The sequence below is a fragment of the Aeromonas sp. R2-2 genome, assembly GCF_040908355.1.
Lineage (GTDB): Bacteria > Pseudomonadota > Gammaproteobacteria > Enterobacterales > Aeromonadaceae > Aeromonas > Aeromonas veronii.
Genome location: NZ_JBFODQ010000075.1, coordinates 1 through 49,356, shown reverse-complemented (window position 1 = coordinate 49,356; position 49,356 = coordinate 1). Strand labels below are relative to the sequence as shown.

Below are 49,356 nucleotides of genomic sequence, written 5' to 3'. Positions count from 1 at the left end.
GTTCTGTTTGTAAAAAAACGCCTCCAGCAATGGGGGCGTTTTGCATTTTAAGACCCAGCTCCCTCCTCTCTATGTCCCACTCGCATCCAGTAGCAAAACACTCAACTGGTATACCTATTTTTGTATATATTTGAATTTTATCGAATTACCCCTGACGAGATATATAAATAGACACTTGATTTGCATCAATTGCCCGCCCCGACTGACTGGGTAGCCTAGCCCCAGAATGATGTTTTATTACTCCAAACTAGAGGCAATCATGAGCAAAGTCAGACTGGTCGTTGTGGGCAACGGCATGGTGGGGCACCGCTTCATCGAAGAGGTGATCGAGCGGGCCGAGCCGGGCCGCTACGAGATCACCGTCTTCGGTGCAGAACCCCGTCCCGCCTACGATCGCGTCCATCTCTCCTCCTACTTCTCCCATCACACCAGCGAAGATCTCTCCCTCGTCAAACCCGGCTTCTACGACAAGCACGGCATCCGCCTTCTGCTCGGCGAAGCGGTGAAAAAAATCGACAGGGCCAACCGCGAAGTGCACTCCAACAAGGGCACTGTGGTCGGGTACGACAAGCTGGTGCTGGCCACCGGCTCCTACCCCTGGGTGCCGCCCATTGCGGGCAGCCAGCACCACGAGTGCTTCGTCTATCGCACCATCGAGGATCTGAAAGCCATCCGCAGCGCCGCCAAGAGCGGCAAGAGCGGGGTGGTGATCGGGGGCGGTCTGCTTGGCCTTGAAGCGGCAGGTGCCCTCAAGGCACTGGGTCTCGAGACCCACGTGGTGGAGTTTGCTCCGGTGCTGATGGCCGAGCAGCTCGACGGTCAGGGCGGCCAGCTGCTGCGCCGCAAGATTGAATCCATGGGCGTGCAGGTGCACACCAGCAAGAGCACCAGCGAGATCCTGATGCATGGCGGCGAACAGGCGAAACACCGCCTCGCCTTCGCCGACGGCAGCCAGCTTGAAGTGGATGTGGTGGTCTTCTCCACCGGCATTCGCCCGCAAGATACTCTGGGCCGTTACGGTGATCTCGCCATCGCCGAGCGCGGCGGCATCGTCATCGACGATCACTGCCTCACCTCCGATCCCGACATCTACGCCATCGGCGAGTGCGCAGCCTGGCAGGGCCGCTTCTTCGGGCTGGTAGCGCCGGGCTACAAGATGGCCCAGATCACCGTCGACCACCTGCTCGGCGGCGACAGCCGCTTCGAGGGGGCGGACATGAGCGCCAAGCTCAAGCTGCTCGGCGTCTCCGTCGGCTCCATCGGTGATGCCCATGGCCGCACCCCGGGCAGCCACAGCTATGTGTTCCAGGACGATCAGGCCGGCGTCTACAAGAAGATCGTGGTGAGCGAAGACAACAGCCGCCTGCTCGGCGCCGTGCTGGTGGGTGACGTGGAAGATTACGGCAACCTGCTGCAGATGATGCTCAATGCGCTGCCGCTGCCGAGCCACCCGGATACCCTGATCCTGCCCGCCTACGCCGGTGCCAAGCCGACGCTGGGGGTGGATGCCCTGCCGGAAAGTGCCCAGATCTGCTCCTGCTTCGACGTCTCCAAGGGCGACATCGCCAAGGCGGTGGCCGAGGGCCACACCACGCTGGCCGCCATCAAGCAGCACACCAAGGCCGGTACCGGCTGCGGCGGCTGTGTGCCGCTCATCAGTCAGGTGCTCAACGCCGAACTGGTGAAGCAAGGCATCGAGGTCAACAACCACCTCTGTGACCACTTCCCCCACTCCCGTCAGGAGCTGTTCCATCTGGTCAAGGTGGAGGGGATCAAGAGCTTCGACGAGCTGCTGGCCAAGCACGGCCAAGGCTATGGCTGCGAGGTGTGCAAACCGACCGTCGGCTCCATCCTCGCCTCCTGCTGGAACGAGCATGTGCTGAGCCCGCGCAACATCCCGCTGCAGGACACCAACGACATCTTCCTCGGCAACATGCAGAAGGACGGCAGCTACTCCGTCATCCCGCGCATGGCTGGCGGTGAAGTGACCCCGGAAGGGCTGCTGGCGGTGGCCGAAGTGGCCCGCGACTACAAGCTCTACACCAAGATCACCGGCGCCCAGCGCATCGGCCTGTTCGGGGCCCAGAAGGATGACCTGCCCGCCATCTGGCGCAAGCTGCTGGCTGCCGGATTCGAGACCGGTCAGGCCTACGCCAAGGCGCTGCGCATGGCCAAGACCTGCGTCGGCAGCACCTGGTGCCGCTTCGGCGTGCAGGACAGCGTCGGCCTCGGGGTCTTCCTCGAGAACCGCTACAAAGGCATTCGCACCCCGCACAAGATGAAGTTCGGCGTCTCCGGCTGCACCCGCGAATGTGCGGAAGCGCAGGGCAAGGACGTTGGCATCATCGCCACCGACGCGGGCTGGAACCTCTATGTGGGCGGCAACGGCGGTATGAAGCCGCGCCACGCCGATCTGCTGGCGTCTGACCTCGACCGCGATACCCTCATCAAGCTGATCGACCGCTTTATGATGTTCTACGTCACCAGCGCCGACAAACTACAGCGCACCTCAGTCTGGCTCGGCAATCTGGAAGGGGGCGTCGACTACCTGCGCGAGGTGATCGTCGACGACAAGCTGGGGCTGGCCGAGACCCTGGAGCGCGATATCCAGATCCTCATCGACAGCTACGAGTGCGAATGGTCGCGCACCCTCAACGAAGAGGAGGCGCTCAAGCGCTTCAGCCACTTCATCAACAGCGACAAGCGCGACCCGGACGTTCAGTTCGTTGCCGAGCGCGACCAGCACAGACCCGCCACTCCGGCCGAACGCATCCCCGTCTACCAGATCGAGGTGGAGACCAAATGATGAAATTTGCCTGCCAACTCAACGATATCCTGCCGGGAACCGGTGTCTGCGCACTCATTGAAGGTCGCCAGATCGCCCTGTTCCGCCCGAGCGCGGCCGCCGAGGTGTTCGCCATCGACAACCGGGATCCCTTCTTCGCCGCCAACGTGCTGTCGCGGGGCCTGATTTGCGAACACGACGGCGAGCTCTGGGTCGCCAGCCCGCTCAAGAAGCAACGCTTTCGCCTGAGCGACGGCCACTGTTTCGACAATCCTGCGATGTCGGTGCAGAGCTACCCCGTTGAAGTGCGCGACCAGCAGATCTGGGTCGCAGTCTAAAGCCAAATTCACTCTCTTTCGGGCTGCCTGAGGGCAGCCCTTTCAAGGACTCACAAGATGTACACGGAAACCATCAACAAGTGCGCCGCCAACGCGGCCCGCATCAACCGCTTCGAGCGCAGCGACAAGCTCGGCTTCTGGCTCAGCTCCGCCATGGCGGGGGCCTATGTGGGCCTCGGCATCATCCTCATCTTCACCCTCGGCAATCTGGTGGATCCGAGCATCCGACCGCTGGTGATGGGGGCCACCTTCGGCATCGCCCTGACGCTGGTGATCATCGCCGGCTCCGAGCTCTACACCGGCCACACCATGTTCCTCACCTTCGGGGTGAAGGCGGGCAAGATCACCATGGCCGACCTGCTGCGCATCCTGCCCCAGACCTGGGCCGGCAACCTGATTGGCTCCATCGTGGTGGCGCTCATCTATTCCTACGGCGGCAGCCTGCTGCCGGATGCAGGCAGTCTGGCCCACAAAGTGGCGCTGGCCAAGACCCAGGCCCCGGCGCTGACCCTGTTTATGAAGGGGATCCTCTGCAACTGGCTGGTCTGCCTCGCCATCTGGATGGCGCTGCGCACCGAAGGGGCCGCCCGCTTCATCGCCATCTGGTGGTGCCTGCTGGCCTTTATCGCCTCCGGCTACGAGCACTCCATCGCCAACATGACCCTGTTCGCTCTCTCCTGGTTCGGCGCCCACTCCGAGGCCTACACCCTGAGCGGCATCGGCCACAACCTGCTGTGGGTGACCTTGGGCAACACCGTCTCCGGCGTCCTCTTTATGGGCCTCGGCTACTGGTATGCCACCCCGAAAGCTGAGCGCCCGGTTGCAGTGAGCGAGACCACCAGCACCGCCAACCAGACCCGAACCGCCTGATCCGGAGGCCCCATGGACTACTTGCCCATCTTTTGCCGACTCGACAACAAACCCGTGCTGCTGGTCGGCGGCGGCGAGGTAGCGGAGCGCAAGGCGCGCCTGCTGCTGGATGCCGGTGCCCACCTCACAGTCGTGGCGCCCGAGCTCGACCCCGAGCTGGCGGAACTGGCTGCCAACGGCAGCATCGAGTGGCTGGCCGGTGAATTTGTGCCGGAACAACTGGCGGGCAAGTGGCTGGTGGTGGCCGCAACCGATCGGCGCGAGGTAAATGCACTGGTTTACCAGAGCGCCAATCAGGCGCGGATCTTTGCCAACGTGGTGGATGACCCGAAGCGCTCCAGCTTCATCATGCCGTCGATCATCGACCGCTCGCCGCTGATGGTGGCCATCTCCTCCGGCGGCAAGGCGCCTGTGCTGGCCCGGCTGCTGCGGGAAAAACTCGAAGCCCTGCTGCCGCAACATCTGGGGGCCGTGGCGACCTTTGCCGGCAGCCTGCGGGAGCGGGTCAAGGCCCGCTTCGCCAGCATGGGCGAGCGGCGCCGCTTCTGGGAGCGGCTACTCGGGGCAGACCGACTCGGTCAGGCGCTGGCGCGGGGCGATCACGCCTCTGCCAACCAGCTGGCCGACAACCTGTTTGCCGACGAAAGCCAGAGTGCTGGCGAAGTGGTGCTGGTGGGGGCCGGCCCCGGCGATCCGGGTCTGCTCACCCTGCACGCCCTGCGCCAGATGCAGCAAGCCGACGTGGTGGTCTATGACCGATTGGTCTCCGACGAGGTGATGGCGCTGGTGCGCCGCGACGCCAAGCGCATCTTCGTCGGCAAGCAGGCGGGCAACCACTGCGTGCCGCAGGAGGGGATCAACCAGCTCTTACTGGAGGAGGCGAAAAAGGGGCAACGGGTGGTGCGGCTGAAGGGGGGCGACCCCTTTATCTTCGGCCGTGGCGGCGAGGAGCTGGAGACGCTGGTCGGTAGCGGCATCGGTTTTCAGGTGGTACCGGGGATCACCGCGGCCAGCGGCTGCGCCGCCTACGCCGGCATTCCGCTGACCCATCGCGACCACGCCCAGAGCGTGCGCTTCGTCACCGCTCACGGCAAGGGGGGCGCCCGGGATCTCGACTGGTCACTGCTGGCCAAAGACAAACAGACGCTGGTGTTCTACATGGGGCTCTCATCCTGCGCCACCATCCGCGAGCAGCTGCTGGCCCACGGCAAGGCGGGCAACACCCCGGTGGCGCTGATCGAGCGCGGCACCCAGCCCTGCCAGCGGGTCATTCGCGGCACTCTCGATGAGCTACCCGCGCTGGCGGTGGGGGTCGAAAGCCCGGCGCTGATCATGGTGGGATCCGTGGTGACCCTTGCCGACCGGCTCGCCTGGTTTGGCGAGGCACCGCAGGTTCAGCAAGCCCTCGCCTGAGGGATCCTCGGCAAATCACCATGAGGCCACCAGCAGGTGGCCTCACTTTTACCTCCCTCTTCCCCTATCACGGTCATAACCTGTTGTTTTAAGTCTGGTATCCTATGGGCATTGAGCCCTTGGCTACCATCTCAGGAATTCATCCCATGTCTCTTCCCATCAAGAACAGCGCCCGGCAGCGCGCGGATGACAGATCCCGCATTCTCACCCTGCTGCTGCGCGATGATGCCCTCACCGACAGCCTGCTCGATCCGCAGGTGGTGCAGGATGCCGAGCAACGCGATCAGACCAGCGAACTCACTACACTGGTCAACGGGTTGCCCGCCGCCGATGTCGCCGATGCGCTGGAGTCGCTGCCGCCCGATGAGCGTCATGCCCTGTGGGCGCTGGTGGAGGAGGAGAAGCGCGGCCAGATCCTGGTCGAAGCGTCGGAGACGGTGTGGGACAGCCTCATCAGCGGGATGAGCGACAAGGAGCTGCTGCACGCCCTGCGCACCCTGGATATCGACGACCAGATCTATCTGGGCCAGTACCTGCCGCGCAACCTGATGGGGCGGCTGCTCACCTACATGGCCCCCGCCGAGCGGGATCGGGTGCGGGAGGTGATCCGCTACGGCAAGCACACCGTCGGCGCCATGATGGACTTCGAGATCATCACCATCCGCCCCGAGGTGAGTCTGGCCACGGTGCAGCGCTATTTGCGGCTGCGCGGCAAGATCCCCGCCAACACCGACAAGCTGTTCGTCATCGATCGCCGCAACCATCTGCTGGGGGAGCTGGCCCTCACCACTGTGCTGCTGCACAAGCCCGCCACCCTGGTGAGCGATGTGATGGAGCGGGATCCGGTCACCTTCGATCCGGAGGATAACGACGAAGCGGCAGCCCGCACCTTCGAGCGGGATGACCTGCTATCCGCCGCCGTGGTGGATGGCAAGGGCAAGCTGATGGGCCGCATCACCGTCGAAGAGGTGGTGGATCTGGTCTATGAGGAGAGTGACACCGACCTGCGCCGGATGGGGGGTATCAGCGAGGATGAAGACGTGTTCGCCCCTGTCTCCAAGGCGGTCAAGACCCGCTGGGCCTGGCTTGCCATCAACCTCTGCACCGCCTTTGTCGCCTCGCGGGTGATCGGCCTGTTCGAGCACACCATCTCCCAGCTGGTGGCACTGGCGGCCCTGATGCCCATCGTCGCCGGGATCGGCGGCAACACCGGCAACCAGACCATCACCATGATAGTGCGGGCGCTGGCGCTGCAGCACATTCAGGCGGGCAACCTCTCCTTCCTGCTGCTGCGGGAACTCGGGGTCGCCTTTATCAACGGGCTGGTGTGGGGCGGCACCATGGGCATCGCCACCTATCTGCTCTATCAGGATGCGGCGCTCGGCGCCGTAATGACCCTGGCCATGATGCTCAACCTGCTGGTGGCCGCCCTGATGGGGGTCATCATCCCCATGACCATGACCCGCCTCGGCCGCGACCCGGCAGTCGGTGCCAGCGTGATGATCACCGCCATCACCGATACCGGCGGCTTCTTTATCTTCCTCGGGCTGGCGACCCTGTTCCTGCTGTAAACCGTGCGTTGAAAACAACAAGGGAGCCACTGGCTCCCTTGTTGTTTCAGGCGCGTTTGCCCACCCCTGCCGTTGGGCTGCTTATCGCTTGTCAGCGGTGATCAGCAAGCCATTGGTGTCGGGGAAGCCGATGACCAGCGCCTCTTTTTTGGCATCCGTGGTATAGGTGGTGACATAGGCGATGCGGTTATCCATCGCCCGGGCCAGAGCGGCATTCCAGAGGTTTTCGATCGGCGTGGCTACCGCGGATTGCTTGAAGTTGCACTTGCCAAACCCGGTCATGGTCAGCTTGCTCAACCCGGCAGTGGCACTCCCCTCGCCCACCAGCGTACAACCTGCCGCCGGAAACTCGATCGCCACCGTCAGCTTGCCGCCGTTGTTGGTGGTATCCACCTTGCCCACCATGTCGCTGCTGAAGCCATCGCTGTCCGTGGCACTCCAGCTGGCCGTGGTCACCGCTTTGGTGGTCAGGGCCGTCACCGCCACATGACCGCTGAAACCGGAATAGATGGGGGAATTGTCGGAGAACTTGGTGCCGGTCCGGGTGAAATCAAAAACCCAGCGCTTGATCTCCTTGCCCTGCAGATCGATGACCGGCTGATCCTGGAAGGTGATGAGGTTGTGGTCGTTGGTCACCGAGCTGAGCGCAGTGCTGGTGCCGAGCCGTTCGCTGTTGCGGATCAACTGCACCGGGTAGATCCCGTCTTTGTCGGCTTTCTGGTCAGCCTGCCCCAACCACTGGCTGTTGGTCTCGACCTTGCCCACCTGATGATCCACCCAGACACCCCAGTGCTGCACGGTTTCACCCTTCGGGTAGACCAGCGCCAGACCATCCAGATCCTTGATCATGCGCGGCGTCGCCTTGTCGCCGTCGCGGCTCATCAGATTCGCTTGGTAAAGACCCGCCTCAGGCAGAGCCAGCGGCACCCGCTTGGCAATGCTGTTGGCAGCTTTTTCGCTGTCACAGGCAGACAGGGCCGCAGCGCAGGCGATGGCCAGCAGCGCTTTGTTGTGCATTTTCATGAGTTTTTATTCCTTGCTGTCGCTTTGTAATTTTTAGATGCAATCAATCGCCGCTGAATTTAAGGGAAAGGTCATCTATCAGTCGAATGGAGATCTGTAACCAACCATTACAGCCTCGCAGGAGCGGCAGGCCGTGCCGCTTGCCCCGACCGCACTGCGGTAACGACAGGGTGACTAACGGCGGAAAAGCAGCGAGGGTAGCGACTCGAAAAAACAGATGAAAATCAGAGTCATAACTCTATTAACAGGAGGGTAATTAGCCCGAATTGCCAGCCTGCTCACAATCGGATTCTTTTGCTGTCGATAGAATGCACCACGCTGGCATACCCATAACAAGAGAATCCAACAATGAAAACCACCCTCAAACTGAGCGCGGTGGCAGTTATCTTTTTGCTGTCCGGCTGTGATGACAACAACTCTCAGGCCCCCGGTGATCTCACCCTGCGGCTGATCGAAACCTCTGATATCCACTCCAACCTGCTGAGCTACGACTACTACCAGAACAAGCCGGATGCCTCGCTGGGCTTTGCCCGCACCGCTGTGCTGATCCGCAAGGCCCGCGAAGAGAACGCCAACAACTTGCTGATCGACAACGGCGACCTGATCCAGGGCACCCCGCTGGCGGACTATATCCACGACCAGCAGGTCAAACAGCAGTGGCTGAGCAAGCAAACCCACCCCGCCATCAAGGCGCTCAACACCATGAGCTATGATGTCGGCAACCTGGGCAACCACGAATTCAACTTCGGTCTCGACTTCCTCTCAGAGACCCTGAAAGGGGCCAACTACCCCTACATCAACGCCAACGTCTTCCAGGCCGATGCCTTCAGCCGTGATGGCAAGGGCACCATCGACTGGAGCAAACAGAAGTTCAAACCCTATGTGGTGCTGGATCGTCAGGTGAAGGATGCCAACGGCAATACCCAGACCATCAAGGTCGGGGTGCTGGGGCTGACTCCGCCCCAGATCACCCAGTGGGACAAACGCAATCTGGAAGGCAAGGTGGTGGTGGCCGATATGGTCGAGACCGCCGAGCACTATGTACCCGAAATCCGCGCCAAGGGCGCTGACATCGTCGTGGTCGTGGCCCATACCGGCATCATAGGTGACCCGCGCGAACCCATGATGGAGAACGCCGCACTGCCGCTGGCCAAGGTGAAGGGGGTCGATGCCCTGCTGCTGGGCCATGCCCACCGCACCTTCCCGGGCGACTACCCCAACATGACCGACGTGGACAACGAGAAAGGCACTCTGGCGGGCGTACCGACCGTGATGCCGGGCGTCTGGGGCAATCACCTCGGCATCATCGACCTGCACATGACCTGGAAAGAGGGTCGCTGGGAAGTGGCCTCCAGCCAGTCCCAGCTGCGCAAGATCGACAGTAGCGCTACCAGCACCGAAGATCAGGCGGTAGTCGATCAGGTCATTGCCGAGCACGAGCAGGCCAACCAGTGGCTGGACGAGCCCCTCAGCAAGATCACCAAGCCAATCCACAGCTTCTTCGCGCTGGTGCAGGATGACCCCTCCATCCAGATCGTCAGCGACGCCCAGCTGTGGCATGCCAAGAAGCTGCAACAGGATGGTCAGCTCAAGGAAAAATGGCCCATCCTCTCCGCCGCCGCACCATTCCGCGGCGGTCGAAACGGCCCGACCGACTTCACCTATGTACCGGCTGGCAATATCTCCCTGCGCAACGTGGCCGACCTCTATGTCTACCCCAACACCCTGCAGGTGGTCGCCATCAATGGCGCGACCGTACAGGAGTGGCTGGAGAAGAGCGCCGTCCAGTTCAACAAGATCGATGCCGCCAGCACCGCCACCCAGTGGCTGGTGAACGAGAAGTACCGCACCTACAACTTCGACGTGATCGACGGGGTGAACTATCAGGTCGATGTGACCAAACCCGCCCGTTACGATGTGGATGGCAACAAGGTGAGCGACAGCTATCGCATCACCAACCTCACCTATCAGGGCAAGGCGATCGACCCGACCCAGATGTTCTACGTGGTGACCAACAACTACCGCGCCAGCGGTGGTGGCAACTTCCCGGGCATCAACGCCAAGGTGATCGTCCATGAAGATCAGTTCGAAACCCGCGAAGTGCTCTCCGAATACCTCAAGGATCTGGCAGAGAAGAATCCGGCCGGTTTCGAGCCCCCGGCAGACAACAACTGGCAGCTGGCCCCCCTGCCCGCCAATCTGGATCTGCGCATCTACAGCTCGCCACGCAGCGAGGCGCAAGCCCTGACCGGTGGCAAGCTGAACTATGTGGAGACCCTGCCGCCCACCGATGCCAAACACCCCGGCTTTGGCGTCTACAAGCTGGTGCTGGCCCCCTGAGCCTCAGGGTTAATCCGGCAATAACTTCTGCAACCCCCTCCTGATACGAGGGGGTTTTTAATGGTACTGGCAGCGGGATCTGCACCTGTAAGCCAGCCGCTCCCCGCAGCAACTCACGCAGCCCCTTTATCCCTTCACGCCATCGCCTCCCCCTATCTCACCATCCAGGTCCCGGCTGGTCTGTCCCATCCCACCCATAAAAAACAGGCCCACCGAAGTGGGCCTGCTGTTATCAGGGTGGGTGGGAGTATCGCGATAAAGGGCGCTACTCCCGCTCCTTCACATAGGGGGTGCCGAGCGCTTTGGGTGCCACCGCACGGCCGATAAAACCGGCCAGCAGGAATACGGTCAGGATGTAGGGCAGTGCCTCGATGGCCTGCACCGGAATGGCGAAGCCACCGATGCTGACCCCTTGCAGGCGGATGGCGACCGCATCGAGGAAGCCGAACAGCAGACAGGCGGCCATGGCATTCCAGGGGCGCCACTTGCCGAACACCAGCGCCGCCAGCGCCATAAAGCCCTTGCCCGCACTCATGTTGGGGATGAACTGGGCCGTCTGGGCCACCGCCAGATAGGTGCCACCGATACCGGCCAGCAGGCCGCCGATAAGGAGCGCGATGTAGCGCATCCGCACCACAGAGATACCGGCGGTATCGACCGCTGCGGGCGCCTCACCCACCGCCCGCAGACGCAAACCGAAGCGGGTACGGAACATCACCCACCAGGCCAGCGGCACGCAGGCAAACGCCACGTACTCCAGCAGGGAGTGGCCGCTCAGCAGCTCGCTGTAGAGCTGGCCGATCACCGGCACATCCCACAGCTCCTTGGCATAGGGCAGATCGATGGGGGCGAAACGGGCATCACCGGAGAGTGCCGGGGTCTGGCCACCCTGATCGAACCAGTAACGGCCCAGGGTCACGGTCAGACCGGCCGCCAGAATGTTGATGGCCATGCCGCTCACCACCTGATCACCGCGGTGGGTGATGGTGGCAAAGCCGTGCATCAGGGCGAACAGGATGGAGACACCCACCCCGGCCCCCAGACCTATCCAGGCAGAACCGGAGACCGCCGCCGCCGCACCACTGGCGAACGCTGCTGCCAGCAGTTTGCCTTCCAGCGCGATGTTGACCACCCCGGAGCGCTCGCAAAACATGCCCGCCATGGCCGCCAGAATGAGCGGCGGCGCGGTACGAATGGTCGCATCCAGCATCAGGATCAGAATTTCAAACATGATCAGACTCCTTTAGCTTGCGCGGCTGAGCGGTTGGCAAACGCCAGATAGAGCTGCTCGATGCGCGGGCGCATCATGTGCTCAAGGGCGCCACAGAACAGGATCACCAGACCCTGCAACACCACCACGATGTTGCGGTCGACACCGAACTCGAAGCTGAGCTCTGCGCCCCCCTGATAGAGGAAACCGAACAACAGGCTGGCGATGATGACGCCGACCGGATGGTTGCGCCCCATGAGCGCCACCGCGATACCGGTGAAGCCGAACCCTTCCACGAAGTTGAGCTTGATCTGGTGCAGTTCACCCTGCAGCACGTTGAGGGCGAAGAAGCCCGACAGCATGCCGGAGATGACCATGGCCAGGATCACCACCTTGGGATAGGAGATACCGGCGTAGGCGGAGGCGCTTTGGCTGGCGCCGACCGAGCGGATCTCGTAACCCCAGCGGGTGTGCCAGATAAAGACCCACACCAGCGCCGCACAGATCAGCGCCCAGAAGAAGCTGATATTGAGGGGGCTGTTGGGGATCTCCATCCCGAACAGGTTCGCCAGCCCGCTCATCTTGGGCAGCCAGCTTGCCTCGGCAAACACCTTGCTCTCGGTCGCCATCGAGCCGGGCGGCTTGAACACCTCCACCAGCAGATAGGCCATCAGGGAGGCGGCGATGAAGTTGAACATGATGGTGGTGATCACGATATGGCTGCCGCGCTTGGCTTGCAGCCAGGCCGGAATAAAGGCCCAGGCCGCACCGAACAGACCACCGGCAATGATGGAGAGCGGCAACAGCAGGGCAAACGGCAGCACATCGCCGAGCATCAGACAGACCAGACCGACACCGAGACCACCGATATAGGCCTGACCTTCACCACCGATATTGAACAGACCGGCGTGGAAGGCGACCGCCACCGACAGACCGGTAAAGATAAAGCCGGTTGCGTAGTAGAGGGTGAAGCCGACCCCTTCACCGGTGCCGAACGCGCCGTACCACATGATCTTGGCGGCATCGACCGGGTTGATGTCGAGGTAGTAGAACAGAATGGCCGACACCAGGAAGGCCAGCAGGATGTTGACCGCAGACAAGACGCCTACGGAGACCCAGGCAGGAATACGTACTTGGCTCATCAGTGGGCCTCCTTGGCAACTTCGTCCGGCACTATGTTTGCCATCATCAGACCAATGGTGCGCTCATCCGCCTTGGCACCATCCAGCTCGCCGACGATGCGACCGTCGGCAATGACCAGAATCCGGTCTGCGAGGCTCATGATCTCGTCCAGCTCCACCGAGACCAGCAGCACCGCCTTGCCCTTGTCGCGCATGGCGATGATCTGCTGGTGGATATACTCGATGGCGCCGATGTCGACCCCGCGGGTCGGCTGGCCGATCAACAGCACATCCGGGTCCTGCTCCACTTCACGGGCGATCACCAGCTTCTGCTGGTTGCCACCGGAGAAGTTGGCGGTCTTGTGATCGGGATGGGGCGGGCGCACATCCCACTTCTCCATCTTGGCCTGACAATCCTGCTGGATCGCCTCCTTGTTCTGCAGCCACCCCTTGTTGTATTGCGGGCGACGGTGATAGCCGAGAATGAAGGCCTCTTTCGCCTCGAAGCGGTTGATCAGCCCCATCTTGTGGCGATCTTCCGGCACATGACCGAGGCCGTAGTTGCGCACCAGCTCCGGATCGGCCGGGTGCTCTGCGCTCACCTTGTGCACGCCGCTGCGGCTGCTGATGGTGAAGCTGCCCTTGCTCGGCTTGAGAATGCCGCCAAGCAGGCTGAGCAGTTCGGACTGACCGTTGCCGGAGACCCCGGCGATGCCGACCACTTCACCGGCCCGCACCTCGAAGCTGACCGATTTGACCCGCTCCACCTTGCTGGCGTCGAAATAGCTGAGCCCTTCGATCTTCAGCTTGGCTTCACCGGGCTGGGTTGGCCCCTTGTCGACCTTGAGGCGCACCTTGCGGCCCACCATCAGTTCGGCCAGCTGCTCCTTGTCGGTATCCTTGGTGGCGACGTGCGCCACCATCTCGCCACGGCGCATGATGGAAACCTGATCGGTAATGGCCAGGATCTCGCGCAGCTTGTGGGTGATGAGGATGATGGTCGCCCCCTGATCCCGCAGCTTTTTCAGCACCTCGAACAGGTGATCCGCCTCTTGCGGGGTCAGTACCCCGGTCGGCTCGTCGAGGATCAGGATGCGAGCGCCGCGATAGAGCGCCTTGAGAATTTCGACCCGCTGTTGCAAGCCAACCGGCAGATCTTCGACCTTTTCGTGCAACGGCACGTCGAGGCCATAATCTCGCGCCAGTTCGCCGAGCAGCTTTTCGGCTGACGCCACACTCTGCTGAAGGTGCCAGCCGTTCTCAGCGCCGAGGATGACGTTTTCCAATACGGTGAAGTTGTTCACCAGCATGAAGTGCTGGTGAACCATGCCCACGCCTGCGGCAATCGCATCTTGTGAGCCATGGGGTTTGAAAGGATTCCCGTCGATCAGCATCTCGCCTTTGTCGGCATGGTAGAAACCATAAATGATGCTCATCAGGGTGGACTTACCGGCGCCATTTTCGCCGACAATGCCGTGGATACTGCCTTTGCGAACCTTAAGGTCGATCAGCTTGTTGGCGTACACTTCGCCGAACCGCTTATCGATACCTCTTAATTCGATGGCATAGCGATCTGTCTGGTCCATGATGCAGCCCTGCGTTTCATGAAATAAGACTAAAAACCGGCCCGTGCGGGCCGGTGGTGCGTTGAGAGTCGTAGCAACTATCTAATTAGTATTTGCAGGTGTTATCGCTCATGTAGTCATGAACCTTGACCTTGCCAGCGATGATTTCAGCCTTGATGGCATCCACCTTGGCTTTCATTTCCGGGGTGATCAGCTTCTCGTTGTCCTTGTCGAGCGCCCAATCCACACCGCCTTCAGCCAGACCCAGGTTCTTGATACCCGGCTTCCACTCGCCTTTGGCAGCGTCATCCCAGGTCTGGTAAGCGGCCAGACCCACAGACTTGACCATGGAGGTCAGCATGGTGCCCGGTTGCAGGTGGTTCTGGTTGGAGTCCACCCCGATGGCGAACTTGCCGCTATCCTTGGCTGCCTGATAGACACCGATACCGGTACCGCCAGCTGCGGCGTAAACCACGTCAGCGCCCTTGGCGAACTGGGACTTGGCCAGCTCGGCACCTTTGGCCGGGTCAGCAAACGCGGCCGGGGTAGAGCCCGCCATGTTCTGGAACACTTCGATCTTCGGATTGACGAACTTGGCACCCTGCTCGTAACCGCACTGGAATTTACGGATCAGCGGGATATCCATGCCGCCCACGAAGCCGACCTTGCCGCTCTTGGAAGCGATGGCAGCCAGCGCACCCACCAGGAAGGAACCTTCATGCTCCTTGAAGATGACGGACTGGACGTTCGGCTTGTCGACCACCATGTCGATGATGGTGAACTGGGTTTTCGGGAATTCGGTCGCTACTTTCTCAACGGCAGAACCCATGTTGAAACCGACCGCCACGATCGGGCCGTTGCCACGGCTGGCCAGACGACGCAGACCCTGCTCGCGCTGGGCTTCGTTCTGGGGTTCAAACTCTTTGACCTTGACGCCCTTGTCCTTGTTGTAGAGCTCGACGCCGTTACGGAACACGGCTTCGTTGAATGATTTGTCATACTTGCCCGCGGTGTCATAAATGACGGCTGGCTCGGAAGCAGCCTGAGCAGAGAGAGCAGCGAGAGTGAGGGAGGCCACAGTGGCCAGCTTGAGCACTTTAGTCACGATCGTATCCTTGATTGTTATTAAGTGAGGGAACTTGCTTGCCTGTCAGAGCAGGCTATCTAGCACGCAGGCTTACTCTAAGTCAGCCCCGATGCGGGTCAAGCAAATGATAAGGGAAAAACGTTTGCGTTAACGGTTTGAATTCTAAGCAAATAACCTTATAAGCAGTTGTTTTTTAGCTACTTTTCAGTTTTTTATGCTAACAACCATAAGACCCAAACGACATTTCTCTTATTGTTCAGCAAGTTACTGTAAACCGTTTTCCCCTGTTATTCATCCAGCCCCCCGGCAAGCCCGTGATCCGGCTCGCAAAATCCCCACAAACCGCGCGAGCAAGGATTGGCTACAGCTGGAGACCTCCCCGTCCCGTTCTCTCTGCGCCAGCCAAAATTGGCCGCACCGGCGCCCCTGCAAGCCCCCATCTCGCCCCTCCCCCCGAGTTTGGATTTGGTCTGGCAGGGGGGATGGCCGTATAATCCCCGCCTGTATAAATAAACAGGAGTGGTGATGGACGTTTCAACCCTGCTCGACGGGCTCAACGACAAGCAAAGAGATGCCGTTGCGGCGCCCCGCAGCAACCTGCTGGTGCTGGCCGGTGCCGGTTCGGGCAAGACCCGGGTGCTGGTGCACCGTATCGCCTGGCTGATGCAGGTGGAACGCTGTTCACCCTTCTCCATCATCGCGGTCACCTTTACCAACAAGGCGGCGGCCGAGATGCGCGGCCGGGTCGAGAAGGTGATCGGCGACGGCGTGCGCGGCATGTGGATCGGCACCTTCCACGGTATCGCCCACCGCCTGCTGCGGGCCCACCATCTGGATGCGGGCTTGCCGCAGGATTTCCAGATCCTCGACTCAGACGACCAGTACCGGCTGATCCGCCGGGTGCTCAAGGCGCTCAACCTCGACGAGAAGCACTGGGCCCCGCGCGCCGTGATGGGCTACATCAACGGCAAGAAGGATGAGGGGCTGCGCCCCGGCGACATCGACCTCTACGGCGATCCCGTCACCCGCACCTATCAGCAGATCTACAAGACCTATCAGGAGACCTGCGATCGCTCCGGTCTGGTGGACTTCGCCGAGCTGCTGCTGCGCGCCCATGAGCTGTGGCTGAACAAGCCGCACATCCTCGAGCACTACCGCGACCGCTTCCAGAACATTCTGGTGGACGAGTTTCAGGATACCAACGGCATCCAGTACGCCTGGCTGCGGATGCTGGCGGGCAACAGCGGCAAGGTGATGATCGTCGGCGACGATGACCAGTCCATCTACGGCTGGCGCGGCGCCAAGATCGAGAACATCCAGCGCTTCCTGACCGACTATCAGGGGGCCGAGACCATCCGCCTCGAGCAGAACTACCGCTCCACCGCCAATATCCTGAAAGCCGCCAACAGCGTCATCGCCAACAACGCCGAGCGCCTTGGCAAGGAGCTGTGGACCGAAGGGGCCGAGGGCGAGCCGATCTCCCTCTACGCCGCCTTCAACGAGGTGGACGAAGCGCGCTTCGTGGTCGGCCGTCTCAAGGATTGGAAGGAAAAGGGCGGCCTGTTGGCCGACTGCGCCATCCTCTATCGCTCCAACGCCCAGTCACGGGTGCTGGAAGAGGCGCTGATGCAGGACGCCATGCCGTATCGCATCTACGGCGGCCTGCGCTTCTTCGAGCGGCAAGAGATCAAGGACGCCATGGCCTACCTGCGGCTTATCAACAACCGTGGCGACGACGCCAGCTTCGAGCGGGTGGTCAACACCCCGACCCGCGGCATCGGCGATCGCACCCTCGAGATCCTGCGCGGCAACGCCCGCGATCAGGGGCTCAACCTGTGGCAATCGGCCAAGGCGCTGCTCAACGACAAGGTGCTGACCGGCCGCGCCGGTAACGCGGTGCGCGGCTTTGTCGAGCTGATCGACGCGCTGGAGGAGCAGGTCGCCATGCTGCCGCTGCACCAGCAAGCGGATATCGCCATCCAGAACTCCGGCCTCAAGGCGATGTATCTGGCGGAAAAGGGCGAGAAATCCCAGGCACGGGTAGAGAACCTGGACGAACTGGTCACCGCCTGCCGCCAGTACCAGCGCCCGGACGAGCTGGAGGATATGAGCGACCTCTCCGCCTTCCTCGCCCACGCGGCGCTGGAATCCGGCGAGAATCAGGCCGACGAATATGCCGATGCGGTGCAGCTGATGACATTGCACAGCGCCAAGGGCTTGGAGTTCCCGCTGGTGCTGCTGGTCGGCGTCGAAGAGGGCATGTTCCCCAGCCAGCAATCGACCGAGGAGTCGGGCCGGCTGGAAGAGGAGCGGCGCCTCTGTTACGTCGGCATGACCCGCGCCATGGAGAAGCTCTACATCTGTTATGCCGAGAGCCGCCGCATCTATGGCCGCGAGATGTTCCACAAGCCGAGCCGCTTTATCCGCGAGATGCCCGCCGAGTGTCTGGAAGAGATCCGCCTGCGCACTCAGGTCAGCCGCCCCACCCAGTACGGCCGCTTCAGCCAGAACGAGGTGCAGCAGAGCTTTGACGCCAGCGGCATCAAGCTCGGCCAGCGGGTGCTCCATCCGAAATTCGGGGAAGGGGTGGTACTCAACTTCGAAGGGGTCGGCCAGCAGAGCCGGGTGCAGATCCAGTTCGATGACGTCGGCGCCAAGTGGCTGGTAACGGCGTATGCCCGCCTTGAGGCGTTGTAACTTCTCTGCCTTTTGATGCAATCAACCCGGCTTAGGCCGGGTTGGTTTTTATATATCAGGCATCGAGGCAACCTTAATAAGGCTAAGCCAGAATACGCATCATGAATAAAACCTACAGTGCTCTCTCTTTTAGAGGAATAAGAACCTGCATATTCTTTTTGGGAATACTTATAAGAGCATTTTCATTCCCGTCTAAATTACCTCTGACATAAATTATGTCATTTATATCTAAAATAACACGAAGGGGATTTGTTATACATAACTCCTCCTTACACTCTTTGATAAAAGAAGCAGGAATTATAGCCTGAGCAGATGAGCTCTTAAAAAAATAATATGTACGCTCTAACCCCCCACCTGCATTAATTAATGAAAACACTTTCGATGTATTTTTATATGCTATATTGGGAGACAATGAAAATATTAACCCCATTATATATATAGGGGCAGCAGGCGTGCTAAAAAATGTTCTTATATAATTCCGGTCACTATATTTTTTTGCATTTACTTCATAACCATTTTGTTTTCTTTGAGGTAAAATTATTATGTAATTTAATACCAAAAAAACAAAGGTCGCCATTATAGAATTTATATCTGAATCTAAACCAACTGTAAAGGTTATATATGAATAGAAAATAGTGTATGACATTACAGAGAAGAAACCAAGATACACGAAAGTAACGACATGAGCACCGAGTTTAGTCAAGTAACCAACCCTATTATCGTTATAGCTAATATTATTCCTTACAGATAAGACATGAATAGAAAACAGCACAGGAATTATTGCAAACCCAATAAACGTATAATTATTAAACGCATCATTCATGAACAATGCAAGCAGAAATAGTAACGGTGTGCAGAAAAAAATGATGTAATTTATAATGCTTGAAAAATTTTTATTTTTAACGCCAAATGTTTTTGTATAAAAAGCACCATGATAATCTATTTTCAATGGGTCAACAATAATCATGACTGACATTGACGAATAAAACAAAAATACACCGGTCAATAATATCCCTAGTATGCCTAGAGAAGAAAAAATTGTAGGTAATGCACTTGAATCTAAAGGAAAGGGGATGTTTTCATAATATGTAAATATGACAAAATAGTAAATTCCTAATAGCGTCGAAAAAAAGAATCCATTCCCAATAAAAGTTCGTATATTTTTGATATCGACATTCATTTTATACCATCACCAATAAATATAAAAACCATCCTACGTTATATCTACATGGCTAAAAACTTGGAACATTATATTTTTAACCATAAGAAAATAGGCATGTCAATAAGACAAGGCATAATTTGGGCCGACGATATTAAATCGATAGACCCAACTCGCGAATATTTTATTTCTCACTATAAGCAGAGCTAATCAAGTAATCATCTGACAAACTAAACCTTAGGCCATTCCCATCTGAATCGACTCTCTTTAACCATGTCTGATTTATTAATGGACGACTTCTCAAAGCTCTTGATACGTTAGTAGGCTCTTTCTTTTTCATATCTCTTGAAATAAAGTTATTATTAATAACCCTTGTTATTTCAGCTCCATTTGCAGACTCAACACCATGCTCTTTTAGATATGTTAGAGCCTTTAAGATAAGTGATGAATAACTGTCGCTTTTCGAATTAGAGTTACCTCTAGGCTTTATAACAACAGCACTTCCCCTTATTGACTCTAAAGCGCTATGGTACAACATAGGAATTCTGTATGACGTTACAGACTTGTCGAACTTATACTTTCCTTTTTCAAAAAAACCTATACCACACAGATCTTCAGATTTGTATTTCGCCTCTTCAATATCAACCCCCCAGATAATAGACAATGTTTCTAATGTATATTCTGTTTTACCTCCACGAAGCTTCTCCATAAAGGTGACCAAGTGAGGATATTCAGCACAGAGAGTTTTTTCATATTTTGATTTTGAAACTATGTGTACAGCTTCTTTAAACACGCTTCGCTCGAAGAGCATATCATTTGCAGGCTCAATTTCATTCCTTTCAAGTCTCTTTATTTGTATTTCTTTTGCGCATTCCAACATGTGAATAACCTCTCGTGGAGCAACCACACCAAGGCCATCCTTTACTCGAGAGAATACCCAGTCAATAGTTGAAAGGTTTTTACCTGAATTTATTTTTTCAGGTAAAATTCTGTTTAAAAAAGCCTCTTGCTCATGAATGGAAATATTTGTCACATCATCGGAAACATTTAAAAAATCCAATATCGTTTGATTTTTAACTGTTCGTTTAAATATCAAATTTATGAGTCCATTCCTATCCCACGAGATCTGGCTTTCCTTGATTATATGACTTGCCTCAGAAAAACGACCGCCCCATATACGTCTCCAAATGTCATCCCTAACAAAAATCTTCATTCCAATATTGTCAAAGCTTTTCATGTCATTATAAGTTTTAAATAACGCTCTTATGGCATTTTTCTCTAAATCCAGTGACTCAGTAAAAGCGACATCTAACCTATCAAATGCAATCCAAGACCTAACTTTATGATGCTCAAGGGCATTGTCTATAATAGATAAATATTCATTAACCCATAACTGAATATCACTACCTCTCTCACTCCTCTCATAATTTGCTTTACGTGTAAATGCAGTCGGCAAGCCACTTGATGGATCAATTGATAATGTATGCTCAATTGAACTAGCCTCCCCTTCTAAAACCCGGAGAGCAAAATCCTTTATTAATCTAAAAACAGTATGAATAGAAAACCTTTTAGGTAAAAGACCTGCTGTGCCTAACGCATCTCTGAGAGCCAGAGTCTCTGTGGTGTGTAGCCCTTTCTTATCTATTTCATTAACAAGAAGAGCGATCATGTATAGTTTCCAAAGATATACAAGAGTATTCTCTGTTGGTAATGTATCCCCCTCCAACGACTTAAATATTGTCGTACCTTTCATATTGTCCGCAGCAATACAAAGTGTAGGTATTGATAACGAGACATCTTTTTCAAACAAAAGGCAAAATAGTGCACTTTTCCCCGTCCCTTTGGCTCCAAAAATAATATCAATTTCATCTTTTAGCAGCTTTCGCCACTGATCTGTTTCAACGAAATACTCTGCCAGTTGGGCCCTTTCATCCTCAGCGACCCGCTCGCCAAAGTTTATATTCCTAAGAACATCTAATTTTTTATTTCTCACCTTACCTCCCACAGCCAAGAAAATAAAAACAAATTTAGATTTCATATAAACATATTAAAAATTGTTAACTAGTGTACCGTGACCTAAGCCTTGCCTGAAGCCTTTTAGCTAAGACATGTGAGATATAACAGGGTTACAATAGAATCCAATGGCCGTTGGGTCGATTCGCAAAGAGTGCCCGGATGTTCACATCTTAGGAACTACACGTCCCATCTGTTGTGCCATTCCCTTTATCTCAAATCGGCCATTGCCCTCCTGCGCCCCGCTGGCAGCCAAACGGGAGTGTGTGGCCTGCCGTCCATCGACATAAGACAAAACGATGGCATTTTCGCAAAACCTATAAATTAAATTTATATCAACCGTTTTGGCTGCCACTCAGGGCTCGGAGCTGCCATCACAGGTGCCAACAAGGGGTTGGCCGATCTGAATTGCAACTGCGCGTTGCTTTAACCACAGCGCCAGCCAAGGCATACTGCCCCGTCATCAGATGGGAGTCATTAATGTCTAAGTGGATACCGACACTACGCCGGATGGGGCACTGGTTTTTGCGAAAAACGGCGCTGGCGCTGCTGACCAGCCTGCTGTTTATGATCTCGTTTACCCTGTTTCAATACGTATCGTGGTGGCCTGCACTGACCGAGGATACTTCCCTCGAATGGAGTGGCCTCTCTTCAGAAAGGACCTTTGCTGAACTGGCCCCAACCATGCTGGAGTTCAGCGCCTTACTCGCGTGTGTTTACTTACCCCTGTTTTTGCTGATACCCCGCCCGCTATTGTTGCCGCTCTTTGCCGGACTCTGGTTGTGGCAAACCTATGACCTCGCTTTTATGACGGCAACCGCTTCGACCTGGCTGCCACACGAGATCATCTGGAGCTTTATCCTGCCCCACACCCACTGGCTGCTGCTCACGCTACTGTCGCCTCTGCTGCTGATCCGCCATGCAGGCAGCCGGCTATTTGCGGCGGCTCCAGCCAGTCAGAAATGAGCCACCTTGCTGGCAGGCCGTAAGCAACGGGATCTTTCGATGACTCTTCGCTGCTCGAATCAGCTCGATGGCTCAAACCGGCTTGAGGCGATGCAATATCAGGGAGGAAGGGAGATCAGAAACCCGGCCGTCAGGCGCGGCGGCCGGGTGAATTGTAAAGAGTAGGGTGACAGGGAAAGGGATCAGCCTAGTCTAATCAACTCGATGGGGGCGTAGCGCTCCCCGGAGTTTGCCAGCAGCACGCACTTCTCGTGCTCCGCCTGATAAGGAGTCATGTTGTCGGTATGAGCCTCTTTCAGGAAGTCAACGGCGCCGGTGGCGGCAATCATGACGCGCTGACCCAGGTTCAGCACATTGCGGTTACGGTCATAGATTTTCATTACACTCTCCTTTTCTTGTACCCGGGTGGGTGCTCCGGGCAGCGGGATCAGCCTACGCCTCTGAAAAAGGTGATTTATGTCACAGATCAAAAAAGGGGCAGAGAGGGACTCACAGGGCGAAAAAGCGAGCTTGGCGTGCTGGCCAGCGGCTGTCGCATGCAGTGGGCTTGTCCTGCGCTTTTTGCCGCCACGGGCTCGAACCCGGCAGCGGTTGGGGTATATTGGTGGCCGATTAGCCAGTCTCATTCACCGTGGCCGCGCACGCGGGCCGCTGTTTCAACAAGATGGAGAGTGCTCATGAATCGCGATATCACCGCCCAGTTCATCAAGATGCTGAACAATCTGGATCACTGTCTGGCCAAGGCCGAGGCCCACGCCGCGGCGAAGCAGTTCAACGTGGAGAACTTCTTCGGCGATCGGCTGATCGTCGATATGCTGCCTTTCAGCAAGCAGGTGCTGATCTGCTGCGATGCAGCCCGCTCCGTGGTGGCCACCGCCAGCCACAGCGAGCTGCCGGCCATGGGCGATGATCCCAAAACCATCGCCGATCTGCGCGCCCATATCGGCAAGACCATCACCTATCTGCAGGGCAAGCTGGACGCGGACTACAGCCAGTACGCCAGCGGCCGTTACGTGCCCCACTGGGCGGGCGGCAAGGGGATGGATGGCCATACCTGCGTCCATGAGTACGGCATTCCCAACTTCTACTTCCACCTCACCATGGCCTACGCCCTGCTGCGCCGCGCCGGGGTCGATCTCGGCAAGCGCGACTATCTGGGCGGGCTCAACCTGCAATAAACGAAGCACGCCACAGGCGGCAAAGAGATAGCAAAAGCCTGCCACGCGGCAGGCTTTTTTATATCGGGTGGTGCTGGGCTGGTGCGCAGAAAGGCTGCGCCCTAGAAGGGGCCGTTGTTCTCGCGCAGCTTGTCGGGCAGGCCGTCGTGATCACCCAACTCGCGCTCGGGCACATCATCCCAGTGCAGCTTGCCGAGGGTGATATTACGCTCGGGGTGAACGGCGTAGTGGATGCGGTTGTCCTCCCGATCGGTATCGCCAATGCAAAGCAGCCGGACGATCTCCTCGGTGTTGTTGATAAAGGCGTGGGCCAGCCCGTCACCGGCCTTGAAACCCACCGAATCCCCCGGTTGCAGGCGATAGAGGGCACCATCGAGCCAGACATCCGGCGTCCCTTCCAGCACGTGAACGAACTCGTCTTCGGTCTTCTCGGCATGGGGCCAGCTGGTGCGATGGCCCGGCTCGACGATCTCGTGGTGAATGCCGATGCGGCTAAAGCCGAAGTGTTTGCCGAGGGCGCAGCCGCGAGAAAGGGGCTCCTGACTGCCGGAGTAGTAGCGCGGCGTCTGCTCTTGCAGCTCGCTCCAGTGTTTGATGCAGAGGTGGCGATTCATAGCGGTTCCTTTTCTATGAGGATGCAGTCACGGGAAGGGTCATCCTGACTGTCAGAATGCGGGGAGAAAAGCAGAAATTTTCTGGTCAGATGAGCCCCTCTGACGAGGGGCTCAACAAGCAGAAATTACTTGGCCTTGACGCAAGGCAAGGGAGGAAGCTCGCCCTGTGCAGCCGTGCGGATCATCTGGTAGTTGCCGGCAAGATCCCGATAGACACGGGTGTTCCACACCTCTCCGTTGTCGAGCTGGAACTCAATGTCGTAGTTGACCCCGGAGACCACCTGGCTGCGCACCTCGCGGATGCTCTGCAGTTTGGCGGCCGTGTTCATGCGAGCCAGCACGCTGGCCAGCGCAGCCTCTCCTTCAGCATTGGGCAACGGCTGACTTTGCCAGCCACCCGCCATCGGTGCACACTCAGGCGTGGGTGACGAGGTACTGCAGGCACTCAACAGGCCAGCAACAAGGATGGGTAACAACACGCGTTTCATATCATTTTCTCCTGCCTGCAAAATGACCACCTTATCAACATCTTGCCATTATTGCAGCCCAAAAGGCTCCCGCTGCGCCCCGCTTGGACGCACCAATCGATCAGCGCCCCAGATTATCCGCCAGCTGTTTGGCGCGGCTGGCCGCCCACTGGTCGATCATCTTCTCCATCTCCTCGGCGGTGATGGGCTCATCCTTGTGGGTGGTATCCGTGCTCTCGCGGGCATCCATCACCCGCACCAGCAGCTTGCCGCTCCGGGAGTCGAGCAGCTGGGCCATGCTGCCCACCTTGAGCAGGTAAGGCTCCTTGCCGATCACTTCGCGGGTGACGTTGATGGCGATCTTGGCCGGCAGCAGGTCACGCAGCTTGGGGTCGGGACGGGTCAGGTCGAAGTTGGTGACGGCTGCCTGGATCCGCATCACTTTCGGGCCGGGGGCGGTGGCGATCTTGACGCCCTGCTTGATCAGCTCGCTCTGAAACTTGTCGTGGTAATAGCGGCCAATCTGGTTCTGCTCATTGGCGGTCAGCAGATACCACTGACCGTTCTCCTGGCGAATAAACTGCAGCGGATCGAGCAGCACCTCATTGTATTGGCGCAGATCAACACCCGGCTCCTTGTAGACACGCTGATTGGGGTTGCTCTCGCTCTGCTGGAAGGCAGTCAGCGGGATCGCCTGCAAGCTGTGGGATACCTGATTCTTGACGGCGCAGCCACCCAGCAGGGCCGCAGCCACGGCAACCATCACGACCTTTTTCATATTTGCTCCTGCATTTTACTGTTTGTTTTTGCTGTGGATTTCGCACCACATGGCTGGAGAACCCGTGCCGGATGCCGCCAATGTCACAGAGAAATAACCTATTCATCACCTTCCCACAAGGGACAGATCAGGATTGTTCAGCTCACATCCAAGTTGTCACAATTGCGGCACTTTTGTACAGGGTCAGCCAGGGTACGAACGGCAATCTGGCGAGGGTTCGGTTGTTTAATCCGGCTAAATGGGGCTGCGGTAAGCGCTCAGTTTTTTCAAACGATGTGAGCCCGCGAGCGGCGTGAGTTGAACGGGGGAATACCCTGGAACGGGCGATGACCGATCATCAGCCATCTCGCGCAAACTTGCCTGCCACCGGAGAAGCGGCAGGCTCATTCATCAGTTATCGAGATCCCAAGGGCACTGCTTGACCCGCCCCTCTTTGCCGCTGGCGACGATCGCCTGCTGCACCATCCGTTTGTAGCGATTCTTGATATGGGCGGGCAACGCGGGCACCAGCAGCCGCTCGTCAAACTCCGGCAGCGGGCGATCCGGCAGCACCGCCTGCTCCTGCGGGCTGAGGGGTGGCCGGGAGGCAATATTGCTGGCCGAAATGGTGGGCGTGCCCACCAGCATCTGGCGTTGCAGCGGCGCGCTCAGCAGAAAATCCACAAGCAGGTAGGCGGCCTTGAGCCGAGCGGGATCATCGCCGACATGACGGGCGATAGAGATCGCATCGAGGGCATAGATGGCCCCCTCCTGCACCATGGCGATCCGCCACTGCTGCTCGTTCTGCTTGTTGCACTCCACCAGCTCCAGCCCCCAGGTGGTGGCAAAGGTCTGCTGGCGCAGATCCTCGCAGCGGTTGGCCTGATTGAACCAGAAGCCGCGACTGGCTCGCAGCCGCTGCGAGAGTTGCTGCTCCACCTCTTGCTGCAAGGTCTTGTCGGCCAGCATCTCGCCGCTGGCAAACAGGGCGGGCGACTTGCCCAGCGAGAGCAGCACCGAAAAGAGCAGCGGCTCGAACTGGTCGCAGAACTCGGCAAACTGGCCCGACGGCGAGCTGTTGGCGAGCACCTGCCAACTGGTGGGCGCTTGCGGCACCTGCTTGCTGTCATAGGCGAGGCTGAACATGGCGTAGGAGAAGGGCACCGAGTAGTTGCGCTCCCCCTGCTTGTCATACTCGGTGTTCTTGAGGGCGGGTTTCACCTCGGGGTAGTGCTGCAGGCGACTGAAATCGATGGGGAGCAGCAGCTTGAACAGCGGCTGGTGATGAGCCTTGTAGAAGTAGCTGGTCGGCAGCACCACATCGGCGCTGCGGGTGCGCAGGGCGCGGTAGACGCTGTCAAAATCGGTCAGCAGCGGCTCGATCCGGCTGACCGTCGCCTCCACCCCATGGGCTTTGGCGTAGTCGGCAAACTGTTGTTCATAACCCGCTGGCAGATAGCCCCACTCCAGCAATTTGAGCTGAACCGGCGCCGCCAGCGCCGGGGTCATCCCCAACAACCAGCAAAGAGGCAGTAGACGCATGGTCGGGCACTCCTGACAGGTAAACCTTGCTGGAGTATAGGCCCATGCGCCGACTCGTCAGGCCACCAGCTCGGCCCCCATGCTCGCCAGAATGGATAGGCTGACCACCGCAAACAGCACGCCGGTCACCAGATTGAGTGGCCGCTGCACCCGCAGCAGCAGGCGCTGGGCGCGATCGGTGGAGAGGCTCCACGCCAGCAGCCCGAACCAGCAGAGGGAAATGATGAACAGCTCGCCCACCAGCAGGCTGCGGGTCATTCCATCCACCTCTGGCGTCACCATGGCGGCCAGCAGACCGATAAAGAACACCAGCGCCTTGGGGTTGAGCAGATTGGTGGCAAGGCCAGTGCGCACGCCCCTGCCCCAGCCGCGCAGCTCGTTGGCGGCGCTGGCCATCAGGGTACTGCTCTGCTGCCGAGCCGCCATCAAGGCACCCCACCCCAACCAGCCCAGATAGAGGGCGCCGCAGCACTTGATCACCATAAACAGCAGCGGGTGACTGGCGATCAGCATGCTGATCCCGGTCAGGCTAAGGGTGGCGTGCACCATGATCGCCAGCGAGATGCCCAGCGCCGCGCCAAGGGCGGTCGGCCGGTGCAGGCTGGTGCGCAGGATCAGGGCGAAATCGGGGCCGGGGCTGGCCAGTGCAATCAGGTGCATCAGGCCGAGGGTAACGAACAGACTGGTCAGCATAACAACTCTCGCTTTAACGACGGAGAGCCAGCATGGCGGATCAGCGGGGGGCGCGGCTTGTAAAAGATTGCATCTGGGCACGAAATTCGGCGGGTGTCAGACCGAATGCTTGGCGAAAGCCGTGGTGGAAGTGACTCTGATCGAAGAAACCGACCGCCAGCGCCACCTCGCTCACCGCCATCCCGCTCGCCAGCAGCCGTTTGCCCTGCTCCAGCCGCAGCCGTTTCAGCCAGGCGTAGGGGGTCATGCCGCTGCGCTTCTTGAACTGGCGCAGGAAGGCGAAGCGATCGAGCCCGAGCAGCCCCGCCAGCTCTTCCAGCGAGTGGGGCTCGTCGAGGGCGGCCATCAGGTAGTCGCGCAGGAATCGCAACTGAGGATCCGCCAGCTGGTGTACCTCGGGGGCCAGATGCAGCAGCTCCCCCAGCAGGGCGAGCAGCTGGCTCTCGATCAGCAGGCCATCAGCCTTGGGGTTGTCGAGATAGCCGTGTAGCTGGGCAAAGCCCTGATAGAGGTCGGGGCGGCTCTGCAATCCCTTGTCGAAGAAGGGTTCCGGCTGCTCCGGCAGCCAGAGCGCCAGCTGCTGGGGATCGATGGCGAAGACCCGTACCTCATACCCTTCCGGCAGCAGGCTGAGGCCGTCGTGCACCTCATCCGGGTTGACGGTAGAGAGCACCCCGCGCACCAGATGGTGGCTATTTCCCTTGTGGATAAACTTCTGACCACCCCGCTGCACCAGCCCGATATGGTAGTCGAGATGGACATGGCGGCCGTAGCTGAACGCCCTGTGGTGGGAGTGTGACAGCTCAACCCCCGGCAGGTGCGGGGATTGCCAGTAGCGGATAAGGGAATCGGTGGTACTCATGGGTTATAGATACACCAGAAACGGGCCTTGGGCTTGTAGATTATTGCACGCAAGCCCCTCTCAACGCCCCCACAGCCGCGGGGTTGGCTCCACCAGTGAGGCGAGCGGCACCCGTTCCACCATCTGACGCATATGTTGCACCAGCTCGGAATTGCCATCCCCCAACGACTTGTTCAGCACGATATGCACCTGCAGCGGGGTGACCGGCAGATAGATGAGGCGGGTCGCCGCAGGAAGTTTGGCGCGAAAATGGTTGGCGGAAATATCGTTGGAGAAGAGCGCGGCATCGATGCGCCCGCGCAGCAACTTCTGCATGTTGCCATGCTCCCAGCTGAGCTGGGAGAGGGTGTCGATGTGGATCTGCGGATGCTGCAACAGTGGCGGCACGATCGCCTGACTCGACCAGCCGATGGTGGTGCCGTAGAGATCTTCTTGTCGTTCAACCGCGTGAAGTCGCGATGGCACCAGTACCACCAGCACCGGCCGCAACAGCAACAGGTGGGGGTCGATATAGCGAAAGTGACGAGCACGCTCGGGACTGTAGCTCAGCAACGGGGTCAGATCGCACTCGCCGCTCTCAAGATTGCTGAGCAGCCGCGCCACATTGAGCCCCTGCCACTCGATGGCGCGCCCGATCGCGGGTTCGATATGACGGCGAAAGTAGTCGATCACCGGCCCGGAGACCTCGCCCTGCTGATCGATGGTGACCAGCGGCGCCAGCTGAAAGACGCATCCCCGCAGTGGCGCGTTGATCGCCACAGCCTGGCTGATGGTCATAAGAGGGAGAAGAAGTGCCGATAGCAGTAATACCAAACGCGTGCCCGAACGAGAGATGCCCATAAGTGCCGACCCGATGCCCTGATAGCCATCAGCATGGCACAAGGCAAAGGGGCGGGCTATCCGCTCCCGCCGCGCTTCGACCTCTTGTGCCCCCTACTCCCATGATCAATGGGCCCCCGTTTTATTGCGGTGAAAATCAATAATCCCGCTGCTTTGATGGATTTTGGTCTCTTGAGATATAGTGCGGCCCCATTCATCAAACCGGCGGGTGAGCGCCCCGCCGGACAGGTAGATTCATGAGACTGTTTTTGCTGTTGTTGTCGTTGTTTGCTGCGACCGTAAGTTCTGATGAAAAGCCGCGCCTGCCCTATTACGACTGGGGTCGCTGCCCGTTTGAAGGTTGCACCTATAAGACATGGACCACCAAGCAAGAGGTGATCGTCAGAGCCGAGCCATCCATGACTGCCAAAGCGCTGTTCCGTCTACCCCGCGGCCAGCAGGTGGAAGGACTGACCGGGGTCGTCATTACCGAACAACCGGGGATCGTCGAGATACTCAGGTCGGTCAAGCTGGGCTATAGCAAGGAGGGAAAAGGGCCACTGTTGAATATGAAAGCAGGGGAAACGCTTTATATCCTCGGCGGACTGGGCGAAGGCAATAGCCTGTTCTGGTACAAGGGCAAAACCTACATCCTCGATTATGACTATGCGCGCAAAGAGATCAGATACGGCCGGTCGCCGCAGAACCAGTGGTGGGTAAAAATTCGGGACAAGCAGGGGCGTGAGGGTTGGGTTGCCGAAGCCAAAAACTTCGCCCATATGGACCGTTTCGAATAATGACAGCCAGCCCCCCCGAGATCGGGGGGCTGGCCGTGAATGACTCACTGCTTGGGTTGCAGCTTCATCTCTTGCAGATACTCCAGCACCTGGGTTTTGTAGTCCGCCTGATAAGAGAACTTGGTGCTGTCGCACGCCGCGATCAGGTTCACCGCGGTACAGAACAGGGTGGCCGCCAGCAGCCCCTTGCCAACCCACTGCGGATAACGACGGCTCCAGCGCACCAGTAACAGCAGGATCGGGAACAGGGCGTAGGGGAAGATCAGCATCAGGTGCCAGTAGTTGAAGATGATGGGCGAGAGCGCCGCACTCACCAGCACCGCCAGCACCGCCGCCAGCGCATAGAGGCCGAGCCAGCTCTCGCCATCCACTGGCACGCGATCACTACGCAACAGACGCGGCTTGAGTTCACGCCACAGCTGCCAGTTGGCCTTGGCCGCCAGCAATACGGTCGCCGAGCCTACCCCGTAGATCACCACCCGCCACAGCCAGACTGCCGCCATCTGCAGGTATTCGTGCCCCGCCAGCCAGATGAACTGGGTGTCATTGACCAGCTTGCTGGCAAACAGCCAGGAGCCGTAGCGCAGCCAGTAGAGCACTGATTTCAGCACCGGATAGACATGCACCAGCCCCCAGCCGATATAGCGCTGACGCGCCTCGGGATCGACGTTCTGGGTGATATGGCTGTTGCTCATCACTTCCATGGCGTAAGGGATCAGGGAGGCACCGATCAGCAGGGTAGCCACCACCACCCCGCTCCAGCTCACTTTGAGAATGCGGCGCCAGAACAGATAGGTGGACATTACCGCCAGCAGCGGCCAGGAGTAGTGCAGCTGCATCGCCATGCCGATAGCCAGCAGGTGGACGATCATGTGCCAAAAGGAGGCCCGCTCGCGCATATGCCAGGCCGACCAGCAGTGCATGGCCGAGAAGAGGAACAGATAGGAGGGGTTGTAGAGCAGACTCTCGTACTGGAACCAGGGGTTGAGCCAGCAGAGCACCAAAAACAGCAGACGCACCCTGTCATCAAACACCTGACGGATCACCGCATCAAACAGCAGGAATCCGACCAACCGCATCGCCAGCAGCAACACCATGGGGGCATAGGGAGAATCCCACAGCAGCAGCGGCCCACCAATCAGCCAGGCCGACAAACTCCCCGGCACATTGCCCACCGCACTCGCCGCATTGCCATAGCTGAGCCAGACCCCCTCATAGGCCCCAAGGTAACCCTTGTAAAGCATCTGGGTCTGGTCGCCGGTGAGGAGTTGGTGGCTAAAGAACAACCAAGATAACATCAGCCCAGACAAAATAACGGCCCCAAACATCATCTTGCTGTAGCGCTCACTAAACACAACCATCAAATTCATACCAACCAGAAAAATTTGACTGGAACTTTAACAGTTATTCACCAACGTTTCCCAACTGCAACTCACATTTTATCATCGACATCAAGCGTTAAGAATGAATGCAAAAAGCGTATCATTCCTTAACTCCTGAAGCGAAATAGCTCTTTTTGATATTCATATAGAAACCCCAACATACCCTTATGTTTTGATTTCAGGAATACTAATCCGTTTGAGCGTTTCCAACTATGTTGAAACCAGTGTGTTACATATCTATCTGGGTGTGGAGTGTAATTTATTTTTTCGCCACTATAATCATAAAAATAATGTTTATCAAAAACCCCAACATTTTCCACAATCGACTCACTTTTAAGAATATGGGTCATAATATCAGGCCCCATATAGAGCTCTGACTTCATGATTTCATTCTCGTAGAAATGGATCAACCGTGCTAATGTAGAAGAATCCTGCTTGGCGTAAATTATTGCCGTACCAATTCTATCACCCTCTTCATAACCAACCCCAAAATTATAGCCATGGAAAATACCAAACGGATTTTTATTTATTGTAACATCCGTATCCATATATAGACCACCCTCTTCAGCAAGAATTTTCAAGCGAAGATAATCAGTCACAAAAGCATAGAGACCCTTTTCATAGCATCGCCTGGAAAATTCACACCCAGCGATCCAATTTTTTATTTTAGGGTCACAATCTAACCATATCTTATATTTGTACCCCTGCTTGCTCCAATCATCAATACATACATGTGCAAGTGGTGGCAAGCGGTCTCCCAACCATATTGCATGTATTTTATCACAACCTATTTCTACATTATTTTTTGTAGTTTTCATGTTACCCCTTCTGATTTTTATATTTTTTATTCCAAAAATACATTCTTACAAAGCGATAAAATCTATATATTTCTCGAGATGCCTTAAAAAGTAGTGGCACCTTAGCCAAGGCTACCTTGTTTTGAATTCCACTCTCCATATCACCGGGACTATATATTGCATATGGTAGCACACCGACTGACTGGACTTTGTGTCGATATGACTCACCAATAAAGTTATCTACTGAACATAGCCATCTGCTACTGCAATCAACCAGCTTTCTGGCTCCTTCAGGATTAATACTATATCCCGTCGTCCACCTAACATTGTTATGCCAGAGTATTGTTTGTATTCCATGCTCATATTCCAGTACCGTCGCGTCACCGATCTGCGGCTCCAGCTTCAAATACTCATATTTTTCATGTAGTTTAGGTAGGGCTTCGAATATATCACAGAAATATCTTGTCGGTAGAAAATCATCCTCAAGGACAATTATCGGCTCATTTAGCTCTATGCATTTCTCCCATAGTAAATAATGACTTGCATAGCAGCCTTTCTCACCAGGAGTCAGTGGACGACTTCTTAATAATTTTCGGTGCATATCATCCGGACACCCTTGTAATCTTTCGGGCAGTCCAGCAAAACCATTTATTGCATCAAAAAATTCAAACTCAACATCAAGTTCTGCCAAAACTCGCTTAACTCGCTCACGGCGAGACTCAGCATTTTTTAAGCTGACAATAAAAATTTTCATATATTATATTCGTCCAATTTATTTCGGCGAGATTGATATTCAAGAAAGTCACTATATAATGCAAATGAATACACTGTTCCCATAAAGGTATTGAAAACCCATTGACCTGAACGCATATACAAGAACGATTCAAAATTGTTAATTATTAGCCAATAGATCAAGAAACTAATGGCAATACCTTTTATTAAGGTAGGAGCATTACTCCTCACAGCCTTGTATACAGGATAGCACATCAGTACATAGGTGAATACGAGCCCCATTGCACCATAAGAAACTGCAGTTTCAAAATTTGAATTATGCAGATGTCTAAATTCCGCCTTAATATAGTCAGGCAAAACAGTTGACTGAGTAATCACTAAAGAACGGCTGCCATCACCAGTACCAAAAATAGGATGAGAATAAAACCAATTAATCGCCTCCAGCCATGTCTGTAGCCTGACACCAATACTTATATCTTTCACCTCCCGCCAGTTCCCTGATAACATGTTATGTAAATCACCTGGATGTGAAAAGCCAGCATAAATACGATTATGAACAAAATCAACATGATATATAAGAATTCCGATGACGAATAATATACCATATAGCATGATAATCTTTCTGAGTGAAACCCTGTCTCTAAAATAAGCATACAACAATGGTATCAAAAATATAGATATGAACACTGCCAGCCAAGATTGTCTTGACTGTAACATCATCAACAATGCCCCTAAAAGAACCAAAAACAAACATGATATTGAAACAACAATACCTTTGTTATTTATTTTTCGTGGCGCAATAGTATATATAAACCAAAGTGTACAAATGAAAGCTGCGCCTATTATCAAGGAACCATGCTGCGCATTTCTATAGCCAAAGTCTACTCGACTACCGTGCATTCCAATTATAAATTGTTCAAAAAAATCAGAGTAATAAAACAACGTAAAAACACTACCAACAGAAAATGCAAGTAGTGTCACGATAGATCGCTTAAGTGACCCCTTTAGCCAAAAAGCCACGACAAGAAACACCATTAAATAAGAAAACGGTTTGAGATTAGGAGTAGGCTGTGCGAGTTCAGGTATAGTTATGGTTGACATAAACCAGCTTACAAACTGAATTACCCCGCCAATTACTAACAACCAGAAAACTACATTTTTGGCAAAAAAATCCCGATACACTGCTATTGCCGCCAAACCACCAATAATCATAACGGTTTGAAAGAAATCGCCAACAACCTGAAATGAATCTTTAAACATCACGTAGCATATAATGGAGAGAAACATTAATGATGAGCAACGCTCACTCTCCAAGTATCGCTTTATAGAGTCTGTCATACCTATTAATTACCTTGAGTATGGCAGGAAGCTATCAGTTCACTTCCTGAATACATAATTCCCACGAATTTTGCGCCACAGCCCGAATACATCAGTACGGGGGAAGATGGCAATCCGGCGGATCTGGAAAGGGTCCTGGTGCATTGCTTTGGGGCCACTATTGGTAGCGACAGCAAAACGATACCCGGCGGCGATAGCCTGCTCCTTGGCACTCTCGTTCATATCTCCGTAAGGGTAGGCAAATGAGAGCAGCGGATGGCCAAGCAGGGCCTCCAGTTGGCGTTTATTCTCCTGAATTTCATGGGCTTGTTGTTCGGGTGTGAGCTTGCTCAAGCGGGGATGGGTCAGGGTATGCCCACCAATTTCCACATGACCGCTGGCGGCCAACGCCTTGACCTGCTCACCACTCATCAATGAGACCTTGATATCCGGATTGGTCGGATGCTCCACATCCCAACGGTTATAACCTTCACCGGTGACCACGTACACCACGGCTTTATAACCATATTTTTCCAGCAGCGGCAGCATGCGGGTCAGGTTGTCCTGATAGCCGTCATCGGCAGTGATCATCAGGTACTTCTTGCCGTATTGCAGACGGTGGATAAAGCCTTTGTCCGCCAAATCGCGGAAAGTCAGGGTCTCATATCCGAGCCACTTCATCAGTCGCAGATGCTTCTCGAACATGGTGATCGGCATCCAGGTGCCATGCACTCCTTTCTCGCTATCCTGCTCGATAAAACGGTGGTACATGATGACGGGCATCTCGCGGCGCAGGGTTTCGACTACGGCATCCTGATAGATGGTTTCGAGGCCGGATACTACCCCCTGCAAGCCATACTCATCCTGAATGCGTTGGCGAATGGCTTCCGGCACTGTTTTACTGGCCAAGGCAGATGCAATCTCAGCCTTCAGCGCAGCAAAATCGATAGCCAGATCCTTGGGGCCGATATCGCCAAAATTACTCGCCAGCGCCTCGTCCAGATTTCGTTCCGTCACCAGACCAATGGCCCTGGCTTCACCAATGGCAAAAGCGGGCCGACCGCAGAGCAGTGCTTCCATCGCTACCCGACCGGCGCCGATCACCAGATCGCAACTCGCCAGCAGAGCGGGCACATCATCGACATAACCGACAAACTCGGCGCGTCCTGCGAAACGGGCAAAGCGCTCAGGCACTTTGGTACCGCTGACAATCCGCACCCGACAGGCATCCAGGTCGAGCACTTCCTCGAGCAGACGGTAACAGAGCTCCCCCTTGGGGCCGCTCAGGCGCCCGATGATGGCAATCACCGGCTTTGGGTTGTCCGGCACAGGCACAGGCACAGGCTGGAATTTGTCGGTTTCGATACCGTTGCGCAACACCTGCACAATCGCGGGATCCACTCCCAGATTGTCGACAATCTGATGGGCAATATCCTCACAAACGGCAACCGCCCTAAGCCCAAGGGCATGGAAGGCTTTGCGCGAAGCGTGCACTGGCTGGCGACCATGAACCGTGGTGATCATCGGGGTGCCAGTCAACTTGCAGGCCACATAACTGCTCCAGCCGGAGGCGCGGGAGTGAGCATGCACCAACTGAATATGATGCTTCTTGATGAGATAGATGAGGTAAAAGACGTGCCAGAAGCGGCGCAGAATGCTGCGCTTATTGAATCTCAGCTTGAAGACGGGGCCAAGGGTCGGCTTGGTCAGGGTATCTGACACATAAAAGACGTTGTGACCACGCCGGGTCAGTTCGTTACCGACCGTGGTGGCATAGACCTCAGCTCCCGTTACCTCGAGCTGGGAGAGTGCCATCAATATATTCACCCTACACCTCCGTTCGCAAGACTCGAATGAAGAGTGCAACTGGAAGGATGTTTGCTCTCCCCATCTAATAATTGCTCGATCTGCCTCATACTCTCTCGGAGATTGAAAATCTTGGCTCGCTCCTTCGATAAGGAACTATATGTTGATAGCATTTTTTGATTTTCAATCATTTTTCGTATTGCCAATGCAAGCGCATTTGCATCCCCGACAGGAACGAGAACACCATATTTCCCGCCATCGAGAGCTTCATTAGGTCCAGTACAATTTGTCGATACAATGGCCTTCCCCAATGCCATTGCTTCTACGAGTACAACTGGGTAACCCTCATAATGTGAGGACATAACGAATAGATCGCCATCAGCAAGATATGGATATGGATTTTCCTTGAATCCAAGTAATTTCGTACTATCACCAATATTATTAATATTGATAAATGACTCTAACCCAGCTCTATCATCACCTTCTCCCAAAATAGTAAGGTGATATTTAACCCCTGCATCAATATTTATTTTATGAGCAGCCAGCAAGATGTCAAATCCTTTCTGGGCATTGCATAGCCGTCCAATAGCAATAACTTTTATTTGCCCCTCACTCGTAATAGGCTCATGACTTTTCCGCATTATGCCTTCTATATCAACAGGGTTATAAACCACTTGAGTATATGGTTTCACTTCAGGATACAATTTCAATAATGCATTCTGTGCACCTTTAGAGACACAGACAATGTTATCCATTTTTTTATAAACGGTACGCTCAATTTTTCTGGAGAGAATTTGATGGCACAACAAGTCTATATGGACCCATGCTATCTTTCGAACAACAGAATTCAGGTGCGATAACAACAGAGAGCTATTCCCTTCCAAAAATGCGATACCAACATCATATCGTTCATTAAATACGATATTTGCTAACCACTTGCTATTTAGCACGAAATTCCACCAGCGTTTTTTTATAGAGAAAAAAATTCTACGCTGAAACAACCCCGATGGTTCGGTCGGCAACAGAAATTCTACTTTTACATTTTTAGGAACTTGAGATAAATATACACCCTCACGCCTTAATAACAGCAGCGTAATAGCGTATTTACTAAAATCCAAACGCTTAAGCGTTTCAATAAGGACCTTTTCGGCGCCTCCTCCGCCCAATGTTTCCATTATAAATAAAACTTTTTTCTTCATGCTAACCACATAGGAAATAATGAAAAAGCCGCCTCATTGGCGGCCATTCCGCAAAAGCGAATAATCAGGCCCGGTTGAGCCAGGTCATGTAATCCGCTACCCCTTCGGCAACGGTTTTGAACTCGGCGTCATAACCCACGCTGCGCAGCTTGGTCATATCAGCCTGGGTGAAGCTCTGGTAGCGACCCTTGAGGTGATCTGGGAAGGGAATGTACTCAATGGCTCCCTTCTGATGATGCTTGATCACTGCTTCGGCCACGTTCTGGAACGGCTCGGCACGGCCGGTACCGCAGTTGAAGATGCCGGAGTGTTGCGGGTTCTGCCAGAACCAGAGGTTTACCTTGCAGACGTCATCGATATAGATGAAGTCACGCATCTGGCCACCGTTCGGGAAGCCATCGCAACCTTCGAACAGCTTGGGATTCTCGCCCTTCTTCACCTGGGTATTGAGGTGGAAGGCGACGGAAGCCATGGAGCCTTTGTGCTGCTCGCGCGGGCCGTAGACGTTGAAGTACTTGAGGCCGACGACCTGAGAGTTGATCTCCGGCATCCAGCGGCGCACGTACTGGTCAAACAGCTGCTTGGAGTAGCCGTAGACGTTGAGCGGCTGTTCGAACTTGGGATCTTCGATGAAGTTGTCGTTGCGGCCACCGTAGGTCGCGGCAGAAGAGGCGTAAATGAACGGGATTTCACGCTCGATGCAGTAGTGGAACAGATCCTTGGAGTACTCGTAGTTGACCTCCATGATGAACTTGCCATTCCACTCGGTGGTGGCAGAGCAGGCACCTTCGTGGAAGATCACCTCGATGCCGTTGTCCCACTCTTCAAACTCGTCACCGGAGACGATCCGAGCCTGAAACTCGTCCTTGTCCATGTAGTCAGCGATGGTCAGATCGACCAGGTTGACGAACTTGGTGCCGTCGGTCAGGTCATCAATGACCACGATATCGGTCCGTCCTTGAGCGTTCAGCTGCTTGACCAGATTGCTGCCGATAAAGCCAGCACCGCCAGTTACTACGATCATGGAGTTTGCCTCTCGTACGTTGATGGCTACATGTGACTGCTTGTTAAAGCTGTGTATAGTGAGCCAATTTGAAATTGCCGAAAAGTTTATCACGGGCCGCCCGGGGATTCGACCTTGTTCAAAACTGCCCCGAGCGGAACCTGTTGGAGGAATGAGTGATGAAAACCAGAGACAGGATCATTCACAGCGCGACCGAGCTGTTCAACGATCAGGGTGAACGCAACATCACCACCAACCACATTGCGGCGCACATGGGGATCAGCCCGGGCAACCTCTACTACCACTTCCGCAATAAAGAAGACATCATCCACTCCATCTTCGACCAGTATGCCCGTCACCTGAGCGAGAGCTTCGTGCCGACCCGCAACCGTGAAATCACCCTGCAGGATCTGATGGGCTATCTCGATGCCATCTTCTATCTGATGTGGCAGTTCCGCTTCTTCTACGCCAATCTGCCGGACATCCTGAGCCGTGACGAGCCGCTGCAACAGAAGTACCTCAAGGCCCAGGAGCAGATGCGTTCTTCCGTGGTCGCGCTGCTCAGAAGCCTGCGCGAAGGGGGCATTATCGATGTCAGCGATGAAGACCTGCCGGATCTGGGCCAGACCATCAAAATGGTGGTGACCTGCTGGATCCCGTTCCAGATTGCCCAGGCCCCCAACACCCGCATCACCAAACCGCTGCTCTATCAGGGGGTGCTGAAGGTGCTGTTCCTGCTGCGCCCCTATGTGCAACCCCAGGTGGCCGGACAGATCCAGCAACTGGAACAACACTACCGTCAGCTGGCCCAACCAGCTGGGTGAGATCTGTTTCACATTTGTTGAATATCAGCACAATCATTTGAATTTACCGCAACAGATTGCAGTAAAATGTCGCCCTCTGTTGATACGCAGCTGAAATAGCCACTAAGGATCGAGGATGTCTAACGGATTCTATCGTCACCTGACCGAGCAACTGAACCAGGTGCAAGCTGAAGGGTTGTACAAGCAGGAGCGCATCATCACCTCCGCCCAACAGGCCAGCATCGCCGTCGGCGGTGAGCAGGTACTGAACTTCTGTGCCAACAACTATCTGGGATTGGCCAACCACCCGGATCTGATCGCCGCCGCCCATCAGGGACTCGACAGCCACGGCTTCGGCATGGCCTCGGTACGCTTCATCTGCGGCACCCAGGATCAGCACAAAGCGCTGGAGCAGAAGATGTCTGCCTTCCTCGGCACTGAAGACACCATCCTCTACTCCTCCTGCTTCGACGCCAATGGCGGCCTGTTCGAGACCCTGTTCGGTGCCGAAGATGCCATCATCTCCGATGCCCTCAACCACGCCTCCATCATCGACGGCGTGCGGCTGTGCAAGGCCAAGCGTTATCGCTACGCCAACAACGACATGGCCGAGCTGGAAGCCCAGCTCAAGCAGGCTGATGCCGATGGCGCCCGCTTCAAGCTGATCGCCACCGACGGCGTCTTCTCCATGGATGGGGTCATCGCCGACCTCAAATCCATCTGCGATCTGGCTGACAAGTACGATGCGCTGGTGATGGTGGATGACTCCCACGCCGTCGGCTTTATCGGCGAAAATGGTCGTGGCACCCACGAATATTGCGGCGTGATGGAGCGGGTCGACATCATCACCGGCACCCTGGGCAAGGCGCTCGGCGGCGCGTCCGGTGGCTATACCTCCGGCAAGAAAGAGGTGATCGACTGGCTGCGTCAGCGCTCCCGCCCCTACCTCTTCTCCAACTCGCTGGCCCCCTCTATTGTCGCCGCCACCATCAAGGTGATCGACATGCTGGCGGAAGGTCACGACCTGCGCGCACGTCTGAAAGAGAACAGCCGTTACTTCCGCGAGCGGATGAGTGCCGCTGGCTTCACCCTGGCTGGCGCCGACCACGCCATCATTCCGGTGATGCTGGGGGATGCCAAACTCGCCTCCGAAATGGCAAGCCGCATGCTGGCAGCCGGCATCTATGTGGTGGGCTTCTCCTTCCCGGTCGTGCCCAAGGGTCAGGCCCGCATTCGCACCCAGATGTCTGCCGCCCACACCCGCGAGCAGCTGGACAAGGTGATCGACGCCTTTATCCGCATCGGCCGTGAACTCGGCGTTATCTGATTTGAATCAAGGGGCTGCAGCCCCTTTTTTCTGCATTCATATTGAAGGAACAGCCATGAAAGCACTCTCCAAACTGCACAAAGAGGTCGGCATCTGGATGACGGATGTGCCGGCCCCCGAGCTCGGCCACAACGACCTGCTGATCAAGATCCGCAAAACCGCCATCTGCGGCACCGATATCCACATCTACAACTGGGACGAGTGGTCCCAGAAGACCATTCCGGTACCCATGGTGGTCGGCCACGAATATGTCGGGGAAGTGGTCGCCATCGGTCAGGAGGTGCGCGGCTTCGCCATCGGCGATCGGGTCTCCGGCGAAGGGCACATCACCTGCGGTCATTGCCGCAACTGCCGCGCCGGGCGCACTCATCTGTGCCGCAACACCATTGGTGTTGGTGTCAATCGCCCGGGTGCCTTTGCCGAATATCTAGTGATCCCCGCATTCAACGCCTTCAAACTGCCGGACAATATCCCGGACGAGCTGGCTGCCATCTTCGACCCGTTCGGCAATGCGGTGCACACAGCCCTCTCCTTCGATCTGGTGGGTGAAGATGTGCTCATTACCGGGGCAGGCCCCATCGGCATCATGGCCGCCGCCGTCTGCCGTCATGTGGGTGCGCGCCACGTGGTGATCACCGACGTCAACGAATACCGGCTGGAGCTGGCCCGCAAGATGGGCGCCACCCGCGCGGTCAACGTGGCCAAGGAGAAGCTGGCCGACGTAATGAGCGAGCTGGGCATGACCGAAGGGTTTGACGTGGGGCTGGAGATGTCCGGCGTCCCGAGCGCCTTCCAGGAGATGCTCGACAAGATGAACCACGGCGGCAAGATCGCCATGCTTGGCATCCCCCCCTCCACCATGGCCATCGACTGGAACAAGGTGATCTTCAAGGGGCTGTTTATCAAAGGGATCTATGGCCGCGAGATGTTCGAGACCTGGTACAAAATGGCCAGCCTGATCCAGTCCGGGCTGGATCTCTCCCCCATCATCACCCACAGATTCCACATCGACGAATTCCAGCAGGGGTTCGATGCGATGCGTTCCGGCCACTCCGGCAAGGTGATCCTGAGCTGGGACAAATAACCCATTTCACCCCTTGGGTACCCGAAACCCGGCGAATGCCGGGTTTCTTTTTATCTCCACCACCCGAATTGCCGTGATATCGGCCAAAACTTTGTACGCAGACTGTTTAACACTTCACACACAAGCGTTTAAATGGCTGTAACTATTCGGTTATAATCCCGTCGTTTACATGGATAATAAAAGACTGCTGGGAGTATATGAGCGTGTTGAAAAAACTGAGCTATTTGCTGGCTGTCGGGATGACGGCCGCCAGCTTGTCTGGGGCAGTGCTTGCTGCCGATGAGATGTCACCGGAGGCCATTGCCGAGCGGATCAAACCAATCGGTCAGGTCTATACCGCCAAGGATCTGGAAGGTATTGCCGGCGCGAGTGCTGCACCTGCTGCGACCGCCTCCTCCGGTCCCCGCGATGGCGAAACGGTATACAAGGGCGCCTGCTTTGCCTGTCACGACACTGGCGCCGCTGGAGCCCCCAAACGGGGTGACAAGGCCGCCTGGGATCCTCGCATCGCCCAGGGCATTGATACTCTCAAGAAACATGCCATTGAAGGCTTTACCGGCAAGTCCGGCATGATGCCTCCGCGCGGTACCTGTGCGAACTGTAGTGATGAAGAGATTGAAAACGCCATCCACTACATGATCGACAAGCTGTAAGTATTTGAAAGGGCCGCAATTGCGGCCCTTTCAATCTATCGGCTTCCGACTACTCTTGTAAGGTAGACATATCGGGAGTTGCACATGTCGTCCCAATCCATCGAACCCCACTACTCAACTCCTCTGTTGGCGTTGGTCTCTGCCATTATGGACTTCCCGGCGCCACAAACCGCCACGTCTGACGATTACGATTCCCTGATCCAGCAGATTGACCAACTCTGCCCGCTGCAACATTTCGGCATGCTGGGCCTCTCCGATACCGGCCTGAACTGGCTTTACGCCTACAAGGTCAGCGACATCTTCAGGCAACAGCTGGGCCGGGAGCAGTCCCGCATCACCGATCAACTCACCCAGCTGGATGAAGCCGAAGGGTGGTGCGTCTTCCCCATCGAGCATGGCCAGATACAGTGGTTGCTGGCGCGTGGCACACCAGCCGACCTGCCGACCCTGCGTCTGCTGCTGGAGTGTCTGGCCAAACGGCTGACCGAAACCCAGGCGGGATCCCATCTCACCGAGCTCCCTTCACCGCTGATCCGCAAAGACCCGAACTGGAAAAAGAAAATCGAGAGCATCAGCCGCATCATGCGGCTTGCCAATACCCTGCCGGCCCAGGCGCTCTTCTCCCAACTTGAAGCTGTACTGCGCCAGATGCTCACCATCGAGGATATGCTGCTGGTCAGGCTAACCAGTCAAAAGCTGGAAAAGATCTACCCTGCCCATCCCCATCAGGGAGACGAGTTCATCAGCGGCTTGTGCCACAGCACCAGCAATATCGAGGTGAGCAGGGAGTCCCGCTACTGGCACAGCATGCCGCTGCGGCTGCAACAACAGTACTTCGCCCACTTCATCATCAGCACGGCTCAACCGCTGGAGACCGACGACAAACTGTTTCTCGACTTCCTGCGTGGTCAGCTCACCCTGCTGCTGGAGCTGAGACGGATCCGCCAGCAGCTCAACGACATCAATACCGAAGACTCCATCAACCAGCGGCTGCAACAGCTGCGTCAGACCAACCTCAGGCTGCAAAAGCAGCTCAAGCAGCATCAGGAGCTGGAACGGCGGCTGCAATTCGATGCACTTCACGACCCGCTGACCCAACTGCCCAACCGCGCGCTGTTGATGAACCACCTCAACCACGCCATGACCCACTACAACCGCTACAAATCGCCGGGATTCGCGGTAATTTTTATCGATGTGGATCATTTCAAGCAGATCAATGACACCCTGGGCCACAGCGCTGGCGATCAGCTGCTCAAGGAGGTGAGCCGCCGCCTGCAGACCTGCATCCGGCAAAACGATCTGGTGGCCAGACTGGGGGGCGACGAATTTGTCATCTATCTGGACAGCAGCAAGAGCGACGATGACATCAGCCCGGTGCTCAACCGCATTATCAGCCGTCTCTCCTACCCGTTCCGGCTACTCGGCAACGAGCTGAGCATTACCGTCAGCCTTGGGGTATCGAGCGTCTCCGAGCAAACCTCAGATATCAGCCAGCTGCTCCATCAGGCCGATTTGGCCATGTATCAGGCCAAGCGCAATGGTCGCAGTCGCATCGTCAGCTACTCGGATGATTGCATCAACCAGAACTGGAATTCGCCGGAAGAGATGCTGGCCAGAGCCCTGCGGGAGGGGCGCATCGTCCCCTACTTCCAGCCGGTGATCCGGCTGCAGGATAGCCGCCTGACCGGACTGGAGGTGATGGCGCGCTGGCTGACCGAGGAGGGGATTCTGAAGGATGCGTTCGACTTTATTCCGCTGGCGGAGCAGTGCGGCCTGATTCTGGAGCTGGATTACCAGATCCTGCGCCACACCTGTCAGCAACTGAAGAACTGGCTGCCAATCTCCGGGCAGAGCAAGTTCAAGGTCGCCATCAATCTGTCGGGCAAGCATCTGGTCAACCATGACCACATCATGCGGCTGATGGGAATTATCGAAGAGGAAGGGGTCGCCCCCGGCTATCTGATTTTTGAATTCAACGAGCGGGAGCTGTCGCGGCAAGATTCCGATGCGCTGGCATCCCTGCATGACCTGAGGGCCAAGGGTATCCAGATCAGCCTCGATGATTTCGGCACCGGCTTCTCCTCCCTCAACGCCTTGTTCCACTTCCCGGTGGATTACATCAAGGTGGATGACAGCTTTACCCAGAGGATGCTGCAATCGCCCAAAGATTTGGCGCTGATCCGCGCCATGCGGGATATCTGTCAGGATCTCGATTACACCCTGGTCGTCGAGGGGATCGAGAACCAGCAGCAATTGCAGAAGCTGATTGATATCGGCTGCCGGATGGGGCAAGGGCGCTATATCTCACCGCCCATGCCGGGAGCAGACATAGTGCCGCTACTGACCCCGGCCAATCCTTAGGGTTAATCCTTCTTGAACAACGCCCGCAGGTTGGCAACACCGACCTGCCCCTTCTGCTGGCGCTCCTCGGCAGTCACCTTCTTCTGGTTTTCCCATTCAAGGTCATCCTGCGGCAGCTCCAGCAGGAAGCGGCTTGGCTCCGGACGTACCGACTCGCCAAACTGACGCCGCTCCTTGCAGAGGGTGAAGGTCAGCTCGGTCTGGGCCCGGGTGATGCCCACGTAGGCGAGACGGCGCTCCTCCTCTACGTTGTCTTCATCTATGCTGGTCTGGTGGGGGAGCAAGCCCTCCTCCATCCCCACCATGTAGACATAGGGGAACTCCAGCCCCTTTGAGGCGTGCAGGGTCATCAACTGCACCTGATCCGCATCATCCTCCCCCTCGTTGCGCTCCATCATGTCGCGCAGAGTGAGGCGAGTGACCACCTGAGCCAGCGTCATCGACTCCTCCAGCTCATCCCCTTCCAGCATCTCGGTGATCCAGCGATAGAGGGTGGAGACGTTCTGCATCCGCATCTCGGCCGCTTTCGGGCTGGGGGAGGTCTCGTAGAGCCACTCTTCGTAGTGGATCTCCTTGATCATGTCCCGCACCGCTTCCACCGGATTGCCACGCAGCGCCTGATCGCCAAGGCGTACCAGCCAATTGGTGAATGCCTGCAGGGCCACGAGGCCGCGGCCGGAGAGGTGCTGCTCGAGCCCCAGCTCGAAGCTGGCAGCAAACAGGCTCTTGCCGCGCTGGTTGGCGTATTGGCCAAGCTTTTCAAGGGTGGTGGGGCCAATCTCGCGGCGCGGCAGGTTGACCACCCGCAGGAAGGCGGTGTCCTCGTCCGGATTCACCAGCAGCTTGAGGTAGGCCATGATGTCCTTGATCTCGGTGCGGGAGAAGAACGAGGTGCCGCCGGAGATGCGGTAAGGAATCCGGTTGGTCATCAGCGCCTTCTCGAAGATGCGCGACTGATGGTTGCCCCGATAGAGGATGGCGTAATCCTTGAACCGGGTGCGGTTCATAAACTTGTGGCCCATCATCTCGGCAGCGATCCGTTCCGCTTCGTGCTCCTCGTTCTTGGCGAACAGCACCTTGAGCTTCACCCCTTCATCCAATTCGGAGAAGAGCGCCTTGTCATAGACGTGGGGGTTGTTGGCGATCAGGATGTTGGCGCACTTGAGGATCCGCCGCTTGGAGCGGTAGTTCTGCTCCAGCTTGATCAGCTTGAGGCTGGGGAAATCTTCGCTCAGCAACACCAGATTCTGCGGCTTGGCACCGCGCCAGGAGTAGATGGACTGGTCATCATCCCCTACCACGGTAAAACGGGCCCGCTCGCCGACGATCTGCTTCACCAGCTCGTATTGGCTGGTGTTGGTGTCTTGGTACTCATCGACCAGCAGATAGCGGATCTTGTTCTGCCAGCGCTCGCGCACCTCCTGATTGCTCTTGAGCAGCAGGGTCGGCATCACGATGAGGTCGTCGAAATCGAGCGCGTTGTAGGCCACCATCTGGCGGTGGTAGCGCTCGTAGAGCTGGGCCATCAGCACCTCTTCCGGCCCGCGGGCGATGCGCATGGCGCGGGCAGGCAGGATGAGGTCGTTCTTCCAGTTGGAGATTTGGCTGATAAGGGCCGAGAGCTTGTCCTTGTCGTTGTCGAGCTCGTCTTCAGTCAACTCTTTCAACAGCGCCAGCTGGTCGGTGTCATCGAACAGGGAGAAGTTAGCCTTGAGATTCAGACTCTTGTGCTCACGACGAATGATATCGAGACCCAGTGTATGGAAGGTGGAGACCATCAGCCCCCGCGCCTCCTTGCGACCCAGGGTCTGGCCGACCCGCTCCTTCATCTCCCGCGCCGCCTTGTTGGTAAAGGTGACCGCAGCGATGTTGCGCGCACTGTAGCCGCACTGCTGCACCAGATAGGCAATCTTGTTGGTGATGACGCGGGTCTTGCCCGATCCGGCACCCGCCAGCACCAGGCAAGGGCCGGAAACATACTTGACCGCTTCGTTCTGATTGGGGTTGAGCTTCATGGGCCGGATCTCTTGGCTTATGATGAGGGGCGGCATTGTACCAGAAATCACCCGATGAGCCGTACCTGCTGCACGGCAGGCAACCGCCAATCGGGCTTATCGCGCCTTGTGTTCGGGCGCTATTTTCAGGATCATGGCCGACCTTTCGAGATGATGACTTTTTCCAGATAGTGAGGGGAGCATGAATCAGCAACAGCATGACCAACTGCGCAGCCAGTTTCCGGCCTTGGCGCAGGAGGTAAACGGCCACCCTCTGGTCTATCTGGACAACGCCGCCACCACCCAGAAACCGCAAGCGGTAGTGGATGCCATCGCTCACTACTATCGGGTCGACAACGCCAACGTGCACCGTGCCGCCCACGCCCTGAGTGGCCGCGCGACCCGCGCCTTTGAGGCTGCCCGCGAGACTGTCACCCGCTTTATCAATGCGCCCCGCAGCCACGAGGTGATCTGGACTCGCGGCACCACGGAGGCGATCAATCTGGTGGCCCAGAGCTGGGGGATGAGCGAGCTCAAGACAGGGGACGAAATCATCCTCAGTACGCTGGAGCACCACGCCAATATCGTCCCGTGGCAACTGGTCGCCCAGCGCACCGGCGCAGTCATCCGGGTTATTCCCCTCGATGAGCGGGGCGATCTCGATCTGGCCGCCTATCACGCCATGCTGGGGCCACGGACCCGACTGGTGAGCGTAGCCCACGTCTCCAATGCCCTCGGTACCGTCAATCCGGTCAAAGAGATAGTGACGGCCGCCAAAACGGTTGGCGCCGTGACGCTGATCGACGGCGCCCAGGCAGTGGCTCATCTCGAGGTGGATGTGCAAGCCATCGGTTGCGACTTCTACACCTTCTCCGGTCATAAACTCTATGGCCCGACCGGCATCGGCGTGTTATGGGGTCGAACCGAGCTGTTGGAGCGGATGCCGCCCTGGCAAGCCGGTGGCGAGATGATCGATCGGGTCAGTTTCAGCGGCACCACCTTCAATACCCTGCCCTTCAAATTCGAGGCGGGCACTCCCCATATCGCTGGCGCTATCGGCCTCGCCACCGCCATCGACTTTGTGATGGGGCAAGATAGGGAATGGATCGCCCAACATGAGCAGGCACTGACCGACTATCTGGCCGCTGGTCTGCAACAGGTGCCGGGGCTGCGTCTGATCGGCGAACCCGGCAAACGCGCCGGTGCGGTCTCTTTCTTGCTCGACGACATCCACCCGCAAGATGCTGCTACCCTGCTCGATATGCAGGGGATCGCCCTGCGAGTCGGCCATCACTGCGCCATGCCACTGATGGAATCCATCGGGATCGGCGGCACCATGCGCGCCTCGCTGGCCTGCTACAACAATCGGGACGATGTCGACACCCTGCTGGCCGCCCTGCACAAACTCAGTGACTTCTTCTAAGGCAGACAACCGAATGAGTGACCTCGCAAGATATACCCAGATTGGCCTTGAGCCCAACGCCGACACCATCCGCCAGCAGTTTGCCGCCGCTCACGGCTGGGAGAACCAGTACCGGCTCATCATCCAGCTCGGCAAGCAGTTGCCGGTGCTACCCAGCGGATGGCAGCAGGAGGAGTTCCGCCTCAAGGGGTGTGAAAGCCTGGCCTGGCTGAAGGGGGAACAAAGCGAAGATGGTTGCTGGCACTTTGCCTGTGATTCCGATGCCCGCATCGTGCGGGGCCTCATCGTCATCGTGCTGGCAGCACTCAACCACCAATCGTCTGCGGCGATCCAGGCATTTGATATGGAAGGGTATTTCACCGAACTGGGACTTGAGAAACACTTGAGCCCGTCACGAGGTAACGGGCTCAGAGCTATCGTGCTGGCGATCCGGGAACAGGCTGTCTAACCCGCTCTGTTCAGTGGTCGATTAGGCTTCGCCAATCGACCCTGTTTCTTCATTCCCGACCTCTTTCTCGGCACGGGCGCCCCGCTCGGCAATCTTCTTCAATACCCGGGACGCGGCAACCAGCCCAAAGGTTGCCGTCACCGGCGTCACGGCGCCAAAACCGGAGGCGCAATCCATCTTCATGGTGCCATCGCTGGCCGCCTTGGCCTGACAGGTACCCCCATTGCCATCCGGATAACTCAACTGCTCGGTTGAGAAGACACACTCCACTCCGAATTTGCGCGCCGGATTCTTGCTGAAGTTGTGCAAGCGGCGCAGGTCGGAGCGCACCTTGGCGGCCAACGGGTCTTGAATAGTCTTGGCCAGATCGGCCACGGTGACCTGGGTCGGATCCATCTGCCCGCCGGCACCACCCGCGACGATCACCGGGATTTTGTTGCGCTTGCAGAAGGCAATCAGCGCCACCTTGGCCTTGACCGAGTCGATGGCGTCCACCACATAGTCAAACTCCCGCTTGATATGCTCGGCCAGATTATCGGCGGTGACGAAATCATCCACCTCGATCACTTCGCAATCGGGATTGATGGCACGGATACGCTCGGCCATCACTTCGGTCTTGAGGCGACCAACCGTGCCCTGCATGGCGTGGATCTGACGATTGGTGTTGGTGATGCAGATGTCGTCCATGTCGATCAGGGTGATCTGGTTGATACCGGCACGGGCCAGCGCCTCCGCCGCCCAGGAGCCTACGCCACCGATCCCCACCACACAGACCTTGGCCTCGCTAAAGGAACGCAGTGCGTTCTGACCATAAAGACGGGCAATGCCCCCGAATCGCTGTAGATATTCTGCTTTCATACCACCACCTTGCTTGAGGGCGGCCATTATAACGGCAACCACCGCCAGCGGCGATGGCAGAACCGGAGAAAATCGGAGAGGAAAAACAGGGAAAACGGCAGAGAAGAGGAAATAAAAGGTCAATATTCAGACGATTTGCTGATTTTCAGGCAATAAAAAACCCCGCTCGATGAGCGGGGTTTCTTGTATTGGGTGCCTGGCAGTGTCCTACTCTCGCATGGCGAATGCCACACTACCATCGGCGCTACCGCGTTTCACTTCTGAGTTCGGCATGGGATCAGG

41 protein-coding genes and 1 rRNA gene are annotated in these 49,356 nt (G+C 56.5%); 17 read left to right on the top strand and 25 right to left on the bottom strand.

From position 1 onward, the window contains the following. Positions 1-259 precede the first annotated feature (259 nt). The 5 genes from nirB to mgtE all read left to right on the top strand — a co-directional run bounded on the left by nirB (position 260) and on the right by mgtE (position 6,977). Positions 260-2,806: a nitrite reductase large subunit NirB gene (nirB, locus tag AB5Z09_RS16020; RefSeq protein ID WP_368195717.1), complete on the top strand. Its 2,547-nt coding sequence runs from the start codon at positions 260-262 to the stop codon at positions 2,804-2,806. Beyond that, the gene (gene nirD / locus AB5Z09_RS16015; protein WP_071914036.1) at positions 2,806-3,123 is read left to right on the top strand and encodes a nitrite reductase small subunit NirD; all 318 of its coding nucleotides are present in this window, start codon (positions 2,806-2,808) and stop codon (positions 3,121-3,123) included. Before nirB ends, nirD begins: the two co-directional genes overlap by 1 nt. A gap of 57 nt (positions 3,124-3,180) precedes the next feature. Next, a complete protein-coding gene (gene nirC / locus AB5Z09_RS16010) occupies positions 3,181-3,993 on the top strand; it encodes a nitrite transporter NirC (RefSeq protein WP_368195715.1) in 813 nt (270 codons plus the stop codon). A gap of 12 nt (positions 3,994-4,005) precedes the next feature. Beyond that, positions 4,006-5,406: a siroheme synthase CysG gene (cysG, locus tag AB5Z09_RS16005; protein ID WP_368195714.1), complete on the top strand. Its 1,401-nt coding sequence runs from the start codon at positions 4,006-4,008 to the stop codon at positions 5,404-5,406. A 146-nt stretch (positions 5,407-5,552) separates the two neighbouring features. Continuing rightward, positions 5,553-6,977, top strand: a complete 1,425-nt coding sequence (gene mgtE, locus AB5Z09_RS16000) for a magnesium transporter (RefSeq protein WP_368195713.1) — start codon at positions 5,553-5,555, stop codon at positions 6,975-6,977. An 81-nt stretch (positions 6,978-7,058) separates the two neighbouring features. Here mgtE and AB5Z09_RS15995 read toward each other — a convergent pair whose 3' ends face one another. After that, positions 7,059-8,000 (bottom strand): hypothetical protein, encoded by a 942-nt coding sequence (locus tag AB5Z09_RS15995; protein WP_368195712.1) that lies wholly within the window; start codon positions 7,998-8,000, stop codon positions 7,059-7,061. A 348-nt stretch (positions 8,001-8,348) separates the two neighbouring features. Here AB5Z09_RS15995 and AB5Z09_RS15990 point away from each other — a divergent pair, with 348 nt between their 5' ends. Then, entirely contained in the window at positions 8,349-10,340 is a 1,992-nt protein-coding gene (locus tag AB5Z09_RS15990; protein WP_368195710.1) for a bifunctional 2',3'-cyclic-nucleotide 2'-phosphodiesterase/3'-nucleotidase, read from the top strand. Positions 10,341-10,605: 265 nt separating this feature from the next. Here the strand turns inward: AB5Z09_RS15990 and AB5Z09_RS15985 are convergent, their stop codons facing one another. The 4 genes from AB5Z09_RS15985 to AB5Z09_RS15970 form a co-directional block, all read right to left on the bottom strand. After that, entirely contained in the window at positions 10,606-11,571 is a 966-nt protein-coding gene (locus tag AB5Z09_RS15985; RefSeq protein ID WP_368195709.1) for an ABC transporter permease, read from the bottom strand. Positions 11,572-11,573: 2 nt separating this feature from the next. Further along, entirely contained in the window at positions 11,574-12,692 is a 1,119-nt protein-coding gene (locus AB5Z09_RS15980) for an ABC transporter permease (RefSeq protein WP_005357011.1), read from the bottom strand. Continuing rightward, positions 12,692-14,257 (bottom strand): ABC transporter ATP-binding protein, encoded by a 1,566-nt coding sequence (locus AB5Z09_RS15975; RefSeq protein WP_075116180.1) that lies wholly within the window; start codon positions 14,255-14,257, stop codon positions 12,692-12,694. The genes AB5Z09_RS15980 and AB5Z09_RS15975 overlap by 1 nt, the downstream gene beginning before the upstream one ends. A gap of 85 nt (positions 14,258-14,342) precedes the next feature. Then, positions 14,343-15,341, bottom strand: a complete 999-nt coding sequence (locus AB5Z09_RS15970; RefSeq protein ID WP_005340803.1) for a BMP family protein — start codon at positions 15,339-15,341, stop codon at positions 14,343-14,345. 507 nt (positions 15,342-15,848) lie between these two features. Between AB5Z09_RS15970 and uvrD the strand changes: the two genes are divergently transcribed. Beyond that, positions 15,849-18,020 carry a DNA helicase II gene (uvrD, locus tag AB5Z09_RS15965; protein ID WP_041209786.1) on the top strand — a complete coding sequence of 724 codons (2,172 nt, stop codon included), beginning with the start codon at positions 15,849-15,851 and terminating at the stop codon, positions 18,018-18,020. Positions 18,021-18,132: 112 nt separating this feature from the next. Here uvrD and AB5Z09_RS15960 read toward each other — a convergent pair whose 3' ends face one another. Both AB5Z09_RS15960 and AB5Z09_RS15955 read right to left on the bottom strand, forming a co-directional pair. Beyond that, positions 18,133-19,200 carry a hypothetical protein gene (locus AB5Z09_RS15960; protein ID WP_368195707.1) on the bottom strand — a complete coding sequence of 356 codons (1,068 nt, stop codon included), beginning with the start codon at positions 19,198-19,200 and terminating at the stop codon, positions 18,133-18,135. A 163-nt stretch (positions 19,201-19,363) separates the two neighbouring features. After that, positions 19,364-21,217, bottom strand: a complete 1,854-nt coding sequence (locus AB5Z09_RS15955) for a hypothetical protein (RefSeq protein ID WP_368195706.1) — start codon at positions 21,215-21,217, stop codon at positions 19,364-19,366. A 485-nt stretch (positions 21,218-21,702) separates the two neighbouring features. On the opposite strand from AB5Z09_RS15955, the gene AB5Z09_RS15950 reads away from it, so the two are divergent. Beyond that, positions 21,703-22,158 (top strand): hypothetical protein, encoded by a 456-nt coding sequence (locus AB5Z09_RS15950; RefSeq protein WP_368195705.1) that lies wholly within the window; start codon positions 21,703-21,705, stop codon positions 22,156-22,158. A 182-nt stretch (positions 22,159-22,340) separates the two neighbouring features. On the opposite strand, the gene ydfZ is transcribed toward AB5Z09_RS15950, so the two are convergent. Continuing rightward, complete coding sequence (ydfZ, locus tag AB5Z09_RS15945; RefSeq protein ID WP_005342516.1) at positions 22,341-22,538, bottom strand: putative selenium delivery protein YdfZ; 198 nt, start codon at positions 22,536-22,538, stop codon at positions 22,341-22,343. Positions 22,539-22,835: 297 nt separating this feature from the next. Between ydfZ and AB5Z09_RS15940 the strand changes: the two genes are divergently transcribed. Then, positions 22,836-23,336 (top strand): DUF1993 domain-containing protein, encoded by a 501-nt coding sequence (locus AB5Z09_RS15940; protein WP_368195704.1) that lies wholly within the window; start codon positions 22,836-22,838, stop codon positions 23,334-23,336. 101 nt (positions 23,337-23,437) lie between these two features. Here AB5Z09_RS15940 and AB5Z09_RS15935 read toward each other — a convergent pair whose 3' ends face one another. The 7 genes from AB5Z09_RS15935 to AB5Z09_RS15905 form a co-directional block, all read right to left on the bottom strand. Beyond that, positions 23,438-23,950 (bottom strand): cupin domain-containing protein, encoded by a 513-nt coding sequence (locus AB5Z09_RS15935; RefSeq protein ID WP_368195703.1) that lies wholly within the window; start codon positions 23,948-23,950, stop codon positions 23,438-23,440. 125 nt (positions 23,951-24,075) lie between these two features. Continuing rightward, a complete protein-coding gene (locus AB5Z09_RS15930) occupies positions 24,076-24,438 on the bottom strand; it encodes a cystatin domain-containing protein (RefSeq protein WP_368195702.1) in 363 nt (120 codons plus the stop codon). Positions 24,439-24,538: 100 nt separating this feature from the next. Next, entirely contained in the window at positions 24,539-25,195 is a 657-nt protein-coding gene (locus tag AB5Z09_RS15925; protein WP_100644777.1) for a DUF3313 domain-containing protein, read from the bottom strand. 390 nt (positions 25,196-25,585) lie between these two features. After that, complete coding sequence (locus AB5Z09_RS15920; protein WP_368195700.1) at positions 25,586-26,716, bottom strand: PotD/PotF family extracellular solute-binding protein; 1,131 nt, start codon at positions 26,714-26,716, stop codon at positions 25,586-25,588. A gap of 57 nt (positions 26,717-26,773) precedes the next feature. Continuing rightward, a complete protein-coding gene (locus AB5Z09_RS15915; protein WP_100652235.1) occupies positions 26,774-27,409 on the bottom strand; it encodes a LysE family translocator in 636 nt (211 codons plus the stop codon). A gap of 40 nt (positions 27,410-27,449) precedes the next feature. Further along, positions 27,450-28,271, bottom strand: a complete 822-nt coding sequence (locus AB5Z09_RS15910) for an AraC family transcriptional regulator (RefSeq protein WP_139399884.1) — start codon at positions 28,269-28,271, stop codon at positions 27,450-27,452. 60 nt (positions 28,272-28,331) lie between these two features. Beyond that, a complete protein-coding gene (locus AB5Z09_RS15905; protein WP_268011218.1) occupies positions 28,332-29,048 on the bottom strand; it encodes an ABC transporter substrate-binding protein in 717 nt (238 codons plus the stop codon). A gap of 299 nt (positions 29,049-29,347) precedes the next feature. Between AB5Z09_RS15905 and AB5Z09_RS15900 the strand changes: the two genes are divergently transcribed. Then, on the top strand, positions 29,348-29,887 hold the full coding sequence (locus tag AB5Z09_RS15900; RefSeq protein ID WP_268011219.1) for a hypothetical protein: 540 nt from the start codon (positions 29,348-29,350) through the stop codon (positions 29,885-29,887). 44 nt (positions 29,888-29,931) lie between these two features. Here the strand turns inward: AB5Z09_RS15900 and AB5Z09_RS15895 are convergent, their stop codons facing one another. From AB5Z09_RS15895 to rfaD, 7 genes are all read right to left on the bottom strand, one after another. Then, the gene (locus AB5Z09_RS15895) at positions 29,932-31,131 is read right to left on the bottom strand and encodes a 3-deoxy-D-manno-octulosonic acid transferase (protein WP_139400018.1); all 1,200 of its coding nucleotides are present in this window, start codon (positions 31,129-31,131) and stop codon (positions 29,932-29,934) included. Between the two features lie 245 nt (positions 31,132-31,376). Then, positions 31,377-32,087 carry a glycosyltransferase family 32 protein gene (locus tag AB5Z09_RS15890; protein ID WP_368195699.1) on the bottom strand — a complete coding sequence of 237 codons (711 nt, stop codon included), beginning with the start codon at positions 32,085-32,087 and terminating at the stop codon, positions 31,377-31,379. A 1-nt stretch (position 32,088) separates the two neighbouring features. After that, positions 32,089-32,820 carry a glycosyltransferase family 25 protein gene (locus AB5Z09_RS15885; RefSeq protein ID WP_216949936.1) on the bottom strand — a complete coding sequence of 244 codons (732 nt, stop codon included), beginning with the start codon at positions 32,818-32,820 and terminating at the stop codon, positions 32,089-32,091. Beyond that, positions 32,817-34,136, bottom strand: coding sequence for an O-antigen ligase family protein (locus AB5Z09_RS15880; protein ID WP_323893203.1), 1,320 nt, complete (start codon positions 34,134-34,136; stop codon positions 32,817-32,819). The genes AB5Z09_RS15885 and AB5Z09_RS15880 overlap by 4 nt, the downstream gene beginning before the upstream one ends. Before the next feature lie 39 nt (positions 34,137-34,175). Beyond that, positions 34,176-35,942: a polysaccharide deacetylase family protein gene (locus AB5Z09_RS15875; protein WP_368195698.1), complete on the bottom strand. Its 1,767-nt coding sequence runs from the start codon at positions 35,940-35,942 to the stop codon at positions 34,176-34,178. Further along, the gene (locus AB5Z09_RS15870) at positions 35,939-37,120 is read right to left on the bottom strand and encodes a glycosyltransferase (protein ID WP_019444990.1); all 1,182 of its coding nucleotides are present in this window, start codon (positions 37,118-37,120) and stop codon (positions 35,939-35,941) included. Before AB5Z09_RS15870 ends, AB5Z09_RS15875 begins: the two co-directional genes overlap by 4 nt. Before the next feature lie 64 nt (positions 37,121-37,184). Continuing rightward, the gene (gene rfaD / locus AB5Z09_RS15865; protein WP_019444989.1) at positions 37,185-38,144 is read right to left on the bottom strand and encodes an ADP-glyceromanno-heptose 6-epimerase; all 960 of its coding nucleotides are present in this window, start codon (positions 38,142-38,144) and stop codon (positions 37,185-37,187) included. Between the two features lie 158 nt (positions 38,145-38,302). Here rfaD and AB5Z09_RS15860 point away from each other — a divergent pair, with 158 nt between their 5' ends. The 5 genes from AB5Z09_RS15860 (at position 38,303) to AB5Z09_RS15840 (ending at position 44,351) form a co-directional block, all read left to right on the top strand. Further along, the gene (locus tag AB5Z09_RS15860; protein WP_005340848.1) at positions 38,303-38,947 is read left to right on the top strand and encodes a TetR/AcrR family transcriptional regulator; all 645 of its coding nucleotides are present in this window, start codon (positions 38,303-38,305) and stop codon (positions 38,945-38,947) included. Between the two features lie 115 nt (positions 38,948-39,062). Next, positions 39,063-40,253, top strand: a complete 1,191-nt coding sequence (locus AB5Z09_RS15855) for a glycine C-acetyltransferase (RefSeq protein ID WP_368195697.1) — start codon at positions 39,063-39,065, stop codon at positions 40,251-40,253. A gap of 55 nt (positions 40,254-40,308) precedes the next feature. Next, positions 40,309-41,337 (top strand): L-threonine 3-dehydrogenase, encoded by a 1,029-nt coding sequence (gene tdh, locus AB5Z09_RS15850; protein WP_005340852.1) that lies wholly within the window; start codon positions 40,309-40,311, stop codon positions 41,335-41,337. A 197-nt stretch (positions 41,338-41,534) separates the two neighbouring features. Next, positions 41,535-41,990, top strand: a complete 456-nt coding sequence (locus AB5Z09_RS15845) for a cytochrome c5 family protein (RefSeq protein ID WP_058056430.1) — start codon at positions 41,535-41,537, stop codon at positions 41,988-41,990. Between the two features lie 84 nt (positions 41,991-42,074). Beyond that, positions 42,075-44,351, top strand: coding sequence for a putative bifunctional diguanylate cyclase/phosphodiesterase (locus AB5Z09_RS15840; RefSeq protein ID WP_368195696.1), 2,277 nt, complete (start codon positions 42,075-42,077; stop codon positions 44,349-44,351). A gap of 2 nt (positions 44,352-44,353) precedes the next feature. On the opposite strand, the gene rep is transcribed toward AB5Z09_RS15840, so the two are convergent. Further along, the gene (gene rep / locus AB5Z09_RS15835; protein WP_005340859.1) at positions 44,354-46,366 is read right to left on the bottom strand and encodes a DNA helicase Rep; all 2,013 of its coding nucleotides are present in this window, start codon (positions 46,364-46,366) and stop codon (positions 44,354-44,356) included. 181 nt (positions 46,367-46,547) lie between these two features. Between rep and AB5Z09_RS15830 the strand changes: the two genes are divergently transcribed. Together AB5Z09_RS15830 and AB5Z09_RS15825 are read left to right on the top strand one after the other, a co-directional pair. Next, entirely contained in the window at positions 46,548-47,768 is a 1,221-nt protein-coding gene (locus tag AB5Z09_RS15830) for a cysteine desulfurase (RefSeq protein ID WP_368195695.1), read from the top strand. Between the two features lie 13 nt (positions 47,769-47,781). After that, positions 47,782-48,216: a SufE family protein gene (locus tag AB5Z09_RS15825; RefSeq protein ID WP_368195693.1), complete on the top strand. Its 435-nt coding sequence runs from the start codon at positions 47,782-47,784 to the stop codon at positions 48,214-48,216. A 21-nt stretch (positions 48,217-48,237) separates the two neighbouring features. Here the strand turns inward: AB5Z09_RS15825 and tcdA are convergent, their stop codons facing one another. Next, complete coding sequence (gene tcdA, locus AB5Z09_RS15820) at positions 48,238-49,074, bottom strand: tRNA cyclic N6-threonylcarbamoyladenosine(37) synthase TcdA (RefSeq protein WP_368195692.1); 837 nt, start codon at positions 49,072-49,074, stop codon at positions 48,238-48,240. A gap of 194 nt (positions 49,075-49,268) precedes the next feature. After that, positions 49,269-49,356 (bottom strand): 5S ribosomal RNA (rrf, locus tag AB5Z09_RS15815); the annotation flags it as partial.

Bases quoted from the DNA above. Each gene is read 5' to 3' on its own strand.
- nirB (WP_368195717.1), top strand. From the start codon at position 260: ATGAGCAAAGTCAGACTGGTCGTTGTGGGCAACGGCATGGTGGGGCAC.
- nirD (WP_071914036.1), top strand. From the start codon at position 2,806: ATGAAATTTGCCTGCCAACTCAACGATATCCTGCCGGGAACCGGTGTC.
- nirC (WP_368195715.1), top strand. From the start codon at position 3,181: ATGTACACGGAAACCATCAACAAGTGCGCCGCCAACGCGGCCCGCATC.
- cysG (WP_368195714.1), top strand. From the start codon at position 4,006: ATGGACTACTTGCCCATCTTTTGCCGACTCGACAACAAACCCGTGCTG.
- mgtE (WP_368195713.1), top strand. From the start codon at position 5,553: ATGTCTCTTCCCATCAAGAACAGCGCCCGGCAGCGCGCGGATGACAGA.
- AB5Z09_RS15995 (WP_368195712.1), bottom strand. From the start codon at position 8,000: ATGAAAATGCACAACAAAGCGCTGCTGGCCATCGCCTGCGCTGCGGCC.
- AB5Z09_RS15990 (WP_368195710.1), top strand. From the start codon at position 8,349: ATGAAAACCACCCTCAAACTGAGCGCGGTGGCAGTTATCTTTTTGCTG.
- AB5Z09_RS15985 (WP_368195709.1), bottom strand. From the start codon at position 11,571: ATGTTTGAAATTCTGATCCTGATGCTGGATGCGACCATTCGTACCGCG.
- AB5Z09_RS15980 (WP_005357011.1), bottom strand. From the start codon at position 12,692: ATGAGCCAAGTACGTATTCCTGCCTGGGTCTCCGTAGGCGTCTTGTCT.
- AB5Z09_RS15975 (WP_075116180.1), bottom strand. From the start codon at position 14,257: ATGGACCAGACAGATCGCTATGCCATCGAATTAAGAGGTATCGATAAG.
- uvrD (WP_041209786.1), top strand. From the start codon at position 15,849: ATGGACGTTTCAACCCTGCTCGACGGGCTCAACGACAAGCAAAGAGAT.
- AB5Z09_RS15960 (WP_368195707.1), bottom strand. From the start codon at position 19,200: ATGAATGTCGATATCAAAAATATACGAACTTTTATTGGGAATGGATTC.
- AB5Z09_RS15955 (WP_368195706.1), bottom strand. From the start codon at position 21,217: ATGAAATCTAAATTTGTTTTTATTTTCTTGGCTGTGGGAGGTAAGGTG.
- AB5Z09_RS15950 (WP_368195705.1), top strand. From the start codon at position 21,703: ATGGGGCACTGGTTTTTGCGAAAAACGGCGCTGGCGCTGCTGACCAGC.
- ydfZ (WP_005342516.1), bottom strand. From the start codon at position 22,538: ATGAAAATCTATGACCGTAACCGCAATGTGCTGAACCTGGGTCAGCGC.
- AB5Z09_RS15940 (WP_368195704.1), top strand. From the start codon at position 22,836: ATGAATCGCGATATCACCGCCCAGTTCATCAAGATGCTGAACAATCTG.
- AB5Z09_RS15935 (WP_368195703.1), bottom strand. From the start codon at position 23,950: ATGAATCGCCACCTCTGCATCAAACACTGGAGCGAGCTGCAAGAGCAG.
- AB5Z09_RS15930 (WP_368195702.1), bottom strand. From the start codon at position 24,438: ATGAAACGCGTGTTGTTACCCATCCTTGTTGCTGGCCTGTTGAGTGCC.
- AB5Z09_RS15925 (WP_100644777.1), bottom strand. From the start codon at position 25,195: ATGAAAAAGGTCGTGATGGTTGCCGTGGCTGCGGCCCTGCTGGGTGGC.
- AB5Z09_RS15920 (WP_368195700.1), bottom strand. From the start codon at position 26,716: ATGCGTCTACTGCCTCTTTGCTGGTTGTTGGGGATGACCCCGGCGCTG.
- AB5Z09_RS15915 (WP_100652235.1), bottom strand. From the start codon at position 27,409: ATGCTGACCAGTCTGTTCGTTACCCTCGGCCTGATGCACCTGATTGCA.
- AB5Z09_RS15910 (WP_139399884.1), bottom strand. From the start codon at position 28,271: ATGAGTACCACCGATTCCCTTATCCGCTACTGGCAATCCCCGCACCTG.
- AB5Z09_RS15905 (WP_268011218.1), bottom strand. From the start codon at position 29,048: ATGACCATCAGCCAGGCTGTGGCGATCAACGCGCCACTGCGGGGATGC.
- AB5Z09_RS15900 (WP_268011219.1), top strand. From the start codon at position 29,348: ATGAGACTGTTTTTGCTGTTGTTGTCGTTGTTTGCTGCGACCGTAAGT.
- AB5Z09_RS15895 (WP_139400018.1), bottom strand. From the start codon at position 31,131: ATGCTTTACAAGGGTTACCTTGGGGCCTATGAGGGGGTCTGGCTCAGC.
- AB5Z09_RS15890 (WP_368195699.1), bottom strand. From the start codon at position 32,087: ATGAAAACTACAAAAAATAATGTAGAAATAGGTTGTGATAAAATACAT.
- AB5Z09_RS15885 (WP_216949936.1), bottom strand. From the start codon at position 32,820: ATGAAAATTTTTATTGTCAGCTTAAAAAATGCTGAGTCTCGCCGTGAG.
- AB5Z09_RS15880 (WP_323893203.1), bottom strand. From the start codon at position 34,136: ATGACAGACTCTATAAAGCGATACTTGGAGAGTGAGCGTTGCTCATCA.
- AB5Z09_RS15870 (WP_019444990.1), bottom strand. From the start codon at position 37,120: ATGAAGAAAAAAGTTTTATTTATAATGGAAACATTGGGCGGAGGAGGC.
- rfaD (WP_019444989.1), bottom strand. From the start codon at position 38,144: ATGATCGTAGTAACTGGCGGTGCTGGCTTTATCGGCAGCAATCTGGTC.
- AB5Z09_RS15860 (WP_005340848.1), top strand. From the start codon at position 38,303: ATGAAAACCAGAGACAGGATCATTCACAGCGCGACCGAGCTGTTCAAC.
- AB5Z09_RS15855 (WP_368195697.1), top strand. From the start codon at position 39,063: ATGTCTAACGGATTCTATCGTCACCTGACCGAGCAACTGAACCAGGTG.
- tdh (WP_005340852.1), top strand. From the start codon at position 40,309: ATGAAAGCACTCTCCAAACTGCACAAAGAGGTCGGCATCTGGATGACG.
- AB5Z09_RS15845 (WP_058056430.1), top strand. From the start codon at position 41,535: ATGAGCGTGTTGAAAAAACTGAGCTATTTGCTGGCTGTCGGGATGACG.
- AB5Z09_RS15840 (WP_368195696.1), top strand. From the start codon at position 42,075: ATGTCGTCCCAATCCATCGAACCCCACTACTCAACTCCTCTGTTGGCG.
- rep (WP_005340859.1), bottom strand. From the start codon at position 46,366: ATGAAGCTCAACCCCAATCAGAACGAAGCGGTCAAGTATGTTTCCGGC.
- AB5Z09_RS15830 (WP_368195695.1), top strand. From the start codon at position 46,548: ATGAATCAGCAACAGCATGACCAACTGCGCAGCCAGTTTCCGGCCTTG.
- AB5Z09_RS15825 (WP_368195693.1), top strand. From the start codon at position 47,782: ATGAGTGACCTCGCAAGATATACCCAGATTGGCCTTGAGCCCAACGCC.
- tcdA (WP_368195692.1), bottom strand. From the start codon at position 49,074: ATGAAAGCAGAATATCTACAGCGATTCGGGGGCATTGCCCGTCTTTAT.